This is a genomic window from Sporomusa sp. KB1, assembly GCF_007830295.1.
Lineage (GTDB): Bacteria > Bacillota > Negativicutes > Sporomusales > Sporomusaceae > Sporomusa.
Map to the genome: position 1 here is coordinate 4033538 of NZ_VLKC01000002.1, position 57671 is coordinate 4091208.

The 57671-nt window shown below is 43.3% G+C and carries 59 protein-coding genes and 1 pseudogene (2 of these 60 running past the window's edge); 57 read left to right on the top strand and 3 right to left on the bottom strand.

Annotated elements, in window-relative coordinates:
* The 31 genes from SALPA_RS22530 to SALPA_RS22670 all read left to right on the top strand — a co-directional run.
* On the top strand, nucleotides 1-771 hold the end of the coding sequence (locus tag SALPA_RS22530; RefSeq protein WP_145099263.1) for a hypothetical protein. It extends 804 nt beyond the left edge of the window; only the last 771 of its 1575 coding nucleotides appear in the window; its start codon lies beyond the left edge, outside the window; it ends in the stop codon at nucleotides 769-771.
* On the top strand, nucleotides 761-2359 hold the full coding sequence (locus SALPA_RS22535) for a hypothetical protein (RefSeq protein ID WP_145099266.1): 1599 nt from the start codon (nucleotides 761-763) through the stop codon (nucleotides 2357-2359). The genes SALPA_RS22530 and SALPA_RS22535 overlap by 11 nt, the downstream gene beginning before the upstream one ends.
* The gene (locus tag SALPA_RS22540; protein ID WP_145099269.1) at nucleotides 2349-2714 is read left to right on the top strand and encodes a hypothetical protein; all 366 of its coding nucleotides are present in this window, start codon (nucleotides 2349-2351) and stop codon (nucleotides 2712-2714) included. The genes SALPA_RS22535 and SALPA_RS22540 overlap by 11 nt, the downstream gene beginning before the upstream one ends.
* A gap of 116 nt (nucleotides 2715-2830) precedes the next feature.
* On the top strand, nucleotides 2831-3595 hold the full coding sequence (locus tag SALPA_RS22545) for a hypothetical protein (RefSeq protein WP_145099272.1): 765 nt from the start codon (nucleotides 2831-2833) through the stop codon (nucleotides 3593-3595).
* Between the two features lie 19 nt (nucleotides 3596-3614).
* A complete protein-coding gene (locus SALPA_RS22550; RefSeq protein WP_222428095.1) occupies nucleotides 3615-4013 on the top strand; it encodes a hypothetical protein in 399 nt (132 codons plus the stop codon).
* A 30-nt stretch (nucleotides 4014-4043) separates the two neighbouring features.
* Nucleotides 4044-5090: a major capsid protein gene (locus SALPA_RS22555; protein ID WP_145099278.1), complete on the top strand. Its 1047-nt coding sequence runs from the start codon at nucleotides 4044-4046 to the stop codon at nucleotides 5088-5090.
* Nucleotides 5091-5129: 39 nt separating this feature from the next.
* Nucleotides 5130-5615 carry a hypothetical protein gene (locus SALPA_RS22560; RefSeq protein WP_145099281.1) on the top strand — a complete coding sequence of 162 codons (486 nt, stop codon included), beginning with the start codon at nucleotides 5130-5132 and terminating at the stop codon, nucleotides 5613-5615.
* The gene (locus SALPA_RS22565) at nucleotides 5612-5986 is read left to right on the top strand and encodes a hypothetical protein (protein ID WP_145099284.1); all 375 of its coding nucleotides are present in this window, start codon (nucleotides 5612-5614) and stop codon (nucleotides 5984-5986) included. The genes SALPA_RS22560 and SALPA_RS22565 overlap by 4 nt, the downstream gene beginning before the upstream one ends.
* Nucleotides 5983-6417: a hypothetical protein gene (locus SALPA_RS22570; protein WP_145099287.1), complete on the top strand. Its 435-nt coding sequence runs from the start codon at nucleotides 5983-5985 to the stop codon at nucleotides 6415-6417. The genes SALPA_RS22565 and SALPA_RS22570 overlap by 4 nt, the downstream gene beginning before the upstream one ends.
* 4 nt (nucleotides 6418-6421) lie before the next feature.
* Nucleotides 6422-7507 carry a hypothetical protein gene (locus tag SALPA_RS22575; protein ID WP_145099290.1) on the top strand — a complete coding sequence of 362 codons (1086 nt, stop codon included), beginning with the start codon at nucleotides 6422-6424 and terminating at the stop codon, nucleotides 7505-7507.
* A gap of 51 nt (nucleotides 7508-7558) precedes the next feature.
* A complete protein-coding gene (locus tag SALPA_RS22580) occupies nucleotides 7559-8023 on the top strand; it encodes a hypothetical protein (RefSeq protein ID WP_145099293.1) in 465 nt (154 codons plus the stop codon).
* Between the two features lie 38 nt (nucleotides 8024-8061).
* A complete protein-coding gene (locus tag SALPA_RS29255; RefSeq protein WP_186451194.1) occupies nucleotides 8062-8205 on the top strand; it encodes a hypothetical protein in 144 nt (47 codons plus the stop codon).
* A 2-nt stretch (nucleotides 8206-8207) separates the two neighbouring features.
* Nucleotides 8208-11780 carry a hypothetical protein gene (locus tag SALPA_RS22585; RefSeq protein ID WP_145099296.1) on the top strand — a complete coding sequence of 1191 codons (3573 nt, stop codon included), beginning with the start codon at nucleotides 8208-8210 and terminating at the stop codon, nucleotides 11778-11780.
* 51 nt (nucleotides 11781-11831) lie between these two features.
* Nucleotides 11832-12323 carry a hypothetical protein gene (locus SALPA_RS22590; protein WP_145099298.1) on the top strand — a complete coding sequence of 164 codons (492 nt, stop codon included), beginning with the start codon at nucleotides 11832-11834 and terminating at the stop codon, nucleotides 12321-12323.
* A 406-nt stretch (nucleotides 12324-12729) separates the two neighbouring features.
* The gene (locus SALPA_RS22595) at nucleotides 12730-13713 is read left to right on the top strand and encodes a hypothetical protein (RefSeq protein WP_145099301.1); all 984 of its coding nucleotides are present in this window, start codon (nucleotides 12730-12732) and stop codon (nucleotides 13711-13713) included.
* Nucleotides 13714-13727: 14 nt separating this feature from the next.
* Nucleotides 13728-15206: a hypothetical protein gene (locus SALPA_RS22600; RefSeq protein ID WP_145099304.1), complete on the top strand. Its 1479-nt coding sequence runs from the start codon at nucleotides 13728-13730 to the stop codon at nucleotides 15204-15206.
* 3 nt (nucleotides 15207-15209) lie between these two features.
* Nucleotides 15210-16316 (top strand): hypothetical protein, encoded by a 1107-nt coding sequence (locus SALPA_RS22605; RefSeq protein WP_145099307.1) that lies wholly within the window; start codon nucleotides 15210-15212, stop codon nucleotides 16314-16316.
* A 15-nt stretch (nucleotides 16317-16331) separates the two neighbouring features.
* Nucleotides 16332-17249, top strand: a complete 918-nt coding sequence (locus tag SALPA_RS22610; RefSeq protein WP_145099310.1) for a hypothetical protein — start codon at nucleotides 16332-16334, stop codon at nucleotides 17247-17249.
* Between the two features lie 3 nt (nucleotides 17250-17252).
* Nucleotides 17253-18464: a hypothetical protein gene (locus tag SALPA_RS22615; protein WP_145099314.1), complete on the top strand. Its 1212-nt coding sequence runs from the start codon at nucleotides 17253-17255 to the stop codon at nucleotides 18462-18464.
* On the top strand, nucleotides 18464-19357 hold the full coding sequence (locus tag SALPA_RS22620; RefSeq protein WP_145099317.1) for a phage BR0599 family protein: 894 nt from the start codon (nucleotides 18464-18466) through the stop codon (nucleotides 19355-19357). Before SALPA_RS22615 ends, SALPA_RS22620 begins: the two co-directional genes overlap by 1 nt.
* Before the next feature lie 9 nt (nucleotides 19358-19366).
* Complete coding sequence (locus tag SALPA_RS22625) at nucleotides 19367-22468, top strand: phage tail protein (RefSeq protein ID WP_145099320.1); 3102 nt, start codon at nucleotides 19367-19369, stop codon at nucleotides 22466-22468.
* A gap of 11 nt (nucleotides 22469-22479) precedes the next feature.
* Nucleotides 22480-23412: a hypothetical protein gene (locus tag SALPA_RS22630; RefSeq protein ID WP_145099323.1), complete on the top strand. Its 933-nt coding sequence runs from the start codon at nucleotides 22480-22482 to the stop codon at nucleotides 23410-23412.
* A 12-nt stretch (nucleotides 23413-23424) separates the two neighbouring features.
* On the top strand, nucleotides 23425-24291 hold the full coding sequence (locus tag SALPA_RS22635) for a hypothetical protein (RefSeq protein WP_145099326.1): 867 nt from the start codon (nucleotides 23425-23427) through the stop codon (nucleotides 24289-24291).
* Between the two features lie 37 nt (nucleotides 24292-24328).
* Complete coding sequence (locus SALPA_RS22640) at nucleotides 24329-26710, top strand: hypothetical protein (RefSeq protein WP_145099329.1); 2382 nt, start codon at nucleotides 24329-24331, stop codon at nucleotides 26708-26710.
* Between the two features lie 87 nt (nucleotides 26711-26797).
* On the top strand, nucleotides 26798-27382 hold the full coding sequence (locus SALPA_RS22645) for a hypothetical protein (RefSeq protein WP_222428096.1): 585 nt from the start codon (nucleotides 26798-26800) through the stop codon (nucleotides 27380-27382).
* On the top strand, nucleotides 27379-27945 hold the full coding sequence (locus SALPA_RS22650) for a GH25 family lysozyme (protein ID WP_145099334.1): 567 nt from the start codon (nucleotides 27379-27381) through the stop codon (nucleotides 27943-27945). Before SALPA_RS22645 ends, SALPA_RS22650 begins: the two co-directional genes overlap by 4 nt.
* Before the next feature lie 14 nt (nucleotides 27946-27959).
* Nucleotides 27960-28100: a hypothetical protein gene (locus SALPA_RS29260; protein WP_186451195.1), complete on the top strand. Its 141-nt coding sequence runs from the start codon at nucleotides 27960-27962 to the stop codon at nucleotides 28098-28100.
* Nucleotides 28101-28148: 48 nt separating this feature from the next.
* Nucleotides 28149-28766 (top strand): hypothetical protein, encoded by a 618-nt coding sequence (locus tag SALPA_RS22655; RefSeq protein WP_145099337.1) that lies wholly within the window; start codon nucleotides 28149-28151, stop codon nucleotides 28764-28766.
* A 399-nt stretch (nucleotides 28767-29165) separates the two neighbouring features.
* Nucleotides 29166-29681 carry a hypothetical protein gene (locus SALPA_RS22660; protein ID WP_145099340.1) on the top strand — a complete coding sequence of 172 codons (516 nt, stop codon included), beginning with the start codon at nucleotides 29166-29168 and terminating at the stop codon, nucleotides 29679-29681.
* A gap of 657 nt (nucleotides 29682-30338) precedes the next feature.
* A complete protein-coding gene (locus SALPA_RS30575; RefSeq protein WP_222428097.1) occupies nucleotides 30339-30551 on the top strand; it encodes a hypothetical protein in 213 nt (70 codons plus the stop codon).
* A gap of 430 nt (nucleotides 30552-30981) precedes the next feature.
* A complete protein-coding gene (locus SALPA_RS22670) occupies nucleotides 30982-32313 on the top strand; it encodes an S-layer homology domain-containing protein (RefSeq protein ID WP_145099343.1) in 1332 nt (443 codons plus the stop codon).
* A 75-nt stretch (nucleotides 32314-32388) separates the two neighbouring features.
* Here the strand turns inward: SALPA_RS22670 and SALPA_RS22675 are convergent, their stop codons facing one another.
* Together SALPA_RS22675 and SALPA_RS22680 are read right to left on the bottom strand one after the other, a co-directional pair.
* The gene (locus SALPA_RS22675; RefSeq protein WP_186451196.1) at nucleotides 32389-33123 is read right to left on the bottom strand and encodes a PDZ domain-containing protein; all 735 of its coding nucleotides are present in this window, start codon (nucleotides 33121-33123) and stop codon (nucleotides 32389-32391) included.
* A gap of 193 nt (nucleotides 33124-33316) precedes the next feature.
* Entirely contained in the window at nucleotides 33317-33757 is a 441-nt protein-coding gene (locus tag SALPA_RS22680; RefSeq protein WP_255451307.1) for a helix-turn-helix transcriptional regulator, read from the bottom strand.
* 50 nt (nucleotides 33758-33807) lie between these two features.
* Here SALPA_RS22680 and SALPA_RS31675 point away from each other — a divergent pair.
* From SALPA_RS31675 to SALPA_RS22695, 4 genes and pseudogenes are all read left to right on the top strand, one after another.
* A pseudogene (locus SALPA_RS31675) lies at nucleotides 33808-33936 on the top strand (ATP-binding protein); the annotation flags it as partial.
* The gene (locus SALPA_RS22685; RefSeq protein WP_255451444.1) at nucleotides 33925-34287 is read left to right on the top strand and encodes a hypothetical protein; all 363 of its coding nucleotides are present in this window, start codon (nucleotides 33925-33927) and stop codon (nucleotides 34285-34287) included. The pseudogene SALPA_RS31675 and the gene SALPA_RS22685, both read left to right, overlap by 12 nt.
* A gap of 75 nt (nucleotides 34288-34362) precedes the next feature.
* The gene (locus SALPA_RS22690) at nucleotides 34363-34917 is read left to right on the top strand and encodes a LemA family protein (protein WP_145099355.1); all 555 of its coding nucleotides are present in this window, start codon (nucleotides 34363-34365) and stop codon (nucleotides 34915-34917) included.
* A 23-nt stretch (nucleotides 34918-34940) separates the two neighbouring features.
* Nucleotides 34941-35702 carry a YgcG family protein gene (locus SALPA_RS22695; protein WP_145099358.1) on the top strand — a complete coding sequence of 254 codons (762 nt, stop codon included), beginning with the start codon at nucleotides 34941-34943 and terminating at the stop codon, nucleotides 35700-35702.
* Nucleotides 35703-35775: 73 nt separating this feature from the next.
* Here the strand turns inward: SALPA_RS22695 and SALPA_RS22700 are convergent, their stop codons facing one another.
* Nucleotides 35776-36828 carry a nicotinate phosphoribosyltransferase gene (locus tag SALPA_RS22700; protein WP_145099361.1) on the bottom strand — a complete coding sequence of 351 codons (1053 nt, stop codon included), beginning with the start codon at nucleotides 36826-36828 and terminating at the stop codon, nucleotides 35776-35778.
* A gap of 122 nt (nucleotides 36829-36950) precedes the next feature.
* On the opposite strand from SALPA_RS22700, the gene folP reads away from it, so the two are divergent.
* From folP to SALPA_RS22810, 22 genes are all read left to right on the top strand, one after another.
* On the top strand, nucleotides 36951-38153 hold the full coding sequence (folP, locus tag SALPA_RS22705) for a dihydropteroate synthase (RefSeq protein ID WP_145099365.1): 1203 nt from the start codon (nucleotides 36951-36953) through the stop codon (nucleotides 38151-38153).
* An 11-nt stretch (nucleotides 38154-38164) separates the two neighbouring features.
* On the top strand, nucleotides 38165-38533 hold the full coding sequence (folB, locus tag SALPA_RS22710; RefSeq protein WP_145099368.1) for a dihydroneopterin aldolase: 369 nt from the start codon (nucleotides 38165-38167) through the stop codon (nucleotides 38531-38533).
* A complete protein-coding gene (gene folK / locus SALPA_RS22715) occupies nucleotides 38530-39054 on the top strand; it encodes a 2-amino-4-hydroxy-6-hydroxymethyldihydropteridine diphosphokinase (RefSeq protein ID WP_145099371.1) in 525 nt (174 codons plus the stop codon). Before folB ends, folK begins: the two co-directional genes overlap by 4 nt.
* Nucleotides 39047-40213, top strand: a complete 1167-nt coding sequence (locus SALPA_RS22720) for a glycosyltransferase (protein ID WP_255451308.1) — start codon at nucleotides 39047-39049, stop codon at nucleotides 40211-40213. The genes folK and SALPA_RS22720 overlap by 8 nt, the downstream gene beginning before the upstream one ends.
* Before the next feature lie 105 nt (nucleotides 40214-40318).
* Nucleotides 40319-41404, top strand: coding sequence for a DNA-processing protein DprA (dprA, locus tag SALPA_RS22725; protein WP_145099374.1), 1086 nt, complete (start codon nucleotides 40319-40321; stop codon nucleotides 41402-41404).
* Nucleotides 41401-43599 (top strand): type I DNA topoisomerase, encoded by a 2199-nt coding sequence (topA, locus tag SALPA_RS22730; protein WP_145099377.1) that lies wholly within the window; start codon nucleotides 41401-41403, stop codon nucleotides 43597-43599. The genes dprA and topA overlap by 4 nt, the downstream gene beginning before the upstream one ends.
* On the top strand, nucleotides 43592-44887 hold the full coding sequence (gene trmFO / locus SALPA_RS22735; RefSeq protein ID WP_145099379.1) for a methylenetetrahydrofolate--tRNA-(uracil(54)-C(5))-methyltransferase (FADH(2)-oxidizing) TrmFO: 1296 nt from the start codon (nucleotides 43592-43594) through the stop codon (nucleotides 44885-44887). Before topA ends, trmFO begins: the two co-directional genes overlap by 8 nt.
* Before the next feature lie 95 nt (nucleotides 44888-44982).
* Nucleotides 44983-45942: a site-specific tyrosine recombinase/integron integrase gene (gene xerA, locus SALPA_RS22740; RefSeq protein WP_255451309.1), complete on the top strand. Its 960-nt coding sequence runs from the start codon at nucleotides 44983-44985 to the stop codon at nucleotides 45940-45942.
* 20 nt (nucleotides 45943-45962) lie between these two features.
* A complete protein-coding gene (hslV, locus tag SALPA_RS22745; RefSeq protein ID WP_145099386.1) occupies nucleotides 45963-46493 on the top strand; it encodes an ATP-dependent protease subunit HslV in 531 nt (176 codons plus the stop codon).
* Between the two features lie 20 nt (nucleotides 46494-46513).
* Nucleotides 46514-47911: an ATP-dependent protease ATPase subunit HslU gene (gene hslU, locus SALPA_RS22750; RefSeq protein WP_145099389.1), complete on the top strand. Its 1398-nt coding sequence runs from the start codon at nucleotides 46514-46516 to the stop codon at nucleotides 47909-47911.
* Between the two features lie 36 nt (nucleotides 47912-47947).
* The gene (gene codY, locus SALPA_RS22755) at nucleotides 47948-48721 is read left to right on the top strand and encodes a GTP-sensing pleiotropic transcriptional regulator CodY (protein ID WP_145099392.1); all 774 of its coding nucleotides are present in this window, start codon (nucleotides 47948-47950) and stop codon (nucleotides 48719-48721) included.
* A gap of 427 nt (nucleotides 48722-49148) precedes the next feature.
* Entirely contained in the window at nucleotides 49149-49532 is a 384-nt protein-coding gene (flgB, locus tag SALPA_RS22760) for a flagellar basal body rod protein FlgB (protein WP_370516718.1), read from the top strand.
* 5 nt (nucleotides 49533-49537) lie between these two features.
* Nucleotides 49538-49972, top strand: a complete 435-nt coding sequence (gene flgC / locus SALPA_RS22765) for a flagellar basal body rod protein FlgC (protein WP_145099397.1) — start codon at nucleotides 49538-49540, stop codon at nucleotides 49970-49972.
* Nucleotides 49973-49981: 9 nt separating this feature from the next.
* Nucleotides 49982-50278, top strand: coding sequence for a flagellar hook-basal body complex protein FliE (gene fliE / locus SALPA_RS22770; protein WP_145099400.1), 297 nt, complete (start codon nucleotides 49982-49984; stop codon nucleotides 50276-50278).
* 89 nt (nucleotides 50279-50367) lie between these two features.
* Nucleotides 50368-51936, top strand: a complete 1569-nt coding sequence (gene fliF / locus SALPA_RS22775) for a flagellar basal-body MS-ring/collar protein FliF (RefSeq protein ID WP_145099403.1) — start codon at nucleotides 50368-50370, stop codon at nucleotides 51934-51936.
* Between the two features lie 13 nt (nucleotides 51937-51949).
* Nucleotides 51950-52960 carry a flagellar motor switch protein FliG gene (gene fliG, locus SALPA_RS22780; RefSeq protein WP_145099406.1) on the top strand — a complete coding sequence of 337 codons (1011 nt, stop codon included), beginning with the start codon at nucleotides 51950-51952 and terminating at the stop codon, nucleotides 52958-52960.
* Entirely contained in the window at nucleotides 52953-53738 is a 786-nt protein-coding gene (locus SALPA_RS22785) for a FliH/SctL family protein (RefSeq protein ID WP_145099409.1), read from the top strand. The genes fliG and SALPA_RS22785 overlap by 8 nt, the downstream gene beginning before the upstream one ends.
* Entirely contained in the window at nucleotides 53735-55048 is a 1314-nt protein-coding gene (gene fliI / locus SALPA_RS22790) for a flagellar protein export ATPase FliI (protein WP_145099412.1), read from the top strand. Before SALPA_RS22785 ends, fliI begins: the two co-directional genes overlap by 4 nt.
* A gap of 22 nt (nucleotides 55049-55070) precedes the next feature.
* The gene (gene fliJ, locus SALPA_RS22795) at nucleotides 55071-55523 is read left to right on the top strand and encodes a flagellar export protein FliJ (RefSeq protein WP_145099415.1); all 453 of its coding nucleotides are present in this window, start codon (nucleotides 55071-55073) and stop codon (nucleotides 55521-55523) included.
* A gap of 5 nt (nucleotides 55524-55528) precedes the next feature.
* A complete protein-coding gene (locus tag SALPA_RS22800) occupies nucleotides 55529-56071 on the top strand; it encodes a lytic transglycosylase domain-containing protein (RefSeq protein ID WP_145102197.1) in 543 nt (180 codons plus the stop codon).
* 18 nt (nucleotides 56072-56089) lie between these two features.
* Entirely contained in the window at nucleotides 56090-56749 is a 660-nt protein-coding gene (locus SALPA_RS22805) for a MotE family protein (protein ID WP_145099418.1), read from the top strand.
* 41 nt (nucleotides 56750-56790) lie between these two features.
* Nucleotides 56791-57671: the beginning of a flagellar hook-length control protein FliK gene (locus SALPA_RS22810; protein ID WP_145099421.1), read on the top strand. 1090 nt of this gene lie beyond the right edge of the window; only the first 881 of its 1971 coding nucleotides appear in the window; the start codon lies at nucleotides 56791-56793; its stop codon lies off the right edge, out of view.

The window sequence follows — 57671 nt, forward strand, 5'->3', positions numbered from 1 at the left end:
TACCCCATGGGCGAAGAACAGGAACAGGAAGATGTCAAAGAAATTGTTACTGGTACTGAGAATGTAATGGGGTATGATGGGACGCTAGCCAACAAGCCGGACTATGCGACACCGGATTCTTCCCCGCTGGAACAACTCCGGGAAGAGCGGAAGGATCTAATCGCCGAAATATACCGAATGGCTGAATTAAGCCATGTCACGGGCGTTCAAGAGAAAACTTCAGGTGTAGCCAAAGCCTGGGATTTCGAAACAACAAACCGGACACTGGCCGACTTCGCCAACAACTGTGAGCAGGCTGAGAGAGAGATCGCAGTTCTATTCGAATTATGGACAAACTCAAAGGTCAATTATGATGTCAAATACAGTGATGATTTTGGCATTGTAGACGTGGCAGCAGAACTTGATAAAGTTGGTAAAGCACTGGATCTTAATATCGGTGGTGCCTTTAACAAAGCGGTTAAAAAGAAAGCGGTCGATGCTTACCTTAATGACCTGCCGGAAGATGAGTTTGATAACGTAATTGAAGATATTGAAGCCCGCGCCCAGGATGAAACCTATAACTTCAATGGTGCTCAAGTTTCATCCGCGGTGGATGTGTTGGTTGATGTTGCAGAAGGAAGAATAGCTCCTGCCGCGGCAATAGTTATGCTGCAAGCATTCTTTGGTCTGGATGAAAACCGGGCGCAAGAAATAGTGGCTGCACAGACCGCTGTTATTCAAAAAACGCCGAGTAATGGTGATTTAAATAGGGTAACCGGCGATGCCGCGTAATGATGATCTTCATATATTACTGGCTGAATACCAGCGTAAGTACGGGGAACTGTCAGATGAAGTAATCGAATTGATTAAGAAATATATTAGCGAAGGAAAAACGGCTAAAGCTGCTGTTTCCCAGGCATTGAAAGAGACGGGATTCTTTATCCGACATGAGTCTGAATTAATCGCGATTATTACCAATGCTGCCATTAAGGGGTTTGGCCAGCCAGGAACTGATAATGCGGAATTGAGAAAAGTTCTTTTGCATGAAGCCTGGGCACCAGATAAAATGAATTTGTCTAAACGGCTTCATGGTGCGCGTCCTGAGATAAGGCAAATCATAACCGATTCATTGGCTACCTCCATGCGTCTTGGTAAAGCCTGGATACAAACGGCAAGGGATTTATATGATGGCTATGGATATGGTCATAAAACTGTACAGGCTGATTTACCGGAGTATCTGAAAAGGTTAGTTGCTCAATCACGAAAGGTACTTGCCGGTGATAAAACGGCTATGGAGAAGTACCTGGCTGCCATTAAGCAAGCTGAGTCGCAAATCAAAAAGCTAGCCGTTCAGGGTGCTCCAACAAAGGCTTTGAAAGCGGCCTATGGTGATCTGCTTGATGCAACCAAAAGGATGAACCAGGAAGCGATGGAACGGGCCATAAAAGTCGCTGTCGAGGAAAAATCCAGGTATATAGCTGACCGTATAGCACGAACAGAGATATCTGCAGCTTGGGGCGAGGCATTCTTTGCTAAACATCTTTATGATCCTGATGTTATAGCCTTCCGGTGGGTACTTAACAGCCGTCATCCGCGGTATGACATATGTGATATATACGCTACTGTCGATATGTTTGGTCTTGGGCCAGGTGTATACCCAAAAGGGAAGTACCCGCGGCGGCCGGCACATCCTCACTGTATGTGTCCGATAGAGCCTATCTATGTCGGCGAATTTGACATTGACCCCAATAAAGAGAGCCAAATAATCAAGAATGCTAAGTTTAATCCGAGCGCCTTGGATAAATTTTTAGAGTCATTGCCGCGTGAAAAACAATTGCAACTACTAGGTGTTTCAGGATTGAAAGCCTGGCAAATGGGTGATGCTTGGCAAAATCATCTAAGACTTTGGGCGGGAATGGAGACGCCAAAGTCACGGTTTAGTTCAAATGATTTTAACGAGCAGTTGTCTAGAAATATGAATAATGCTAAAATAGAATCAGATATGCTAAATAAAGCTAAGAGACTTAGAAAACAAATAATAAGTAATGGACCAGAGTGGAAGCCTGGTAAGTTAGATAAACACGTGGATAAACGCAAACGTTACGGACATATTCCATCAGATTGGACATCTGAAGATTATAATAACCAGATATTGCATATACTGAGTAATGAAACTACTGAAGTATATTGGTATCACAAGACTGGTTTTTTGCAAAACTATTTTGTGTATGGCTTGCCGGATTGGGTTGTTATAGTTGGGGAAGATGGCGTAATGGAGTCAGCGTTTATCATTGATCAGAAGAATTATTATGATTACCTTACTGAAGAAGAAGGATTTAAAAAGTTAGGAACCGTAGGGAGGTTAGAACATGCTGACTAATTTGCAGTTAATTAAAAATTATGGTATGGATATTGAGGAATGCGGCGAAGGAAGTCCGTTTGAACTAATCAATACCCTTGCGATTCGTGATACTTTGGAAGAACAATATAATTTACTATCGGTTGAAGAACAAAGTCTTCTATACGAGTACGATAGGAGACTAGTGGAAAGAGCTCACGAATTCTACAATGAGTTAAGCAAAGTATATAGCTTTCAAAATCAAAAACCAATTACTCACTGGTGGGCACACCTTGATAAAGTAGTAAATGGAGATTTGGTTATTGATTTAATTAACCGCAAAACTCATTTAAGAACAAACACAAATGAAGACCATGCAGCAACATTAACCGCCTAACTAAGGCGGTTTTTCTATTGCCTTTTAGGGGGTGGATCGGATGCGTAAATCTCTATAATACATTGTGGCGCCGCAAGGCGCTTTTTCTATGCGTAAAAATAAGGAGGATGAACACTTTGACACTGGAAGAATTGCTGGCTGCATTGGCCAAACTCCCGGAGGGATCCAAATTTGCTGAAGCATTAAAAGCTATTATTGCCGCCAAAGAAGCGGAGTTAAACCAAAAAGGGAACCAATATAAAACCCTGACAAAGACTCTCCAGGGAACTGAGGAAAAATTCAAAAAGGCTACGGAGCGCCTGGAAAAATTCCATGATCATACTGGTGTCGCCGATGACGTGGAAGATCTGGAAGCGGCACTGGCTGATCTGAAAGCAAAACAGGAAGAGGCTTTGAAAAATGGCGGTAAAGGCGCGCCGGAGATTGCGCAGTTGCAAGGTGAAATAGCTAAGTTACGGCGCGATTTAAAAAAGGCAACTGATGCCCAGTTAACCTTCGAAAAGACGGCCACAGAAGAAAGAGCGAAGCGGCATAATAGCGAACGCAACAGGGAGTTGCTTGCCGCCTTGACAGAACACAAGGCTATAAAACCTGACCAGTTACTCAAGATCCTGTCTGACAAAGTCAAAATCACCGATGATGATTCCGTTGTTTTTGTAAAGGACGATGGAGATGAGATTAAGGTTTCTGATGGTGTAAAGGCCTGGCTGGATACTAACCCGGAATTTTTAGCTAACAACCAGAATCCCGGAGCAGGGTCTGGCGGTGGCGGTGGAAATGGAGGTAAACCCAGTTTTGCTGAATCTCTGTTAAAATCCAATCAGCCGACAGAGCGGTTGCAACAGGCAGAGAACCATTATTTTGGTGGATCTAATAAATAAGTAAAAGGATGGTGCAATCATGAAATTTATACAAACTGATTATTTTAGCAAAAAGAATGTTTTGAAGTTTCCTGATCATGTTGTGGCCATTGCAGTAACTGTTGATGATACTGGTATTACTGCAAATGCCGATGGCAAAAAAATTGTTCCGGCTGGAACGAATGTCGGTGGTGTATCCGCTTCTGTGCTTGCGGATGAGACGCAATTGGTTTGCGAAAAGAACTCCGACGGTGCAGCTGGTGAAGCAGGGGCGGCGGTTGATGCGGAAGGCGTTCTGCTCAATGATGTTGATGTTACATATGGTCCGGCATCGGGGGCGATGATAATTCACGGCTTTATTGATTTAGGTAAATTGCCGGAGATGCCCCATGCTAATGCTGCGAAGGTTATGGCTGGCCGTGTCGTGTTCTTAGCCTAATGCAATAAAAATAGGGAGAGTGACTTATTCATGGATATTTTTGATTTGGTTAATCCAAGGGAAATTGCAATCTATTGGCAGGGCGTGGCGTCTAATACAATTCCTTATCTCGGAGAAGTGTTGTTTCCGTCACAGAAGAAAGTTGGTTTGACTCTAAGCTGGATTAAAGGAAGTCAGGGCTTACCGGTCGCATTGATGCCGGCTGAATTTGATACCGAAGCACCAATTCGGGAACGTATTGGTGTGTCCCGTATTGAAACGGAAATGGCCTTCTTCCGTGAACGTATGGTCATAAAAGAAAAAGAGCGTCAAGAACTGCTAAATGCATTGGCAGCTCAAAATGCTACGCAACTGCAGGCTATCGTGAAACCAATCTATGACGATGCTACCAATCTAGTCAAAGGTGTTGACGTTGATGCTGAACGGATGAGAATGCAACTGCTTTCTACCGGTAAAATCGGCATTGAAGCCAATCGTATTAAATATAACTACAATTATAATTTCAAAGGGTCCCATAAAATTACTTTAAGTGGAACAGCAAAATGGAGCGATACTGTCAACTCAAATCCGGTACAAGATATTATGGATTGGCAGCAACTTGCGGAAGATGACACCGGAAATAAGCCAACCCGAGCGATCTGCACCCGGAAAACATGGGGATATTTGCTGCAAAACGAAAAGATTAAGAAGGATTTGAATGTGGAAAAAGGACAGAACATCATTATGACCGATAATATGCTGCAGCAGTATTTCATTAACAAACTGGGTCTTACCATTACTGTTTACACTAAAAAATATGCTTTGACTGTAGCCGGCGCCAGTCAACAGTTTTTCCCTGACAATGTGTTTACCCTATTACCGGATGGAAAACTTGGCGAAACCTATTATGGTACCACTCCGGAAGAAGCTGACCTGATGACGGGTGCTAGTCAAGCGCAAGTTCAGATTGTTAATACCGGTGTTGCCGTTACCTCATACAAAAAGGTGCACCCGGTAAATGTGGAAACGATTGTATCTGCAATTTGTCTGCCGAGTTTTGAAATGGCGGATTCAGTAATTATCGCAAATGTAGCATAAACGAGGCCTATATGGCCTCTTTTATTGTGGGGGTCTGCTATGGATATCAAATACTCATTTAGAAATGAAGAGGCGGTTCAGGCACTTAAACAGCGGTTTCCAGATACTTTTCAGCACAACATGATGCTTGCGGCTAAAGTATCAACTCGTGACGTACAGAAAACCGCCAGGGTAAAACATAGGTTTCGAAGCCGAAGTGGGAACCTGGAATTAGCGATTGATACCGATGTGCAAATAACACCTGGCCATGAAGTTATTGGCATTGTCCAGATCGATCCTAATAGTCCGGCCGGAACCTATGGTCCATATGTACATGATGGAACGCCGCCTCATATTATTCGACCACGGACTAAGAAATGGCTTAGATGGTCTAATGGATCAGGATTCCGATTTGCCAAAATGGTTAAGCACCCCGGGACTAAACGTGATCAATTCATTTACGAAGCCGGCGAAACTAACCAGCAGCATATTAATGATGTTTTTAACCGTTATGCCGACAGGGCAATTAAGGAGGCGGGCCTATGATCTATTGCTTTATTGATGATATTCGAGACGAACTTCTAAAAAAACTGGTTACAGAAGATGACTTACAGGAAGCCGGTAATGAAATTGATGATTTGGCCCGGTCTCTGAATGTGAATCCGGCAAAGATTCCTAATCCGGCCCCCAACACTGTAAAAAAACTGGCCGCAGCTTTAACCTTGACGATCACTGCCCGGAATAGTTCTTTAATGAATGCTAGCGGCGATGGTGAAGACGCATATGAGAAGAAACGCCAAGTCTGGGCCAAAGAAGTGGATCGTTTGTCGCGGATGATTACACCGGAATTACTTCTTGGTGGCAATCCCCCCGAAAAACGCCGTTTCCCGATGACAGTGGAGATGAAACGTGCATGAGTGACGCGAAACAATACCTTATTTGGTGGCTGCTGATTAAGCATTTCAGGGATTACTCCCGAGTGCAGCCGGAACTCGACGGTGTTGATGTTCGCGCCGGTGCCAAGAAGCCAAAAGATCCCTATCCTTGCATGGAGATTATCTGGGATTCTGAAGATGGCCTCTCTTTGTATAAGACTGATAAAGGGGAACTTAATCTATGGATTGATCTATGGATTCGTAATGATGATAGAGATCCATCAGCAGCTTATGCGGTAATGGCTGATCTTATGGAACGGGTATGTACTGTGCTGGTGCGATGGTCAGACGCATTACTTGAAGAACTGGAGATAAGCACAAATATTGATGTAAAGGATGCAATTTCCGATGCGGAGTCAAATCGGCCGCTGATGGGGATACGAATGATAGTAAAAATTGAATGGAGGCGATAAACCTATGTCAACACCAAGTGCAAAAAACCTATATATAGGCTCTGGCCAAGTATTTTTTGACCGGTTTGATGACGATGACAATCGTACCGGTCTTAGACATTTGGGCAATGTGCCGAAATTTAACTTAAAAACCGATGTGACTAAAGTCGAAAAAAAGTCTTCAATGAACGCGGCCAAGTCTACTTATGATGAAGCTGTAACAGATAAAAAAGCCTCTGCTGATCTTACCATTGAAGAATTTGACCCGGCCAATCTTGCGTTAGCTTTATATGGTACTGAGGGGATTATCAATCAGGCGGCTAAAATTGTTGTTAACGAGAAACAAAAAGCACAAATAGGGCGCTATATTCAACTTAATACCTATAACATATCCAATATAAAAGTGAAACGCCAAACCGGTTTGCCGGCTTCTATTGATGAAGCTGTTCCTTTTGGGACGTTAATAGGAGATGGGATGGTTACTTCGGGTGGTTTGTATACCGGGACGGCAATCGAAGATTATTATGTGACAGTAAGTGTAGCACCTACAGCTCTGGGAGCTGTGACCGGATGCAAAATTCAATGGAAAAAAGGCTTATCCGGAGTTTTTGGTACCGAGACACCGGTCACTGCGTCAGCAATTACTTTGGAATTAGGAATTCAAGTTACTTTCCATTTGGATGCCGGACAAACTTTTGCTGTTGGCGATACTTGGAAAATACATGTAACTCCAACGCAAATGGAGTATGTGGCCGGTAAAGATTTTAAGACAGATGAGGTGCTTTCGCGCGGGGGATTAATTCAAATTCCGGAGACTTCAACGATACCGGATGGAACAAATGTCTATCTTGACTATAATATACCTGAAGGTAAGTTTCCTAAAATAGCTGCTAATACAGCCAAAAGCATTAGGGGGTACATGCTATTCTTGGGAGACCCCTCAAAGGGTGCTGCCTACAATGGCGAGTTCTGGAAAGTAACTATTACGCCAAACGGGGAAATCCCCATGATCGGCACAGATTATGCAGGGTTTGATATCACGGTGACCTGCCTGGATGACAGTGAGAACCACCCGGATGAGCCATTGCACCGATTAGTAAAATTAAAATAACAATAGGCGCGGAGTAGTTCCGCGCCTATTGCTTTGAAGGGATGAATATTTATGGATAAAGAGTTAGAGACTCTAATACCTGATTGTGATATTACTCTGGCCAGTGGTGAAACCATTGTTATCAAGCCGTTTTCTTTTGCTAAGCTGCCTAAGGTGGTTTCATTGATTAATTCAATCGGTGTGGGTGTTTTTGTTCTGTTGGAAGCCAGGAATGGAATGCAGGTAGCTGCGGGAGAGCAGGCAGACGGAACGTCTACTTTAGAAATTGACGACTTAGTCGTGAACAAGGTAAATGAGTTTGTTGAATCCCATTTCGATGAGGTTGTGGAAGTCATGGCTATTTATTGCCGCCAGCCGAAAGAATTCTTCTTGGACGAAAAACGGGGGCCGAACATTGAGGAAGCCTGCCAAATTATCCTGACGATTGTGGAGCGACACCTCGGTTTTTTTATGAAAACCCTGCGCCCGATTCCGGCGCGGATCAGAGCCAAAGCGCAACCTGGGGCGACATTGTAAAGACTCTCAAACGAGAAGGGCATCTGTTCAGCGAGATCATGGAATATACGCTGGACCAGATGCTCTTTTTCTATGCTGATGCCGTTATGGCCAGGATTGACTATATGTATGATGTACGCGCGGCTGTTTGGGCTGATGGTAAGGATCTGGATAAATACATTACCAAGATTGTGGAGGGGTAGGCATGGCAAGAATACAAATCACCATATCGACTGAGAATGCACAGACCATAGCCGCCTTGAAGCAAGTGGCCGGGGTGGCAACTCAAACTGGTGATAGTGTCAAGAAAGCCGGGTCGGGCGCAGGGTTTGATAGTGCCACCAAATCAGCAGGCGGTTTATTGGATAAGCTTAGTAAGATAACCATTGTTGGAGCTGGGATTGTAGGCATTTTACGGGAGATTAAAGACACTGCAGCGGCTGTATTGGGACCGGGGTTTAAATTTTCAATGGATACTGAAACTACACGCCTTGGTATGGCAGGTATTCTTCAGTCTATGACATTGATTGACGGAAAAGCAGTATCGTTCAATGAAGCTATACAAATCAGTAGCGATACTATGAAAAAGCTCCAACAGGACGCGTTACGCACAGCGGCTAATGTCGATGAGCTTCGAGATGCCTTCTTGGCTGCGCTAGCCCCCGGTGTACAGGCTGGGATGACTATTGAACAAATTCGCCAGCTAACCACTGTCAGTGTGAACGCGCTAAAATCATTAAAAGTACCGGCACAGCAAACTGTTCAGGAAATTAGGGACTTAATTCAAGGTGGTATTACGGCATCAGGTTCTACGCTGGCAACGGCGTTAGGTCTTACTGATGCTGATATTGAAAAAGCAAAGAATTCTTCTGAAGGACTCTTTAAATTTTTGATGGACCGCATGAAAGGATTTGAGGAGACATCTAAGCGTTTTCCTGATACTATGCGGGGCCGTATGGACCAGCTTGAAGAAGTGTTTACGCAAGGTGGTGCAGCGTTTGCATCGAAGTTCGAGGAGCCAATAAAAGAAGGTCTATCGGCCATATCAGATGCAATCGGTGAAGTGGATGACAAGACTGGAGAAATTCATCTAAACCCTGCATTCGCTTCCTCGGCGGAAGAGGTAAACGGCATTCTTTCTGAAATGAAGTCACTGGCTAAGGACCTGGCACCGTCTTTTTCCTGGATTGGGGAAGATGTAGTTCCGGCCTGCAAGGATTTATGGGGGTCATTGAAGGATATTGGCTCCATGGTGGGCGACAGTCTCAGAATCATATTGAAAGAAACCAGACCTGTTATTGATTTCTTTGCCCAAGGTTTTCGGGATTTGGCGCATGATATCAAAGAGGCTACAGGATGGTTAGCAAATTGGTTTGATGTATCAGCGAGAAAAACGGGGGTAAAGACTCCTGTCAATTCTTCCAGCGACGATAATACACGGGGTGATAGAGACTATGTTCCGCCTGGCCTGCCACCTGCGGACCCTGGAAACATTACCGCCAAATATCCAGACAACAAAAAGGCTGTCGAAAACTCACAATCCGCGTTGAAAATGGCTCTTGCCTCAATCGAAGCTGATGCCAAAAAAGCGATTGCAGAGATCAAGCGAGAACAAGAGAGTATTGAAGTACTTTTTAAGCAGTCCATGATTTCCGCTGAAGAATATGCCCGGCGTAAAACTGAACTTGAAATTAAAATTCAGCAAGTAACTGTTGACGAGGCTCAAAGAAAATTTGAAGCTATTCAAGGTGCTCAGTATGATAAAGACAGCGAAAAAAATGTTGCTGTTTCTAAGGCCAATGAAGAGCTTAACATTGAAATCGAAAAACTTAGAACCTTTGGCACGAACCTTGATGATGTTAATAAGGCCATAGGTGCCATGACCGGTGCCAGCGATGCATGGCGTAAAGAGGTTGAGAATGTCAATATTGATGGACTGCAGGATAATGCCAAGGCGGCCATTAATTCCTTAGCAGCCTATTTTTATCAGCAGACAGGTCGGCAAATGGTTGTTTCTTCGGGGTTGCGTGACTGGGGCGGTCACGTTGGTGGCACCAAGTTTGATGTGGTTGATGATGCCACATCAGAACTGCTTGAAAAGAATGTAAATGGTATCCGTGATAAGGTGATCGCTTATGCAGAATCTATTGGTTTAAAGGTACTTGATGAGTACGCAAATCCATCAGAAAAGGCTACTGCCGGACATCTTGATTTTAATGCTAAAGATTTTACCGCGTCCTTTGCTGCGCAGGCAAAGATACGCATTGGACAGGTCTTAACCAAAAGTGGATTAGAATACTTAAATTCAATTCTTGAACTCATGGATCAAGCTGATGAGATTGTTAAATCACTAGCTGAAGCTAAGGGCGATGTGTCCAGCCAGCAGAAAGCGGAACTTGTTGCTAAATACGCAGATTTAAAGAAAAAATTCAACAATAGCTTACTTCCTGAAAATCGTAAGAAAGAAATTCTGGATGATATTGATAGGCTGCAAAAATCCGAGTTTTCCAAGCTCGACTTCTCCCAGATCCAGAAAAACTTCGAACTTGCCAACGGTCAACTGGTAACCACCCAGGAATCCCTTATGAATGAACTGGCTGCCGGCACTAAAACTGCCACGCAGGTTACGGATGAGTATTCCGCGCAGTATAAGGCCAAGACCGACAAAATGATTGCAGAATTACAGCGGATTATCACGGATGCGGACGCTCGGGGCGATGTTAGCCTGTCTAATTCGGCACGGGCTTTGTTACGGCAGATTGTGAAGTCGGTGAATGATTTTGCAGATGCCGTTATTGCCCGGATTGACGCCGAACTGCAAAACGAAATTTCCATGATCAATATTGATCGGAATTTGACCAGCCGACAAAAGCAGGATAAGATTGATGAGGTGACAAGGCAGGCTGCTGCTAAACGGGCGACTGAACAAGAAAGAGAAGCACAAAACCTTCGAGAAATTGATAGATTTGAAGGTGAAAATAGAAATGCGGCTACGATTGCTGATCTTGAGCAATCTGCGAGACTTAACAGGGAGTTAGCTAAAACTCCAGCTCTCATTGAAAAAATCGAACAAGCTGGAAAACAAGGGCTAGAAGATGGCCTGTTAGATTTTCTCGAACGTGGTGTAATTGAGTGTAAGAATCTTGGTGAGGCATTCCGTAACCTTGCAATCACTGTTTTACAGTCAATCCAAAAGATATATGCTCAAGAAATGACGAAGCGGCTTATGTCGGCATTTGGTTTAGGCAGTTATGGCAATTCTGCAAGTGGAAACTCTAGTTCGACTTTTAAATTCCCTACAAGCATTGATATAACAAAGCCTTTTAGTTTTGCCGAAGGCGGTAGTATGGATAGCGGAAAAGTATCCGGGCCTGGTACCGAAACATCTGACAGTATTTTAGCCTGGGTAGGCAATCTACGCAAATTCATCCGCATTGCTAACGGGGAATTCGTTATGCGCGGGGCCGCTGTGAAAAAGTATGGTGCCGCATTTCTTGAACGATTGAACAGTGGTCAGGTGCCAGTAGGAATGTTGCAAAAATATGCTGTAGGAGGTTCTCTGACCAATAGGAGCATTGCGGATATCCCTGGACCACAAGAACTTTCTGCATCGCTTGTTAGTAACAATAGCACTACTATTCCGTTTAATATTATGAATATCATTGATCCAAATTTAATGGGCAAATTTGTGCAGACTCGTGAGGGGAAAAGGGCTTTACTAAACTACATCAAAGACGATGCCGGAACGATAAAGAGAATTTTGAATATCCCCGGATAATTGACAAAAAACGGTAGAAAATGATATATTGAGGCCAAAAGAGGTGATGATTTGAAAAAGATAATACTTATTTTGGTCTCAATAATGTTGCTAGGTATAGGCCAGGCTAGCGCTGAGATAACGAGAGGGGAAGATACTTTTACTGGTGGTGCAACTATTAATAGTGTAATCAGCACTCCTAACCCAGCAGATTTAGATGGTTTGGTTTTTCGCAAGTTTGCTAACACTGATCCTAAAGAGTACGAACTTTGGGCGAATCGAATAACTTCTAAGAGCTTTTTATTCTCAAATACGGCTATCGAGATCAAAATTGATTCTTACCCAACTGAGGAAATTGCTATAAAAAAGAATGGTCTTATTACATTAGCAGATGGGAGACAATATTCTCATATTACAGCACCGTTAACTTCTGGAGATATAGAAAAAATAAAAATGGCAAAACGAATTGCTCTAAAATTCCCAACTGCTGTTGGTTCTTACGTTTATATCCTCCCCGACGCCGTTCTGGCCGAGTGGAAAGAAGTAATAGCCGCCGAGAAGTGAGAAGTACTTGCTAACCAAGACTTAACAAGCAAGTTAGCAACAAATCCTTTTAAAAATGGAATAAATGGGCTATAATAGACATAGGTTAACAACAGCAAAACGCCCCTGCTGGTAACAGGAGCGTTTTGCATTGGGAATACCGGAGGTTACTTGGTGGCTTCATGGATGATTTGATAGATCACCCATAAAGCACCGCTTGAAACGGTTAGCGTGAACCATTTCGTTTTCAAGTGCATGGCACTCACCTCCTGTATTCAGTTTAGGACGGGCTGCAATCCCGTCCTTTTCCTATTATAGCAAGGAAACACTGGAAAAGTCATCCTGTAGCAGTTTTCTAAATTACTTTAAACAAAGCAAAACCCTCGGAATAGTCCGGGGGTTTTCTTATACTGAAAGGAGGTATCTCATGGCCGTCTTAGAATCCACAGCTAACAACACATTAGAATTGGTCAAAAAAATAGTTGCTTTTTTGACTGATCCAAACAATTTTGGCTACGGCAATCAGTGGCAGCTTCTGCGACCGGCGACCGGCATTGCCGCGGACATTGTCGATGAAGTAATTTTAAAAGGCGTCGGCGATGGACAAGATGAAATATATGTAGGTATGAAGGTAAAACCCAACGCAAAGTCTGAAGGGCAAATCGATATTGTGTTGAACGGCTTTGCCGGATTTGATCCCTATCTTGCGTGGTATGAGCAGCCCGGTGCCATCCCTCATCCGAAGCTACCCACGATTCCTCTCGTTGGCGATGTCCGGACAACCTTCTGGCTATCGGCCAACACATCCCGTTTTATCCTGGTTGTACAAATGTCAACACAGTATGAAAGTGCCTATGTAGGTTTTTTAAAGCCGGTGGCAGTAGAACGGCAATATCCGTATCCTCTTGCAATCGGTGGCAGCTACATTGAAGACGGAAAATGGGATAATACCGGACCCGGCCACAGTTGCTTTTTAAACCCGGGTTCCGGCGTATATGGGGGACTTGGTGGGTTTGGTGCCGTCTATACCGATGATGCCAACGAGAATACAACCTCTTTACGTTTACGGCGCCCGGATGGAGTTTGGTGTTCCGCACTAAATAAAACCCTTAGCGACAAAGCGGCCATGTTTGAAAAATTGTGTGTGTGGCCACAAAACACAGAACCAACCAATGTTCTGACAGTCCTGGATAACAGTCTGACCGTCGAGAACGTAATCATGTTTCCCTGCTTGCTTTATGAAACCTTTCCACCGGGCATCGTCGGTCAATTCGACGGTGTCTATTTTATTGGTAACCGAGAGGATTTAGCGGTAAAAGATGTTATCATTCACAACGGTCAACCGTACAAAGTGTTTAATAATGTCTTTCGCCGAGATAACGACGAATATTTCGTCGTTCAATGGTTTTAGGTGGTGATGATGACATGCCTTATCTAAAGGGAACGGCTACGGACCATGATGATTTACTGCGACAAATCATTGATTGGACTACCGACGAAACCATACATGGCACTGATGCCTGGGAGTTAATGCGCAACGAGCCTTGGCCGCGTGGAACTATTTTAAAGGCACATGGCTGGCGGGAAGGCGAACATCAGTACATAGGCTTCCTGCACACGCCGCTTGTAAAAGGAAAAACCTATAAAGAATGGTTTTTAACAGAAAAGATTCTGAGTTCTGAATTTCTCTGGGGGCAGCAGGGCATAAACAGTAAACCAGGCATTAACTATTATCAGCAAGTAAAAGATGGTGCAATTATAATTCACGCTGCTAGAGAGATCGTAATAACTAACGGTATGGTTACCATTTACACCAAAAATAATGTGGGGACATATGTTGATGCCATTTCTTACTCTTTTTTTCCCGCACCTGAACTATTTGAAACCTCCTCCCATCCTATGTTCTTAGGGGTATTTAAGCAGTATTCACAAGCTCTGGATTGGCATCAACAAGCAGGTGGCGAAAGAAGGACGATACATCCTAAACCATTAAAATACTACATCTCAGGATCCTCACACCCCTTTGAGTTTAATCCTCCGCTATACCCTGGCGTGGGATATCCGGCAATTAGTTGCGCTTTGGAAGGGTTTGAAAACGGGTATGCCGATTTCTGGTTAATCAAAGATCGATCTCGCATGATTTTAGTAGTTAACAATGGCGGCTGTTGGGAAGTTGGCTATCTGGGATTTATAGAGCCTTACCACAAGCCGGAGGAATATATTTTCCCGGCTTGTACTATTGGTGGCACATCGGGTGTAATTCCGGTTGGTGAAACCGTTCCCGTTAACACGCCGGAAATCGGATATAGATTTGATTATACGCCTCAAAACTGGAGTCTTTCTCATGGAAACCCGACCTATGCGGCTACCCCATGGACTGGGAACAATAATTGGCTTGATGAGGATGCTATTTCACAAGTTCAGATCATGTTGCCGGATGGCCAATGGCAATCTTTTGCCAACTGGGCCATAAAAACAGAGATCATTGTAATAATTGGCCCCGCCTACTTTTATCCCCATAAAGAACCGGATCAGCCGCAAGGCTTACGGCATTACATCAGGCCTACCTACTCCAATATTGGACTTACTACGCATGTATACGACAACAGCAAAACCACATATCAGTTGGAACCAATTGAATTTGTGCAAAGTAGATCAAATCAAGCCAATATACTGGGGAAGCTATGGCGAATTTTTTGGCCTAGTTATCCCATCTATAAATTCGGCGAACAGGTCATTGAGGGAAAGCGGCACCTAATCATTCCTAACAGTTGGGATTGGAGAAGGTTTCATATTCCACACGGCAGGACGTATATCGTCGATCCCTTGCCGCAATTAGCTCAAGATCAGAGAATGCAAGTATTATCAAATGCTATGAATATAGTGGTCAGATTGGAGGATTGAGGAATGACTTACCAAAAATATGAGAACTTAGGTGGTCCAAACGATGTATTAAGTAAAATGCGTGAATTTGCTCTTGCTAATGGCTGGAGCATATTGGAGAACCTGACTCCGGATCTTGCTATTGATGAAACAGGGGTAGTGGATGGTCTCCGGCTATCCATTCAAAAGGGTAATATATATGCTCATTTTCGAACGGCAAACGGCGAGGCCATATTCCAGACACAAAATAACGCCGCTAAGGCTACTAAGGCTAAGTGCGCCTACGGGATTGGCCTGGTTTGTTCAACCGGCTACAGCTCTACACCGCCAAGTGGATACTGGTTTGACCAACCGAACGCCACAAAACACAAAGCAACACAGCAGGTAATTGGCGCTGGCATATCGGTTAAAAAAGATGCGAATTTACGATTGCACTGCAATGCGATCACTGAACCGGAAATCATGATTATGTTTAGTCTGGAACTCGAAGAAGGATTGTTTCAGCACCTGGCTGTAGCCAACGTGCAAAAAGTAGGGGCCTGGGCCGGAGGAACTATTTACTCTGGCAGCAAAAACAGTGTTACAATGTTTCCGGTTGATTGGTCCCCGACAACTATTGAGAATTTGAGCAATCACCTGTTTGGCATGTCGGCACAGGCCAGCACCTTTTTGCGCTGCGATATTGACGCGGCACCTTTGCGCAATCCACCTGTCCTGTGGGCCAGCGCCGGTCCGGACGGCAGTGATATTAGCCAATGTTTTACCGGCAAGATATTGGGGTTACCGGTAACCAACCTGAACGTGCTTGGTGAAGCCTGGTTCCCTAAAATTCCACATTATGCCTATTTGCAAAGCCAAAGTGCAACTGATGTTGGCCGCAATGTTAATACTTTGAACTGCATCAGTGTCAATATTCCACTGGCGCTCTACGTACAGCGTGACCCGGATTCCCTGCGGAATTATAGCCAGGTTGGTTATGTACCCGGCATGAATTGTATATCCATGCGCAATGTGGCACCGGGGCAGACCTATGAAATCAGCTATCCGCAAAGTGGCAATCTGTATCAGGTATTTCCCCATGTGCGGCGGGGCGGTGCGTTTGGGTATGACGGCATCTCAGTAAAACAATAAAGGCGGTAGCTGCAGATGGCAGATCGAGGGGGAATACCTCAGTTTGAATGGGGAGCAATCGGCAGAATATCTCCCAGCCTAACTGGTGAGCCAAGACCGTTTTTTTCCGTCCGCTTGAAGCATCTTGGTCATTTAGCGCTGAAGGTTCCGTCGACGTATTACGGCGATGCCTTAACGTGGGACCAGTTAGCCAGTTTAGGCATGCCCTGGGGGGACAATACAACACTGCTGTATGAGGCGCCGCTGCCGGGGTGGAGCTACCGTTTTGATATCGGCTTAAAGCGGTTTACGGTAACCGACACCGAAGGGCAGGCCACAGTATATAACAACATAAAGACTATTAGTGATCTAGGAATATCGTGGGATATCATAAGCAGTCACCAGTTTGTGCTGTTTTTTGACGCTCACTTTGAAAACGATGCTTTTTTAATTGGCTGGTATTTAAAGAAAGGGTATCCCATACCACCGGAGTGGGATATCATTCCTGAGATTTTGTGCGATATATATGGTTATTGTTGGTCCGATGTCGAGGACTATTTGCAACCAGGTGATTATGCCGTGCATTTTGGCAGGTTATTGGAGAGGCAACAGGAAACCGTTGACATTGAAGTTCCGACATCGCTGTCTGAGTGTGAGCGTAGAAACTTACTTGTTAATACTACTGTCGACTTGTCCCGGGCTACTGGTGGATTCCAGCCGAATTTGAAATTAAGTCCTGAAGAAAAACACATGGCTAAAAAATCTAAAGATCGCGCCGCAGAACTTATTCCAGTGGGTATATTGCTCATGATCGCTTTGTTTGCTTCCATCAGCAACGCTTCGAAACCCGCGTTTGAACCCTGGATGCTGTGGGAGCTTTGGCGCTGGCTGGGGTGTGGCACCGTCGTCGTTCCCCGTGATAGGACCTTTGATTTATCGCCATGGTGGGGGTAATATATGGCTGACAAAATATCTGAAACCATTGAATTTCTAACGCAAATACACAAGGCCTGGGATGGCACGGAGCAGCGGGCGGCACTTAGGGCCAGACCGCGCCGCTCCGTTTCCTATGACTATATATCCATGCAGCCCTGGCAAAGCCAGTACCTGCGGGCACTGACCTACAGTCAGCAGACCCAGCTGTTTCAAATCCCGCTTTGGCATGCTGCCGACAAGATCAATGAGCAAATCTACGAAGCCCAGGCGGTCATCCCGATATCGACCGATTGCATCTGGCAATACCGGGGCTGCAGCCATGCCATGGTCTGGCTGGACGATTCCTATGGCGGCACCTTATATACGCTGGAGCAGCTCGGCAGCGCCGGTGTCCTGGGTCTAAATAAGCAATTTGACCGGGAATGGGAGCGCGGCGTGCTAACCGTGGCGCCGGTGGCCTGGGGCGTACTGTCCCAGGCAGATAAATACCTCAATTACACCAGTGCTCTTTCCTCCATGACTCTTACCGTAGAGATCCTGCACGAGGCTCAGGCACCGGCTTTTCCTGGACAATACGATGAATTCCATGATGAAGAAGTCAAACTAATCTGGGGAAGAGGGCTGCCGGTAATCTATAACGGCGCCGAATTATTTCTGGTGCCGCCAACATGGTCAGACGATATAAACGCAAGTTTTTCCCGTTTGGCTAACCGACTTGATAACAGCACCGGTGCTTTTCTGTACGATTTACGGAGCCCTGACCCAACGGAAACCAGGGAAATACAATATATCCTCAAAGGCCGCCGCGAGATTAACAACTTGCAGCGGTTTTTCTATCGGTGTAAAGGGCGGCTGCACTCCTTTTATGCCCCGACGTGGCTCATGGATGTTGAACTGGCGGTAGATGCGCCTGCCGGACAGAATTACTTACTCAGCAAATGGCCAGGGTATTGGAAGTACTTTGGCGGCGGGCAACGCCGTAAAACCTTACTTGTTTTCCATAAAGACCTATCGGCCAGCATCTTAAACGTGGCCGGCTATACCACCAACGAAACCGGTGAGCTCGGCAAGATTTACCTGGATGCGCCGCTGAAACAGGCACTTCGGAAAAGTGATATCCTTATGATCAGTTATCTTTGCCGGTACCGGCTGGATAACGATTTAATGACGACCGATTATGAAACGGTGGGCATAGCCAAATCATCTTTAACACTCGCAGAGGTGACAGAATAATGGCAGGAACCAACATTGGAACCTATGAGTATTCCCAGCAGGACGGCCAGCCGATTGAATGCTACAAATTTACCATTGGCATTACCAGGTATCAGTATACGTCCAGCGTGGATAATATTGACCTGAAGTTTGTTGAGAACGGAATGACGCGGACAGAGACCTACCTTGCTGATTATATTAAGCGTCAAAATGTCAAACCAACGTGCAAGGGAGATTCTTCGGCACTGATTGTAATAGTAACGAAGGACAATCCGGTTGCTAAGATGTATCAGGGACCACCGCCGGAGATTCCGGTATTGCTTAAAATATATCGTTTGCATGAGCAGGATTATAATCAACGGGATATTGTGTTTACAGGCCGCGTAAGCCAGGCATCTTTTAACGGATCTGACTGTGAATTGACGGTGAAAGTGGAGAACTGGGCAGCGCGTGAAATCCCTAACGGAAAACGGCAGTATACCTGCAACAAAGTTGTTTACAGTAAGCGTTGCCGCCTGAAAGAGGAAGAATGGCAAATCCCGGTGTTTATCGATCGAGTGGTAGGGCTAAATATTTTTTCCACGACGTTCGCGCTGTATCCGGACGGACACTTCGCAGGTGGGATATTTCGGTTTGAGGGAAACGTGCGGCTGATTGCGGAGCATGTGGGTGATCGTGTCCGGCTAAAATATCCTTTTATCCGTACGCCGCGCAATGAAGTAATTGTCGCCCCAGGCTGCGACCACCTTTTCAGTACTTGTGCGAAACGGTTTAACAATGCGCTGAATTTTGACGGTTGTCCCTGGGTGCCGCCAACCGATCCAAGCAAAAAAGAGGTTGGAAAAGGCGTGTATTGGGTTGACAGTCAGGTTATAAAGCGGGATACGGACGGCTATGTTGGCGTTATCGATTAGGAGGTAAATATGGCTTTAAACTATTTTACAGGCTATACGCTATCGACTCTGGCGCTATATTTTCTTAATCGCGGTAAAACCGGCAACAGTGAACAATATGATTCTAAGCCGGAAGAACTTAGCGTTGCAGAGACTCAAACAGGGACGCCGCTGCCGGTAGTACTGGGCCGAACCTTATTAAAGAAGCCGCTGACGATTTACTACGGAGATTTTAAAGCAGTGCCTTACACCGAGACGTATGCGGCCCATGCTCAATTTTCGGCATGGCCATTGGTGCTATCATTAATTGCCGCATATATATCGGCTCCCGTAACTGGGCACCAAGCTACTCCGGCAACAGTAACAACCAGCGTACACGTAACAGTACATACCTCTGGAGGAGCTGGTACTGGGAGTGGAACTGGCACTGGTCAAGCTTCTGGAGCAATGGTAAAAGATGATATGACAGGCCCGCTGTTAAATTCATTATTCAGTTGGTTGTTGATGTGGCTGATTAACGGACGGAACTTGAAAACAACCGTCCAAAAAGGATTTAAGTATTATCTCGGCTATCAGCAGCTTGTTTGCTGGTCAAACCAAGGCATGCGCCTTCGTGCTGTATATCTTGGCCAGAACAAGGTATGGGAGGGAGATGAATCCAGGGAGAATCATTTATCCGGCCCATTGGTCATCCCTATCCATGATGAGAATCTGTTCGGCGGTCCGGATGAAGGCGGCGGATTTGTTGGTGAGTTGCATGTCTACCTGGGCGGTGAGAACCAGATGCCGGACCCCTGGATGCAGCAGCAAATGCAGGCTGAAAGCGTCCAGGAAGAACTGCGCGGACTGACGCCGGCCTACCGGGAATTTGTGTCTGTGGTGGTACCTACAGCTTACGTAGGAAAAAACGCAACCATACCTGAGCTGTGGTTGGAAATGGAGTGTATCCCTAACCGCCTGGGATTGGGAGCAATCGGCGAGGATGCCAATCCCGCTGAGGTGCAATATGAAATTCACGTTAATGAAGATTGGGGACTCGGTGAAAGCGCGGATACTGTAGATGTGGACAGTCTGCTGGCTATGGGGCAACAGCTAAAAACAGAAGGATTAGGTATTACAGTTTCCATCTCCCAAATTGTAGCGGCTAGGCAAACTATTGATGCCATCTGCAATCATATTGATGCTGTCCGGTACCAGGACCCGCAAACCGGGAAACTAACCTACAAATTAATCCGTGATGACTATGCTACAGAACAGGTGCCCTTGCTGAATGAAAAAAACTGTTCCCATGTTATGATAAACCGCTTGGATTGGCAGGAGACCATCGGCCAGATATCGGTAACCTATACGGATCGTAAGGCTCAATATGAACAGTCTTCAGTCGACGACAACGATCCGGCTGTTATCGAAATCAATCAAGGTTCAAAGGCGCCAAAGTCTTATGATTACCCTTATTTTACATCAGCCGAAAATGCACTGTGGGCAGCAAAGCGAGAGGCGGCTCAGCAGGGATACCCTTTGGCTACCGGCACGATAGAAGGAAACCGTACTCTTTATGCCATTCGTACCGGTCATGTAGTCCGTCTCGACTGGCCGGCGTATGGCTACAGTAACCTGATGCTTCGCGTGACCGACGTAGACTTGGGTGATTTTATTGACGGAACAATCAAACTGGAAGTCATAGAAGATGTATTTGGACTTGGGAAAACCGAGTATGGTTTCTCTGGTTCAACGAATTGGCAGGACCCTAAGAAGTTTCCTACCGGTGTGCAGGAGTATCGGTTTATGGAATTGCCTTATGAACTGATGCCGGACAAGGATAGTTATATCTATGGTATGGCCGCTAAGCCGGATGCCGACACACAGCGGTGGACTATCTGGCGTCAGACAGCCACTATGCCGATGAACAGCACCAACAGTACAACGCAGTGGACCCCGGTTGGAAAGATAATTTATGACTATCCCGAATTTGGAGATGCCATTGATATGAATGGATTTGAAATCATAGACATCTCCGGACTGGACAGGCTGGTTTCCGCAACGTTCCCCAACGGCTCGCCCAACATTGAAATAGCCCGCAAAGGCGGCAAAGTCCTGCTTTTGGGCAATGAGCTCATGGCCTGGAGCAGTATTACAAAGCTGCCCAGCGGCAACTGGCGCATTAATGGGATTATTCGGGGCATTTTTGACACGGTGCCTGTCGCTCATGGTAGTGGTGAAAAACTATTTTTCCTTGACCCTGGCACCTATGCCAATGTTACGACTGGCGGCCCGGTGTGTTTGGCCGGCAATGCAGTAACAGAAACCTATAACATTACCACGGCCACTGCATACTCTACGGAGGAATTAAATCCGCAAAAGGCAGTTAGTGTTACGACTGTGCACCGATCGGAGCGCCCGAGCCCTCCCGGATGTATCCGGATGTCGTCCTTTGGGGTCAGTGAGTCAACCAAGATCGACAATCCTATCGGGGATATTTCGTTTTCATGGTCTCACAGGAACAAAGTTCTGCAATCCTACGGGGCTATATCGCAAGACGATACAACACATTATTTCACTGGGCAGCTATTTGAATTGCCGGAGGGGGCCTTATACCGCATACAGATTTTTGTAGGCGGTATTTTTGTTGCCGAATGTACAACCATAGAAACTGTCTGGCTATACACCTGGGCGCAGCGATGCAGAGATAGTAATAACCTTGACGGTGAAACACGCATTGAAATTTGCACTGTACAGAACGGTTTGGTATCCTACCAGCTACAAAAGCGAACCGTACAATGGAAAACACCGACCATGATTGATGCAGTCATCGACGAATCCGAAGTGCTTAGTCGCCTGGCCCTGTGGGGAGAACCCTTGCAGCTTACCGTCCCGGCCAGCGAGTATTCGGATTTATTTCAGGTTGCCTATTCAGATATGGCTTTATTTGTGTTAGGAACAACCGCAGGCACACTGACTGATAAAGCTATTCTGGCGCGTGATGGCCGGTATATTGTGCCGGACGGCAGAATCGCAGTAGTGAAAGACAAAAGCAGTTATGAAATTATGACTATGGATGAGTATTACACGTTTCGTTCGCATTATGTGGAACAGCAATCTGGTGGGGATGTGTTGTACATTTATCGACTATAGGGGGTTGAGTTATGGCAGTTACATCGAACTTAGGCATACCATTACTGGAAGGCAGTACCCTTATATCCAAGGATGCCATCAATACTGCCTTTAAAAAAGTTGATCAGGCGGCTCTGGCAAAATCCCATGCAGACAGTGGCGGGCATTGGGCAACCTGGCAAGCCGAGCATGACTATGTTCTTAGGGATATTATCCGTACTGACGATTGCTATTCCTGGGGATATCTAGAGTGTATTACGGCGGGGACATCCGGAACTACTGCACCCGATTGCCCTTATGGTGCCGGGGATACCGTTATTGACGGGACCGTGGTCTGGACACTGCGGCAGATCGGCAGTGGAGGCGGGGGCGTAATCAATCACAAGGACCTTGCAGGCAAATCGTTGCCGGATCAGCACCCGATTGGTGCAATTACCGGTCTACAAGAAGAGCTTGATGGCAAAGCCAGTAAAGTAGAGGGCAAAGGACTTTCCACCAATGACTATGATGATGAGTCCAAGGCCAAGGTCGATAAAATCATTGATGAAAATGGCCGGTTCACGTATGATGGCGAGGATTTCTACACTAAATCGGAATCCGATACTACTTTCGTTGCTATTGCTGATTATCAGGACCAGCGCTCTTTGACCTTCGTCGGCAGCAACCGGACGCAGCAGTATCCCTGGTCCGGTCAGGTGCAGCTCATTCAGGTGAATTATACCGAGGAACGTACTTCGGATATTAACTTCTGGGTGGAAAAACAGTACAAATCAGACTTTGAGGCTAAACTCGACGCTTGGCAAAAGATAGGGGGACAGATTTTGAACTTACCCCTGGATAAGATCTATATGGAGTATGCGGTCACCGGTGCGATTGCGGCTGGGGATATGATTCGTCTGACCATGCCGGATGATGACCCGAATATTACGGTCCAGGTTAGTATTTTTAACGACAATAATTTTTAGGAGGTTGTTACTATGCCAGTACCGACAGATTATATTTTTACGCCAGGGAGCTGCAAAAAGAGTGAAATTTTTGACTTGATTGTAAACAAATTAAAAGCGGAAGGATGGACAAATGTGTCCTCTCATCCGTCTACTGATTTTGTAGTGCTGACTTCGACAGGCAATACAGAGAATAAGAACCTGGTTTTACAGCTGAGAAAGGGAAACGCGGCGGCAACGGCTGGCAGGGATGTCGATACCACGGCTTACTGCCAGATGTCCTATCGTCTGCAAGACACATACACGCCAGGAACTGCAGGTGCTGCCGGTGTATTCGGCAGACCTTCCTTAGCATGGACAGATTTATATATTACTCCGGTTGCGGCAAACGGCACGCTGGCAACTGATACTATCGTGAATTACAAAATGTATGCCGATGCCAGCAAGATTATACTTGCCATTGAATACCCATCTGCCACGGGGTACAATCCTGTGCTTATTTACATGGGGGCACCAGATACGTCCTTTATGCCTCAATCAGCTAACTCTAGTACAATTCTAGCTACGTCAAATACTACTGCTACAGCAGCTAGCGTTATGGTAACTAACTCTCCGGATGGAATAGGTAACGTGGCAGCGCCATATGCATTAGCTACTAGTTCCCTGTTGCCAACTAAGAGTCCAAATAATGGCGGAAAGTATATCGTATCTGACATATATTATGGTAGCGCAACAGAAGGTATGCGTGGTAAACTTGACGGTATACTGTGCGCGCTAAACACTAATCTTTTGACTGGTGACAACATTACAATAGGTACGCAAACGTATTACGTATTATGCTGTGCAACGCAGGGAAGTACCTCGTTCCCTAGTCAGGCTATATTAGTAAGAATTAGCTAAGAGGTGTAGCTACAGCACATAAACGAGGTGATATAGCGTGCCTTACATAATTCTCGATATAGCGGGAAAGTGGTTTAGTACAACTGAACACGCCACTAGTACTTATGTATCAGTTAATGAAGTAACTGTAGGACCTACGATAGTATCAGGCAACTACGATTATTCTACGTTTACCCTAGAAGCTCCTTTAGCAACAGATATAGGTGGCAATGTATCGGTAGGTGATTATTGGGATTTATCGAGTTACGGTAGATTAAATCTTACAGATGGTAGTATAGACTATGCATCTTCCATACATTTTACAATATTTCTATCATCTAATGATAATTTGGATACGAGTTACTTTAATAGAACGGCACTTGAAATACCGCGTAACCCAGGTACAGTTAATGTTTGGGTTGGTAACGTGTCGTTTAGATTACCTAGACAGATAACTGCTTATTACTGTGACTCATTCACAGTAGAGGATAACTTAACGGCGCGTAGTAATACGGGTCTTACCTTGATAGGTACTGTAGACATACCATCAACAACTACAGCTAGTACCATGTTTACTATGGGAACACTACAAACAGCTACCATGGAAGGGACATTATCTACCGGAGTACAAATTGGCACTAGAAGCAAGGTAGTAAGTGGTTTATTACTACCTAGTCCTAGCACCGGATTACGCAGCGTAGCTAAGCAAGGATTGTATTTACCTGCACCTATCATGGGAGTACGTAGTGTAACTAAGCAAGGTGCATACATTAATGCTCTTACCCCAGACTCAAACGCTATAGACCATGTAAAACTAATTGTTACGCCAACCAATACATATTTTGGTTCCGGAATTACAGTTGATGCAAAAAACAACCTGTACGGCATTGGGAAGTACCGGCTGTATATGAACAAAGCTATTGCGATTCCCTTTCTGAGCGATTTTGGCCCGATAGATCAAATCTCATTTCCGCTGGACATATCCCTGCTTCCGGTGGGGTCTACACCCTGCCGGATCGAGTATCTTTTCCCAGATGGAAATAAAGAGTATATCGACTTTGCTGTAACAAAAGAGGCAAATAACAGACAAGCCGCAGTAACCACTCTATATTGGTATTCGGGTGGATTTGATATTACCGGGGATACTCAGTATATAACCAGTGATGGTTTCAACTCAGGAGTATTGGCAACGGCAGGAATAGGAAAAAAGGCTACGATTAAGACATCTTCTGTTACTTCGATTGATTTATCCCATGCACATGAAATATATGGGGTTAACCTGGAATGCGATGAACTTGGATGTTTCTTCTTAGTTAGTTTTGATAATCAAGTCACATGGCATTCGTTTATCAATGGAGTTTGGGAAGAATGTACTCAAGAAGGAATAGCCACTAAGGGAATGACTAAATCAGTTATTACAAGTATTACAAAGGAACAATGGGACACGATATTTCAAAAAACAGAATTTAATGTTATGGTTTATATGGACAATAACAGTGCTGTTACACCGATACCTATGCTAGCCGATGAACAAGTATGGTCTGTAATTTTAAATAAATCTGGGACTAAAAATGTCACTTACGAAGTTCCGGAAGGTCTATTTATTACCCGAGTCGCTTTATATGGAAGTAGCGATGGTTTTTACAAATACGCAACTATTAATTACACTGATGGAAGTATCTATTCTTTCCAAGTAGCATATAGTTTATCTATTTATACAATACCACTAGATAAAGAAGTTTCTTCAATATATATAAGAACTGAGAGCAGTGTATCTAGCAGTGTTATTTTGTATGCGGTAAACAAATATGCTTGGTTGAAAAGCTTATCCGTCCTGTTTCTGCCCAACTACCCGCCAGCGGTCACCGATATTGACTTATTGCCACCAGAAACGCATACGGACTCTGTCTTGTCCGCTCATATAAAGGATGCTGAAGGAGATTCAGCTTACTACAGGGTCTCTGTCAACGGGGAACCAATGACAGAGAATTTTATAACCGAGGGCACTGAGTACGATATCGAGATAACAATACCCAGCAGCATGACTGCAGTCGGTACCAACGCTATAACCATTCAAACCTTCGACGGCCTGACCTATAGTGATGCTTATACCACATATCTGACCAAAGTGGATGCCAAGCCGGTTGTTTCGGGAATCCTGGACAAGCTTCAACTTATTGCGTTGGTAACGGATGACGACGCAGAAGACACAATCAGCTATAGAATCAGTTTAAACGGGGTGGTAAAGGTTGATTGGAGTAATTTTGTGCAGCCGCCAATAAACGTGAGATACAACATAAGAAATGCGGATGTCAATATTGGGGTGCAAAACACGCTTACGTTGGAAGTACAGGATAGTCTGGGCGAGATTACGTCCGTTGACTTTGATTTTGTTGGACAGCTTTACAATATGAAAAGTAGATATTCTTATATTTTGTAGAGCCGAGGGGCTCTATTTTTGTGGGTGATGATATGCATATGCCACGCGAACCATGCCGAGCGGTTATTTTTTATGCATAAAATGGGGGTGCGAAAATTGATAAACTATGTTAATGACTTAATACAACGCGCTTGGAAAATGTTCTCTGATATCCAGTTCTTGGCTTTGATTGTCGCTATTGGAGCGATAGGAACGAACATCTGCGGCAATAGGTTCTGGGCAGTTCTTTTCTTGTCTTACGCTGCAGTATTTGCTGACACTTTAACTAAGTGGATTGCGGTGACAAAAGCGTATTACCACGATCATGAATTAAAATTAACTACTTGGTTGCTGATTGTTAATATAGTATTTCATGGTCCGGCATGGTCAACGGGGTACTTGGAAAGCAGAAAACTGGGGCGCATCTTAGAAAAACTACTGACATATACTGTAGTAATTACTCTCTGTCATGCAGCGGGTAAATGGCTGCCTGTTCTTGATTTGTTCGGTTTGGTGTTTAATCCGGCAACTGTATTTCCAGCATCGGCCAGCGCCGGTGTTTTTTTAATTGAGTTTAAATCAATTAACGAAAACCTTAAGGAGATGGGGCAGGCTGGGTTGTCTGAAATACTAAGCAATTTGGTTAGCGCAGTGTCAAATAAAATATTTCCGAATCAAGGGGGATTGAAATGATTAAAGGTATTGATGTAAGTTACCACAATGGTGAAGTAGATTGGCAGGCCGTAGCTGATGCCGGAATTGAATTCGTCATGATCCGCTGCTCGTATGGACTACAATCGAAGGATATAATGTTTGTCCAGAACGTTGCTGGAGCCAAGGCTGTCGGACTTTCAGTCGGAGCGTATCATTACAGCTATGCATTAAGCGTAGAAGATGCAATTCAAGAAGCTGCGAATTGCCGGGAAGCTATCGAAAGCACTGGGCAATTATTAGAGCTACCGGTATTTTTCGATATGGAGGATGCGGATGGTTACAAGGTGCGAAAGAGTTTTGTTTTTGACCCAACAGAAGTAACAGCAATTTGCAAAGCCTTTATCGACAATGTTGGCCTTGATTGCGGCGTTTATGCAAGTTATTCATGGCTTACAGATGTAATTGATTGGCGCTCACTTGGCTGTGCCGTTTGGAATGCTCAGTGGAGTGCCAACGACGATATTAAGGGGTATATGTGGCAGTACACTGACAAATTGGAGATTGGCGGTCAGTACTTTGATGGCAATATCAAATATGAATAAATAGGGGTGCTTCTATGTTAAAAACCACTGGATTGCGGATGTTTTGCTTTTTCTTTACAGGCGACATAGCCGAAGGTCAAATTGGAATTAATTTAACTAACCTCAGTATAGCGGCAGCGTTCTTCGCTGCCGGTTTTATTGTAGGCAAAATATAAATAAAAATAGCGCCACATAACGCGGCGCAAAAAAGGGGAGAGGAATCCATGTTTAGTTTAACCAAGCGCCAGGCGGCTATACTGCTTGGCGTTGTTTTGTTATGCGTGGGTGGATGGATGCTCTACCAGCACTACAACCAACCGGAGCCGGTGACGGCCGAGAGCCAGCAGCAAGCCGAAACGCCAGCAGGTGTAGAACTAGCAGCCCAAAACGCTCACATAACCATGCTGCAGTCGCAATTACAGGAAGCGGCCAATCAGATAGCCGAGCTGAAAAATAAGCCACCGGACACGATCGTTAAAACTGTGCCGGTGGAAATTGAAAAAGTGGTCATAAAAGAAGTTGAAAAACGTGGCGCCAACTTTGCTATCGTCACCGATCCGGCGCAGCCGGACAAGCAAGTTAACCTGCAGGAAGTCACAAGCTTACCAGCAGAAACACCAATTACCCTGAATCAGTACAATGTGTTCGCCTATAAAAAAGTAATTCGTGGCGTTAATGTGTACCCGGATTGGAGCAAGGCAGTCCAGGGTAAATTTAAACTTGATGAGGTTACTGCCGATGTTAGCCGCAGGATTACGAAGGATGGAAAGTATTTAGGTGTTGTTGCCGGTTATGATTTTAGACATGACTATGGAAAAGCTGGGTTGAGATATTCGTTTTAACATAACGTTTACCAATCTATAACACAATAGTCGATATTGTAGTGTAACATTAAATCACCCTTAGGTTAACCTTCCTTATTGCCGCCTGCCGGGTTCGCCTGGTAGGCGGCTTTTTTTATTTCTTAGAGCTGAGCGATGACCCGTTAAAAAAATAGCTAATTTGAATGTATATAAGTCAGAGCAGATTTACAGGAAAATACATCATAAATAAGAGTTCCTTATTATGCGTGATTTTAAATAGTATTTGTAGGAGTGCAAAACGGTAACAGTAGGAGAACAATTAACAGTAGTGGAACCGGAGTGGTTTTTGTAAAATCTTATTTTGCAATCTATTATCATAAAATGGAGGAATTACCCATTAATTAGCGAAGATATTGGACAAATGGGGGAGATTAATATATGAATGAAACAATTATTAACATAGACTGGAACGGACCGTATACATTGAACGATTTATCAGATATCCAGGACGATAATGTCGATTACGGTGTATACCAAATATATGGGGCGCACCCCATATATGGTGCAGAAAAATTGCTATATATCGGGAAAGCGGACAAGCAAACATTTGGAACAAGAATATCTCAAGAGGGCTGGGATTCCAATAGTGATGCTAATGGCTTAAAGATTTATGTTGGCTGGCTGACCGGTAAAATTCCTACAGAGGAGCAGTGGTCTAAAGAAATATCCCTTGCAGAAAAATTGTTGATTTACTCTCATAAACCGGCATATAACTCGCAAAGTATAAAGCAAGTTAATGACAAGGATCTTCTTTCAATACATGTATTAAATTGGGGTAAATATAGAGATTTGATGCCAGAAGTATCAGGTATGCGTTGGACTAGTAAGTTTGAACTGCCGCGATATCAACTGGATAAGGTTTTAGATCTATATAATACAACCGATAATTCGTAAAAAATTTTTTTAGTAAGTTTCACCTCTTTATATCACCAAACAAATATTCAAAAATAAAACCATGAAAACCTACGTAGAAATCCCAGCCCAACACGACAAATCAGGCGATTCCACCCATTAATATATACTGGCCAGACGGCCGCAAATTCGAAGTGGATAAAGTACTGGACGTTCACATGGCACCGTCACTATCGGCGGCGGTCTCGGATGAGGTATGTTTGCCGGATCAGTAATAAGCAGGTCAATCTGTTTCATGATGATTTGGATGGGAAATGGTTTATTGAGAAATAGTTTTAGCCCCTGGACATCGACATCACACAGGCGTGCCGTCTACCTTCGGGGGGCGGTATTTTATTATCCAATCCCTTTCAACACAATCCTTAGAATAGGGATATATAATTTTTATTGTGAAATGCTTTCCGTAATAACTTCTCCAACCCAGCTACTTAGCTGGGCTATTTTTTGCCATTTAACTTCGGGAAGTTTTTATACAATGGGATCACAAAAGCGGGGCGATGAGGAGGTTATCATCGTCGTTAAAAAAAACATAGTAATTGTAATGTATTAAATTGGAGGTAAACAGGCTTCTACCCTTGGGTACTATAAGTTGCAAGAAGATTACAGTATACGGAACAAGATGAAAGCGAGGCGGTATTTTTGAGTTTAGATGATTGTACAAATGGTAAATGTGAGGCCGTTATAAAGCATGAAATTAGCATTAAAGACCTGATCAGGTGGCAGAAGTCGCAAAATGGTGCGATACATGATGCTAATAGCAAGATCGATAGATTAATATTGGGTATCATCGGTATTCTAGCTACTTCCATTCTATCGTTATTGGGAACGATTGTTTTATTGCTGAAAAAATAGACGGGAGTGATGTTTGTGTGGAACTATCTAATGCACGCGCCCCTTGTGCTGATAGTCTGTATATTCGCAGGCTATTTCTTGGATGGTAGCAAAATGTTGTACATGGTTATATTATGACTTGACTGCATGCGATTATAAATCGGTTATGAGTTTGATTAATAGCAAGCCGAAGCAGCTCAAGTTTGCGGTAAGCAATTAGAAGGTGGTAAAGTCATTGATATAAAGCCGGTATAATAATTAAGCCCTTGGCGTGTGCCGGAGAGTTGCACTCCAACTACTTCAACCAATCTTTAACCAATCTTTAATTTACCTCCAGGCCCCTATGTTATAATAATTACCAAAGAGCAATTACGGAGAGAGGGTAAGGAAACATGGACACTTACAAACATCTATCTGTAGAAACGCACTTTAAATTCTGGAGGGAACATACATGAAAAGACAAACCGCTATGGCTCTTGCAGCGGTATTTGCAATGAGCGTAGCAGGCACAGCACTGGCTGCTCCTGCTAATCCTTTCGTCGACGTACCGGCAAAACACTGGGCTTATGATTCCATTAACAAACTTGCTCAAGCAGGCGTAATCTCCGGCTCCGGCGACGGCACCTACCAAGGTGACAAAACTCTTACCCGTTATGAAGTTGCTACTATCGTAGCCAAAGCTATGGCTAACAGCGACAAAGCTGACGCTGCATCCCAAAAAGAGATTGAAGCTCTGAAAGCAGAATTCGGCGCAGAACTCAATACCCTCGGCGTTCGCGTTGACAACCTCGAGAAAAATACTTCCAAAGTAAAGTTTACTGGTGAGATTCGCGAACGGTATGATTATCAAGATAATATTAAATTCTTTTCTTGGAGCAAAGATCAATCCGAGAATACCAGCAAAACTCGTCTGCGTTTGAACATGGAATCTCAGATTGCTGATGACATAGCCTTCCATGGCCGCTATGAAGCTGAAGGTGAATGGGGAACTTCGGCAACTTCAAAACTTACACAAGCCTATATTACCGGCAAAGCCATAGGTTTAGATTATAGCTTTGGTCGTCAGCCTGTCTGGCTGGGTCAAGGCCTGATTGCAGACATCGAAGGTAATTGTGATGGCTTGCTAGTAAGTGGTGGTAAAGATGTGAAAGTTACCGTAGGTGCTTTCAAGACTACGCAAGCGCTTTACATGATTCCCGCAGATTGGTATAAACAAAGTGGAAATTTTTATGCCGCCAATGTTGATGCAAAAGTAATGGATAACCTGCATGTTTCCTTGTCTTACCTCAAGATGCATGATGATACTTTATTTGGTTATTATGGTGGTGCTTACAAGACTACATCTGTTGGCTTAAACTATACGGGTATCAAAAACTTCACTATTAGTGGTGAATACGGCCAAAATGACTCTGATTTTGCCAAAATGTATGATGGCGATAAAGCCAAGGCTTGGATGGCCAAACTCCAATACGCAGGAGCCAAGAAAGACAAGGTAGGTTCTTTTGGTGCCTGGGTTGGCTATAGAAACGCTGATCAGGGTTTTGATGTTCTTGAACTCACTACGCTTGACAGTGCTCGTCAGACAAACATCGACTATGGTTCTGACATTACCTTTGGTAATTTAGATAATGTCAAAGGGGCTGAATTCGGCATTGAGTACACTGTATTCCGTAATGGTATCTTTACTTTCCAATATAACGATCTGGAGCTTAAAGATGATTTTTATGGATACTATAACAAGGATAAGAAAAACTTCTTTGCTCAATTAGAATATAGCTTCTAATTAGTAGCTAGGCTGATTTCCTGGTTACTCCAATATAAGCAGTAAAGCCCTCGGCGCTGGCCGGGGGCTTTGGCGTTATTGCGGTATTACTGTTTTTATAACTTCGATTACTCTTTCAGGATTATTATCAGTTTTAACATGGAATTTAAGTCGGCTTCCTTCAGGGCCAGAAAGCATAGCGGTAAAGGTGTCGACGTCTTTAACTGGCATATCATTTACTTTCGTAATTCTATCACCAAACCTAAGTCCAGCCTGGTAAGCGTTGCTTTTGGGATCTACGATGCTCACAAAAATAGAATTACCAATCAAACCATCTGCATAGCTAAAACCATAAGTAGGTTCAAACGCTTGTACTTGAAGCGCTAGTTTGTCTATTTTTTCTTTGGCAAGATAATTTAATGCCGATATCGTCGAGTCAGGATTCCAACCACCCATTATTCCTTTGCTTACTATAGTTTCTATTCCAGGATACTTTTCCTGTAATTCTTTTGACATTTGGCTAGGAACAACCATTGATAAATTATCAGCCTTTGCTTCCCATAAAGAATTGATATAATTATACATTGTGTTTAAATCATTCAATTCAGCCGTGAAACTATTGGGATTGGCCTCTTGAAATGACTTTAATTTGTCGTTAATTTTAGAATGCTCATTACGGAACTGATAATAAGTAATGTCGGAATAGAAACTAGCATTTAAGGTTTGGAAATCTGTAACGATTGGTTTAAGTTCTTTTACCCCCTGAGTATCTGCAAAACCCGAAGTGGTAAGTAACAATAAAAGTATCAGTAATAAAATAATCTTTTTCATAAAGCAGCACTCCTTCGATAAGCCTTGTAATAATAATACCACAGCATACATGAAAATCCTGCTATACGGATTGGCGTATTCCACGTAAAAAAAGAACGTAATTGTGGCTTTGTTTTGGATTAAGGGTCAAAACATGTTTCCTTCTATTATATATTGTGCGTATTTTCGGTAAATAGTAAATTGCTGGTTGCGATTATGTTAGCAGGAAACTTTGTGGATGCGTAGAATGTTCTATAATGGAAAAGTAAGGTTGTAATAGCCTTAACGACTCCACCGATGGATCAGATATTTGGTCTTCCCAAAGTCGCACAGTTTTTTCATTGATACCGAGTTTGACGGCAAATTGCCTCTTTGTAAATCCGTGATACAGCCGACACTTTCTGATACGCTGAGCTAGTGTTTCAGATGGCAAATTCTCGTAGCAACCCAACCACCAAATGGGTTGCTCTAATAAAATAGAAAGCTTTTTTATAGTATCAATTTCAATCGACTTGCCATTCTCTGCATGAGACACAGTTGCTTCATTTAATTCAGCTTTGTTGGCAACCTGTTTGATAGTCATATTCTTGCGATAACGTGCCCAACGGATTCGCTCCGCTGGGGTATTACCAGGAGGTGGGAGATTAGGCTGCAAGCTTGTACATTTAATTAGATCATAGGAGCCATTGTTCTCTACACGGGTGTCCGTGTGGTTTTAGTTCTGATCCGTCAAGGGAGTGCAGTTGCACGCATAGTGACATTCGCCGATATCAAAAGAAAATATCAGGCCCCTTATTGGACCGTTTAGATATAACAATTCACGTGCCGCGGCTTGAGTATAACGATTTGGTAAGAAATACAGAGCAAGAGCCATCGGTCATTATTCGGCAGCGTGTGGAGGCCGCAAGGCTGATTCAGCACAAACGGCTTCAAAGCTTTGGCTTGTATGCAAATGCTCAGATGGAACACAAGCATATAAAAAAACTATGCAAGCTGACGCCTGCTTCGATAGATATTCTCAAGCAAGCCTTTATTAAGATGAATCTCAGTGCGCGAGGCTATGACAGAATAATAAAAGTAGCTCAGACTATTGCAGATTTGAGTGGCATAGTGCAAATTGAAGCAACTCATATTGCGGAGGCCATTCAATTTCGCAATGACTTCCAAACAATTTCCAGGAAATAAATACCTTTGTCAATGATATATTTATCCACGTTAGATATAATAAAATAGGAAGTCTAAAAAAAAGGGGGGGTTTAAATGAATAAGACAGTGTGGGTTGTTATTGCTATAGTTGGGGTGTTGCTGGTAAGCGCTGTGTTTAGTTATAACACGCTGGTTAGCATGAATGAAAGTGTTAATGGTAAGTGGAGTCAGATTGAAAACCAACTGCAGCGTCGAGCCGATTTGATTCCTAATTTGGTTAATACTGTGAAAGGGTATGCTGCCCATGAACAACAGGCAATTCAGGCTGTAGCTGATGCACGTGCAAAGCTGACAGGAGCACAAGGCCCGGTTGGTAAGGCAGAGGCAAATGCTGAACTGAATTCAGCTCTCAGCAGACTATTGGTTGTCGTCGAGAATTATCCAAATCTTAAAGCTGACCAAAATTTCCGGGCACTTATGGACGAACTTAGTGGTACCGAAAACCGGATTGCCGTGGCCCGAAAAGATTATAATGATGCTGTGCAAGGCTATAATGTAAAAATACGTTCCCTGCCAACAAGTCTGTTTGCTGGCATGATGGGTTTTGGACCCAAAGAATATTTTAAAGCTGAAGAAGGTGCAAAACAAGTTCCACAGGTTAAATTCTAATTGGCCAAGCGAGGGGATAGCTTATGAATAAAAGGTTAGCTTGGCTAGTTCTGGTAGGGTATATATTACTAGCAGCAAGTGCTTGGGCTCAGCCTCAAATTCCTCCGGCACCGACGCAGAGTATATATGTTCAAGACCATGCTGGCGTACTGGATTCTGAAACCAAGAGCAAAATTAATAGCTTAGGCAGTAAGCTGGCGGCTAAAACCAAAGCACAAATTGTGGTATTGACAGTCAAGTCTCTTGAGGAAACCCCAGTGGAGACGTATGCCTTGGAGGTACTAAGACAGTGGGGTATTGGTGATAAACAGTTAAATAACGGTGTGCTACTGTTAGTTGCTGTAAATGACCGGCAATCCAGGATAGAAGTAGGTTATGGCTTGGAAGGTGCTCTTAATGATGCCAAAACAGGTGCCATTCAAGATACGTATATGATACCCTATTTTGCCGCCAATGATTATAATAAAGGTATTTGGAATGGCTATCAGGCGTTAGTTAATATAACAGCTAAAGAGTATAATCTGGATATAAGTACTGATGCCAAGCCAGCTAAGGCACAGTCTATTGCCAATCAATCTTGGCTAGATACTCTGCCATGGTGGGCACAGCTTGCACTAGTAGCAGGAGCATTGGCGTTATTTATCTGTGATTGGCTATTTCTAGGCGGAAGCGTTACCTATCTTATTCTTTCCTTACTGCGATTTCGTGGTGGCGGTGGTGGAGGTTCCGGTGGCGGCTATGGCGGTGGTTCCGGTGGTGGTGGCGGCTCGAGCCGAAAGTGGTAATTAATAATAGTGAACAAAAAAGACAAAAAAAGGTGAAGCAACCGATCTGGTTGCTTCACCTTTTTGTTCACTATTATTTTACCAAAGCAAGACGGGGATTTGGACGGTAACTTCGGCCAACTTTACCACAAGGTTGACCATCTACCATAACTACATCTGCCGTGAAGTTGATATTATCATTAAATAAACTACTGCCAACAGCATAAACGTCAACAGGCACATTAGCCGCCTCAAACTGCTTGATGCGCTCAGTGTTAAAACCGCCAGATACCATGATCCTTACATGAGTAAATCCCTCACGGTCAAGAGCCTGACGGACATTTAAAACCAGTTGTGCGCAGACACCAGTAGGTTTAAATGTACCCATATAAGGGAGTACCGAAGCATCAACAAGGGTATCAGCAGTATCAAGGCGAACCCCCCCTAAAGTATCACCCATTTCTCTGGCTACGGCCAAAGCTGTTGCAACGCAGTCATTGGAAAAATCGATAAGCGCTACTCGGCCTATTTTTCGATCTGTATGGGTATCAAAGGCTTTGGTGGCCCGTACAGTATCGCCGCCATAAGCAGAAATTAAAGCATGAGGAATGGTGCCAAGTGCATCAGCGCCCCAGAGTGAGCCATTAGCAGGCGTAGAAACACCAAATACACCGCCAATGTGAGCCGCATAACCGTCGGATTCCTGGACAGCATAATGATCAAACCGTGAAGGGAAAAATAAAACTGGTTTACCATTAGCCGCTTGTACTACCCGCTGCACATTAGTGGCAATTTTACTTTGGCGGGAGAGTGAACCCAGATAAACAGTTTCTAGATGCGAAAAATTTGCCAAATCGCCCTCAATAGTCATAACAGTTTCCCAGGGGGCAATCGGATCGCCGTCATACAAGGCATGAATAACTAAATTGTCAGGATCATGGGCGCATTTCTTAATAATGGCAATAGCCTCATCAATACCACATATAATGGCCTGTTGACGCTGAAACACTTGCATTACTACTCGGGGACGGTGGTTGTCTTTGATTAGAATTTCTTGGGTGCGTAAAAAATAACTGTCGCTGAAATAGCCACTTTTTATCTGTTCAACAGGGAGATTAAAATGATCAGGCGATAGGCGTTGTCTCATAATATGCCTCCTAGATATTGCAAATCTAATGATAATTCTCTAAAATTTGCATAATAATCTTTATTCTACATGATTTTATGATACAATAAAATCATATTTTTCCGCAATAGGGGAGGGTGCTAATGCAGTATAATATGCGAATAATTGAAATAAAAAACCGGGAGCAGGCTCAAAAAGAAGTGGCAAGGGTTAATTGTGATCCCGCTGGAGCAGCTATTATGTCAAATAAGGCTGTTTATAAGACTATAAAAGTTGAGAATGTAGTAAGCAAGGCTGCGCTTATTTTAAAGCAGACATTTCTTTCTAAAGGCGGTGAGGCCTCAGTCTCAAGAGGAGCAGCTGATTATAGCAGCCAATATACGGATGTACTGCTAAGCGGTAGCTTAAAACATTTCAAACAGTGTATTCCCCAACTGAAAGTTCAACCATGGGGACTGAAAAAATTAGCTGAGGAATTGGAAGCGATAATAGCGGTTGACGAAAAATTTCCCCAGCGTAATTATAAGCTAGGGGCGCATACGCTAGCAATTTCTCCGGAAAAAACCTTGATTATGGGTATTTTGAACTTTACACCAGATTCCTTTTCCGATGGCGGGAAGTTTAACAATATAGATGTTGCCTTAAAACATGTCGAACAAATGATTAAAGATGGTGCTGATATCATTGACATTGGTGCCGAATCGACCAGGCCATACGGTTCGCATAAAATTTCGGCTGAAGAAGAACTGGAAAGGCTAATGCCGATAGTAGAAAAAGTTCTGGAGACCTTTAGTATACCGGTTTCTATAGATACTTATAAAGCCAGTGTTGCCAGGGAAACGCTAAAAGCGGGTGCGCATATTATCAATGATATCTGGGGTCTGCAGTTTGACCCTGAAATGGCTAAAGTAGCAGCCGAGTATAATGTTCCTGTAGTTATTATGTATAATCAAGGCGAGGCTGAGTATCAAAGGGATATTATGTCTCATATGCTGGAATTTTTACGGCATAGTATGCAGATTGGTGAGACTGCTGGCATAGAGCCAGATAACTTTATTGTAGATCCAGGTATCGGTTTTGTCAAAAAGGCTTCAGACAATCTAGTTATCATGGCCCGCCTAGACGAACTTAAGTCGCTTGGTTGCCCGGTACTTTTAGGTACTTCGCGTAAACGCTTTATAGGCGATATATTAGATGCTCCAGCTAATGACAGAGTGGAAGGAACAGCTGCTACTGTAGCATTAGGAATTACTAAAGGTGCAAATATTGTTAGAGTACATGATGTAAAAGCCATCGCCCGCATTGCTCGTATGACCGATGCAATGCTCAATGCGAAATACAAGTAGGGGGAGTCAAAGTGAGTCATAGAGTATCTTTAAAAAACATGGTGTTTTACGGCTTTCACGGGGTATATGAATTTGAACGGGAGTTAGGACAGCGTTTTTATGTTGATCTTGACATGAAGGCTGATTTAAGCCAGGCTGGCAAAAGCGATAACCTGCAAGAGACGGTAGACTATGTATCTATCTATAACCAAACTAAAGAGATCGTAGAAAACAATCGTTTTCAGCTTTTAGAAGCATTAACCTACCATATTGGCGGAGAGGTTTTGCGGCTGCACCCCCTTGTGGAAGAAGTGATCGTACGGGTGCGCAAACCCTCGGTGCCAATTGCGGCAGCACTTGATTATGTGGAAGTTGAGTCTGTGCGGAGACGTGAACAATGATCGTTTTGGGACTGGGTTCTAATATCAGCAATACTATGCATACCAGGGAAGAAAATATTGCTACTGCAATCAGACTGTTAGGTAATCATCCCAGAATTTCGATTGAAAAACTATCTTTATTATATGAGACGGAACCGGTGGGTTTAAAAGAGCAGCCTAGTTTTCTCAATGCAGTGATTGCTATTAATACTGATTTGCAGCCGCTAGAACTGCTTTCCATTTGCCTGGAAACGGAACGACAAATGGGAAGGGTTCGAGAAGTTCGCTGGGGTCCGCGTAACATTGACATTGATCTTTTGGTATATCATGACGTAGAGATGACTACTACTGTGCTTGAACTCCCGCATCCGCGCATGCCTGAGAGAAAATTCGTCTTAATTCCGTTAGCGGAGATTGCAGGCCATATAGCAGTATACAAAGGAAAGACTGCACAAGACCTGCTGATGTCCACAATTGATGACAGCCAAGTCAATGTATATGGTGCAATATATCCTTCTGAGCAGGCGGCTACGCTTGAGTAAGCGAATTTTATTTATCAGCGCCCCGATAGGCGCAGGTCATATCAGGGCAGCGCAGGCAGTCAGTCAGATTCTTACGATGAAGCATGGATGTGAAACTGAGTTATGCAATGTATTTGATTTCTTTCCCTCCGCTATTGGTCAGGCAATACTTACAATATACTTAAAAATACTTACTGCTTTTCCTGTGCTCTATGGAGCTGCCTATGGCTGGGGGAACCAAAGCCGTATGGCGCTGTTTGGACGAGAGTTAATTAGTCGATTTCTTGCTAAACGCATGCTAAATTATATTAATGAGTTTCAGCCGGCAGTTATTGTATGTACTCATGCAACTCCGGCAGGACTAGTGGCATGGCTAAAGAAAAAGGGGCTGGTTACTGTTCCAACAGTAGCTATCGTTACCGATTTTGTTGTTCACCGTCTATGGGTATACCCTGAAATAGATTACTATTTTGTAGCTCACCTTGCTCTGGCTGATTATTTACGTCAGTATGGCATTGCTGCTGACTCCATTGCCGTTACAGGAATACCTGTTAGCAATAAGTTTAGTCAAACAAATAGTACAGAGGAGCTAATGGCTAAGCTTAAACTTTCTCCAGGCCGCAAGAATATTATGATTATGGGCGGCGGTGCAGGCGTTTTACCAATAGATGAAATACTAAATTTATGTAATCAAATTGACAGACCATTACAGCTTATTGCTATAGCGGGAAAAAACCAGTCGCTTTACAGGGAACTTGTTCAAATTGCAGCAGCTGCCAAGCATCCAGTCAAGGTTCTGGGTTATATCGATAATGTACACGAGTATATGAGTGTTGCCGATTTATTAATATCCAAACCTGGTGGGATGAGCTCAGCAGAAGCTCTGACCAAGGCGGTGCCACTTGTTATTTTCCGTCCTATACCGGGACAGGAAGAAGCAAACACACAGTTTTTATTAGCAAGCCATGTTGCTCTCAGGGCAGATTCTCTACCAGAATTGCAAGCCATTTTAACCCGGTTACTATTTGAGGATAATGATGATTTATCCGCGTTACGTCAGCAGGCCGGGTTACTTGGTCGACCTAATGCAGCTGCAGATATTGCTAAATTATTATTAAATTATTGTAAAAAAAGCAGAATTATTATAAAAAATCTTAAAAATAGGTCCTTAGGCCCTTGACCTTTAGATTTTATTCCAGGTATAATTGCTATTACCTACAATTTTCCAAGTATTTACTATGTGCTATTGGCGTTTCAATGTTAGCTAAATGTGGAGGAACTGGATATGGAACAATTTTACTTGGCTGCGTTGCAGATGGTACCAGGTATTGGCAGTTCACGCATTAAGGCCTTGGTTGATTATTTTGGTAGCGCCCGGCAGGCTTGGTTGGCTGACCAGGGCGATTTATTTTTATCCAAGTGTCTTGATAACACAGTCTATAATAATTTACTTGGTCAGCGGGATAAGATAGATATATATAAACTAGCTGAATCATTAACAAAAAAACAAATTGGTCTCTGCTGTTTGTTGGATAAAAACTATCCCATCCTGCTTCGTAACACCTTTAATCCGCCATATGTTCTATATTACCGCGGTACGTTACCGGTAAATGATAAGCTAGTAGCTATTGTAGGCTCGCGTAAAGCCACAACTTATGGGAAAAATGTTGCAGGTATGCTGGCAGCAGCATTAGCAACTGCCCAAGTAGGTATTGTTAGCGGGGCTGCCAGAGGGATTGATACAGCCGCTCATCTAGGTGTGTTGGAACAAGGCTATACAGTTGCCGTGCTTGGCTCAGGCGTGGATATTGCGTATCCGCCAGAGAACGCCAAACTGTTAGCCAGTATTGCTGAAAGAGGAGTAATACTCTCGGAATATGCACCTGGTGTTATTGCTCACCCAGGGCATTTTCCAGCCCGCAACCGTATTATTAATGGTCTTGCGCGTGGTGTTATTGTCGTAGAAGCTGCAGAAAAAAGTGGAGCGCTGATAACAGCTGATTTCGCGCTAGAAGAAGGCAGAGATGTTTTTGCTGTGCCTGGCGGAATTTTTGCAGATAATAGTAAAGGAACAAACCGTCTTATAAAACAGGGAGCTAAGCTAGTAGATAGTGCAATGGACATCTTAGAAGAGTATGGTTGGGAGAAAGTTAAGGGTAAGCAAGCTGAGCCTGAACTTTCTCCGGAAGAACAGCAAGTGTATAGTTTACTAAATTATGAAGAGCCTATAGGAATTGAAGAAATTGTAATGAAATTGAATGTATTGCCGGCAACGGCTGCATATATAGTATTGCAACTATCATTAAGGGGTTTGACGGTCGAACATAGCGGTCAGCGCTATACCTGTACCGCCAGGGAGGGAAATAAGTGAGCAAAGCTCTAGTTGTAGTAGAATCCCCGGCTAAAGCCAAGACAATAGAAAAGTTTCTTGGGAAAAATTATACAGTCAAAGCCTCTATGGGACATTTACGTGATTTGCCTAAAAGTCAATTTGGTGTTAATCTTGAAAATGGCTTTGAACCAAAGTATATTAATATCCGAGGTAAAGGCGATCTTATAAAAAGCCTAAAAGGAGCAGCCAAAAATGCCGATATTGTTTATCTGGCGACAGACCCGGATCGCGAAGGGGAAGCTATTGCATGGCATTTGGCGCACATCCTCAATATTCCAGAGCAAACTACCTGCCGGATTGAATTTAACGAGATTACAAAAACGGCTATTCAGCAAGCTGTCAAAAACCCACGCCCCATTAATTTGCCGCGGGTTTATGCCCAACAAGCCAGGCGAATTCTAGACCGGATAGTGGGCTATAAGCTGAGTCCACTTTTGTGGCGGAAAGTGCGTAAGGGATTAAGTGCTGGCCGGGTACAGTCAGTTGCTGTCAGGCTAATTTGTGATAGAGAAAAAGAGATACAGGCATTTACTCCGGAAGAATATTGGACGATAATAGCTAAACTTAAAGAAAAGACGAATTCAAAAGCGTTTGATGCTGAATTAGTAGCTATTGATGGTCAAAAAAGTGCTATTAATAGCGAGCTGCAAGCCCAAAGCATTGTCAGCGAGTTGATTCAAGCAGAATACATAGTGAGTGATGTTAAAAAACGGGAAAGAAAGCGTAATCCTCAACCGCCCTTTACTACCAGTAGTTTGCAGCAAGAGGCTGCCCGTAAATTGGGATTTACTTCCCGTAAAACCATGATAATTGCGCAACAATTGTATGAAGGGCTTACCATTGGTCGTATGGGGCAAGTTGGTCTTATTACCTATATGCGTACCGATTCTACCCGCGTGGCTGAGATTGCTCAACAGGAAGCTAGAAATTATGTTGAGAAGAAATTTGGGTTAAATTATTTGCCGGCGAAGGCACCAACCTACGCTAATAAAAAATCTCAGGATGCCCATGAGGCTGTCAGGCCAACCACCCTGGAACTAACTCCAGATGCCGTTGGCACTAGCTTGAACAAAGATCAATTAAAGCTCTATACACTTGTCTGGGAAAGATTCATAGCTAGTCAGATGACACCTGCGATTTATGATACACTTACTATCGAGATTACTGCTGGAAGATATAAACTCAGATCTACTGGATCACAAATAAAATTCCCGGGATTTTTAGCCGCTTTTAGTGGTGCAATTGGTAAGAGTAAAGAGGTAGAACAAACTGCTGATAGTGATTTAGATAAAGAAACCACTTTACCTGCATTACTAGCAGGACAAGTGTTGAAACTTAACAAACTAGACCCTAAACAACATTTTACCGAACCACCGCCCCGCTACACAGAGGCATCCTTAGTCAAAGTCTTAGAGGAAAAAGGAATTGGACGTCCCAGCACCTATGCACCAACAATTGAGACAATTGTTGACCGGGGTTATGTCGAGAGAATTGAGAAAAAATTTCATCCTACCGAACTGGGATTTCTGGTACTTGACCTTCTAAAGCAATACTTTAATAAAATTCTAGATGTTGAATTTACTGCTGGAATGGAAGATAAGTTAGACGATATTGCCGAAGGTGATGTCTCTTGGTTAACTGTATTAGAAGAATTTTATGCCCCTTTTGCGCAGGATCTAAGTTTGGCAGAAGAAGCGATTGGCCATGTCGAATTACCTGTCGAAGTATCTGATGTTCCCTGTGAAAATTGTGGTCAGATGATGGTCGTTAAACAAGGACGATATGGTAATTTCTTAGCATGCCCCGGTTTCCCGGCTTGCCGCAATACTAAGCCAATTTTAAAAGATACTGGTGTTAAGTGTCCAAAATGCGGCGGTTCTATTGTTGAACGTCATACTAAACGCCGGCGAGTCTTTTACGGCTGTGAGAAATATCCGGAATGTGATTTTAATACCTGGGATATGCCATTAAAAGAGAATTGCCAAGTATGTGGGGCATATATGATCAGACATAAATTTAAAAATGGTGGTTTTTCTAGCATTTGCAGTAATGAGAACTGTTCGTCCCGTCAAGCCGCTGATAGCGCTGAAACCGCTGCGAACGTAGAAGAAAAAGAAGTACAGGCAAAGGCGAAAAAGAAACCTGCAGCTAACCGGAGGAAAAATAATGGATAAAGTCACTATACTAGGAGCTGGCTTGGCTGGCAGTGAGGCTGCTTGGCAACTGGCCGAAGCCGGAATTGATGTGGACTTATATGAAATGCGTCCTAAGGTGATGACCCCGGCTCATCATACCGCTTTATTTGCTGAACTAGTTTGCAGCAACTCGCTTAGAGGGGCCGCAATAGAAAATGCGGTAGGTCTTTTAAAAGAGGAAATGAGAATACTAAATTCATTAATTATGAAAGCGGCTGATGCTCACTGTGTACCCGCAGGCGGGGCGTTGGCAGTCGATCGCAATGATTTTAGTGAGATGATTACCAATACACTCAGCAGCCATCCACGGATAGCGGTTAAACATACTGAGGTGCTGGAAATACCTGCTGATCGTCCCTTAATTATTGCGACTGGGCCACTTACTTCTCCAGGCTTATCCACTGCCATTGCGGGTCTCACTGGCAATGAATATCTCTATTTTTATGACGCGGCGGCGCCTATCGTTACCGCTGATTCACTTAATATGGATATAATTTACCGGGCTTCTCGCTATGGCAAAGGGGACGACGACTATCTAAATTGCCCCATGACCAAAGAACAATATGAACTGTTTTGGCAGGAAATTACCTGTGCTCAGGCCGCACCAGTCAAAGACTTCGAAAAGATAGTAGTTTTCGAAGGGTGTATGCCGATAGAGACCATGGCTACCCGCGGGATTGATACCATGCGCTTTGGCCCAATGAAGCCTGTTGGCTTGCGGCATCCAGAGACCGGCGAAATGCCATATGCTGTAGTCCAACTAAGGCAAGACAACCGTTCGGCAACACTTTATAATATGGTTGGTTTTCAAACCCACCTACAATGGCCTGAACAGCAGCGTGTCTTCAGACTTATTCCTGGTTTGGAGAATGCGGATTTTGTCCGCTATGGGGTAATGCATCGGAATACTTTTATTAACTCACCGCAGATTTTGTTGCCTACCTTGCAAATGAAAGCGCAGCCGCAGGTATTCTTCGCCGGTCAAATTACTGGTGTTGAAGGCTATGTTGAATCAGCAGCAAGCGGTCTAGTAGCTGGAATTAATGCCAGTAGGCTATTGCAAGGCCTTGAACTGCAGGTGTTTCCCAAACAAACTGCCCATGGCGCTTTGTGTCATTACATTACACAAGCTGATCCGACACATTTTCAACCGATGAATATAAATTTTGGTCTGCTTCCGCCACTAGTGCATAAGATTAAAGATAAGAAGGTCAAGAATCAAACCATTGCCAACAGAGCATTGGCGGCATTACGAGAATTTATTTGAATAATATGACAATAATATTGCGGAATTGTATCAAGTGTGTTAGTATAATAGTAATTTCCGCCAGAATAGCATAAGAGTAAATATTGTCGGAAAGAATGATAAAAAAAATGTTTTCAAAAGGCGAAGCATTTGATGGAGTTGCCCAATTAGTAGAAAGGTTTGTCTTGTACCTAAAACTTGAAAAAAATGCTTCTCAACATACTATTCACAACTATCAACGTGATATTTGGCAGTTTGTGGGATTTGTTGATAACCAGGATAGTGGTGTGGCGCTGTTTATTGATATCAATCCGCTTATAATCCGCAGTTATCTGGCGTTCTTAAAATCAAAGCAGTATGCCAAAGCGACCATTATGCGACGGATTGCGGCGCTTAGGTCGTTTTTCAGATTTTTATGCCGGGAAAATGTTTTAAAGGAAAATCCCTGTAAAGCGGTTAGAACACCAAAATTGGACAAAAAATTGCCTGTTTTTCTTGACATTAACGAAATTCGTGAATTAATCACTTTGCCAGACAACAATTTGCTAGGCATTCGTGATAAAGCTGTCTTGGAAATGCTATATGCAACAGGGATACAGGTCAGTGAACTTACTGGAATTACTCTGCCAGATATTGATCTCTCTGGACGGGCAATTATTGTATCTGGTAAAGGTGCTAAACAGCGAATTGTCTTGATGGGTCGGACGGCGGTTGAAGTTTTGGAACTTTATTTGTCCAGTGCACGCCCTAGGTTATGTGCGAATCCAGGAGAATATGGTCATCAAATAGATAAGGTTCATAACTATGTATTTGTAAATAACCGGGGAGGGCCACTCACTGACAGGAGCGTTCGAAGAATTGTTGATAAGTATGTTGAGGTAATGGCAATTAAAAAAAACGTCAGTCCCCATACCCTTCGTCACACTTTTGCGACCCATCTATTAGACAATGGTGCTGACCTAGGGACTGTGCAGGAACTTTTAGGTCATGTTACTTTGTCTACTACCCAGCTTTATATTAATGTAACTACCGAAAGACTTAAAGAAAATTACAGGAAGTTTCATCCGCGTGCTTGATTTTCCTGGGAGGTGATATCATGTTTCATGCCACAACAATTGTTGCTGTTCGTCATCAGGGGAAGACGGCTATTGCCGGTGACGGACAAGTTACCTTTGGTCAAAATACAATAATGAAGCACAATGCAAAAAAGGTCCGCCGTTTATATCACGGTAAAGTATTAGCTGGATTTGCCGGCTCAGTGGCTGATGCGTTTACGCTATTTGAGAAGTTTGAAGGAAAACTGGAAGAGTTCAATGGCAATATGATGAGAGCAGCTGTCGAACTTGCGAAAGAGTGGCGCCAGGACAGAGTGCTGAGACGACTGGAAGCGCTGCTTATTGTAATTGATGATAACCATCTGCTTATTATATCTGGCAATGGTGAAGTAATTGAACCAGATGACGGTGTTACTGCGATTGGTTCTGGCGGACCTTATGCACTTGCTGCTGCCAGAGCTTTAGTACAGCATTCTCCATTAAGTGCCGCCGATATTGTGCGCACGGCGCTCGAAATTGCTTCCAACATTTGTGTGTATACGAATGACCATATTACGGTCGAAGAGTTATAAGAAAAAAAGGGGGGATGATTTTGCTGGAACTTACGCCAAAAGAAATAGTCAAGGAATTGAATAAATATATAATTGGTCAGCAGCAAGCAAAAAAATCAGTAGCTGTGGCACTCAGAAATCGCTGGCGTAGTAAGAAACTGCCTGCAGAACTTAAAGAAGAAATTATCCCTAAAAATATTTTGATGATTGGTCCTACAGGAGTTGGCAAAACTGAAATTGCCCGCCGCTTAGCCAAACTTGTCAACGCGCCTTTTGTAAAAGTTGAAGCAACTAAGTTTACAGAAATAGGCTATGTTGGTCGTGATGTCGAATCCATGGTGCGTGATTTAGTTGAAACATCCATTCGCATGGTTAAGCACCAAAAGATGCTGGAAGTTAATGACAAGGCCAAGGAATTGGCAGAGGAGCGCATTCTTGATCAGTTTGTTCCGCCAGCAAAAAAAGAATCGTCCCGAAATCCATTTGAAATGCTGTTCTCCGGGGGGATCGGAACAAGTCAAGATAAACCACCAGAAGTAGAAGCGGAGCCGCAAGTAGTAAACACAGGCCGTGAATGGTGGCGTAAACGCCTGCTTAACGGTGAACTTGAAGAAGAATTGCTTGAAATAACAGTAGAAGATGGCGCTCAACCAGTGATGGGAATGTTTGCTGGGACTGGAATTGAAGAAATGGGCATGAATATACAAGATATGCTTGGTAATTTACTACCAAAGAAACAGAAGAAACGTAAAGTAACAGTAGCCAATGCCCGAAAAATTTTTACGCAAGAAGAAGCGCAAAAGTTGATTGATATGGATGAAGTGATTACTTGCGCTATTGATGTAGCCGAAAACTATGGGATTATCTTTTTGGATGAAATTGATAAGATTTCTGGCAGAGGTCAAAGTTCAGGACCTGATGTTTCACGCGAGGGTGTTCAACGTGACATCTTGCCGATTGTTGAGGGCTCCACAATTGTTACTAAATATGGTCCTGTAAAAACTGATCATGTTTTGTTTATTGCTGCAGGTGCGTTCCATGTTTCGAAGCCTTCTGACTTGATACCAGAGCTGCAGGGGCGTTTTCCCATTAGGGTTGAACTAACTAATTTATCCAAAGAGGACTTTCGGCAAATACTGACTGAACCGGCTAATGCACTTATCAAACAATATATTAGCCTGTTGGAAACGGAAGAGGTTAAAGTTGAGTTTACCGAGGACGCTATTGATGAATTGGCTGATATCGCTTGTAGAGTGAATAGCCAAACTGAAAACATTGGTGCCCGGCGATTACACACTATTCTAGAAAAACTTTTGGAAGATCTAGCCTTTGATGCGCCTGATGTTGCTGAAAAGCAGGTCATTATTAATCGTGAATATGTTAAATCCAAATTAGATCATATAGTTATCAATCAAGATCTAAGTCATTACATTTTATAGCTTTTTGTTTCACATTATGGAAGGTGGGAATAGTAAATGTCATTATTAGAACGTACACGTACTATTAATAAGTTGCTTCAGAAATCAGAAAAAGTTGAATATAGTGAAGTTGCGACAGTGCTTAGCACCGTTATGGCGGCTAACGTCTATATTGTTAACAAAGATGGTAGTATTTTGGGCTATGCATTACTTGATGATTTTGAGTGTGATCTCATGCGGGATAAAGTGCTTCAAACAGGACAGTTTCCTGAACGGTATGTAGCATGGTTGCGCAAGATTGAGCAGACATCACCTAACCTTCGTTTGGAAGGCGGATTATGTAGTTTTAGCGCAGAAACCAATTGCTTATTTAACGATAAATTTACTACCATTGTTCCTATCCATGGCGTAGGGGAACGTATAGGAACATTAATTGTAGCTAAATTTAGTGTTGAATTTGTTGATGATGATTTAATATTGGCTGAATACGGTGGAACGGTTGTTGGCATGGAAATGCTCAGAGACCGCAGTGAAAAAATTGAAGAAGAAGCTAGAAAAAAGGCTACTGTGCAAGTAGCACTGGGAACATTATCTTATTCGGAATTAGAAGCAGTTATGCATATATTAAACGAACTTGAAGGCAATGAAGGCTTGTTGGTTGCCAGTAAAATTGCCGACCGTGTTGGTATTACCCGCTCCGTAATCGTCAATGCGTTACGTAAGTTTGAAAGTGCAGGTGTGATTGAATCCAAGTCGCTCGGAATGAAAGGAACATATATAAAAGTTCTTAACGAACGATTATTAGAAGAATTGCAAAAACTAAAAAAATAATTCATAAAAAATCCAGTTATTGAGAGTAATATATACCCTATGGTAAGGATAGTAAAAAAGACTATGTAGCTTAAAAAAGATGATTCCTGTAATGAACAGGAGTCATCTTTTTTTAAGTTACATTGATTATATTAGAGTAAAACGAAAAAGTAATCGAAAATTTTTTGAGCGATACAACAATTTACAACATTAATTGGCAATTGAAAAGCTTGGGCCTGGTATTATGTAGACGTGATAGGGCAAAGGTCCTAAGTTTAAGCCGGACAAACATTTTTCATAAAAAAGTTAGAGGATTTTCACATATTTTGTAGAAATAATAATATGTCAATTTGTAGAAATAATTTTCGATTATACAGACAAAATCCTAAAGTATTAAGGTAAAGGAGGGCTGGCAAAAATGCTTAATTCACTCTTACAGTCATCGCAGGTGTCTGTATTAGAAAAAGCGTTAAGCGCCGCTTCATTGCGGCATAAAGTTATTAGCAATAATATAGCGAATGTAAACACTCCTAAGTTTAAGAAGAGTGAAGTGAGTTTTGAAAATCAGCTGGAGTTAGCTATGAGTTCTGAAAAGGCTCCAATTGCCAGAACTCACGAACGACATTTGCCAGTAAAATCAACCGGAATAAATGATGTAGAACCAACGATAAACACGATTACTACTACTTCTTTTCGCAATGACGACAATAATGTGGATATTGATAGCGAAATGGCAGGCTTGGCAAAAAACTCGATTTATTATAATGCAGTTGCTGATAGGATTAATAAATATTTTTCTAATCTCAAATCTGTAATTAACGGAGGGAAATGAGTATTATGGGATTATTTCAGGCCATTGACGCTTCCGCTTCTGGTATGACTGCTGAACGCCTAAGGATGGATGTTATTTCTAATAATATAGCTAATGCCAACACTACCCGTACTGCTGAAGGTGGCCCTTATCGCCGGCAAATGGTGGTATTTGAACCACGTTCTGAACAAGCTTCTTTTGGACAGATACTGTCCCAGCAAATGGATACAGGCGATGGTGTTCGGGTAACCGGAATTACAAAAGATACGACACCCTTTAAGCTTATGTATGATCCTAACCACCCTGATGCTAATCAGGAAGGATATGTCGAGATGCCTAACATTAGTATCGTTAGTGAAATGGTGGATATGATTACTGCTTCTAGAGCTTATGAGGCTAATGTTACTGCTGCGAATGCAGCCAAGAGTATGGCCATGAAAGCCTTAGATATTGGGAAATAGGAGGTATAAATGCAAATTGAAGCTTTAAAATTAGCGCCTATTACTGGCAAGATAATTGAGACCTCTGAAAGCGCTAAACAGCCTGAAAAAACCTTTGGCGAATTTTTAGATGAAGCATTAAACAATGTTAATCAGCTGCAAAATGAAGCAAGTCAAGCGTCAATAAATTTAGCTACAGGCAAAATTCAGGATATAGCTGAAGTTACAATAGCTGCCGAAAAAGCGACTGTGGCCTTACAACTGACGATGCAAGTTCGCAATAAAGTTGTCGATGCTTATCAGGAAATTATGAGAATGCAAGTGTAATGCTTGATTGAAAATGATTCAGCATAAGCAAATAGACAACTATAATGTATGTAATTACGAGTATTTTCCGTAACTGAAAGGGTGGAGACATGACTGACTTGAAAGAACAGTCTCTGCGTCTTTGGCAAAAATTAGATAAAAAACATAAGTACATTATTCTTGGTACAGTGGCATTTGTATTTGTTTCTATTCTAGCATGGAGTTACTGGTGGGGAAGTCGCCCCGACAATGTACCATTGTTTACTACGCTTGAAGCCGAAGACGCAGCTAAAGTTACTGCAAAACTGAAAGAAATGAAGGTTGGTTATGAAGTTCAAACTGGCAGTAACGGTACTGTCATTTTAGTTCCGGCCCAAGATGTACATAAGCTAAGGTTGGAATTAGCAGGTCAGGGTCTGCCACGAGGAAATAAAGGATTTGAAATTTTTGAGCAAAATAAGTTTGGCGCAACGGAATTTCAGAATAAAGTGCAGCTTTTGCAAGCCGTTCAGGGAGAGTTGACACGAACAATTGAACAAATGGGAGAAGTAGAAAAAGCCAGAGTTCATATTGTAATGGCAGAAGATAGTCTCTATAAAAAAACAGAAAAACCAGCGACGGCTTCCATTATGCTTAAACTTAAACCAGATGCAAAACTGAGCCAGCAACAAGTAAAAGGCATCGTTAATTTGGTCGCCCATAGTGTTCAGGGATTAAAACCGGAGAATATTACTGTTGTCGATAGTTTGGCACGGGTTTTAAATGACCAATCAGATTCAGAAACGCCACCTCTGGCCGGCACTGCGGCGATTACTCAGTTTGAAATGACCAAAAAAGTACAGGAAGACCTGCAAAAGAACGTACAATCATTACTTGATCAGACTCTGGGTATTGGTAAGGCTGCGGCGAGGGTTAATGTTGAACTCAACTTTGACCAACGAACTATGGATCGCCAAGTTTTTGAGCCTGTTGTCGATGATAAAGGTATTATCCGAAGTTCACAGGAGACTAACGAGAGTTATCAAGGGAACTCTGCTGCAGCTCCTGGGGGTGTTCCCGGAACGACAACCAATATTCCCGGCTATGTCGCTAATAATAATAATAATTCGCAATCCAATTATGAAAAGCGGGAAGCAACCCGTAATTACGAGATTAATGAAACAAAGGAAAAAGTAGTAAGTACTCCTGGTGCTATCAGGCGGCTAACTGTAGCAGTACTTGTAGATGCAGCGATGCCCAGAGCGCAGCAGGAAAGCTTAAATAAAACTGTCGCATCGGCCATTGGGCTTAATCCTACCCGGGGAGATACAATTGCTGTTGAACCAATACAGTTCAATACAGAATTGGCCGACAAACAACGCAAAGAAGACGAAGAATATGCTAACAAACAGCAACAGGCATTTTTGCTGAAAGTTGGACTTGCAGCTCTTATTATTAGTGCTATTCTATACTATTTATACAGACGGTATGCTCGCCGTCGTGCGCAAGAAGAAGAAGAATTGCTGGAAGCTATTTCACTTGAAGCGCAACCTATAGTGGATGAAACAGAGGCTGCTCAAGAAGAAATGAATGTCCAGGAAAAAGAACGGGCTGAACAAAGAAGTACGGTTGAGAAATTTGCCAAATCGCGCCCTGAAGATGTGGCTCAGATTCTGAAGGTTTGGTTAGCAGAAGAATGACGGGAGGCCCGCTATGTATCAGTCAAATGAAGTGACAGGCAAGCAAAAAGCAGCAATCTTATTAATTGCTTTAGGGCCTGACATTTCCGCCCAGGTATTAAAGCATATGAAGGAAGATGAAATTGAGAAGCTGACGCTGGAAATTGCTAATCAACGTAAATTATCACAAGAACAAAAAGATAAAGTGTTAAATGAGTTTCACCAAATGTGTTTAGCCAAAGAATATATTTCCAGCGGCGGTTTAGATTATGCGCGTGAGGTTTTGGAAAAAGCGCTAGGGGCTGATAAAGCAGTATCGATAATCAACCGTCTCACCACTAGCCTGCAAATTCGTCCGTTTGACTTTGCACGAAAAACTGATCCAAGCCAATTGCTTAACTTTATCCAAAATGAACATCCCCAAACAATTGCGTTGATCATGGCTTATCTCCAACCAGAACAATCTGCTGCTATTGTTTCCGCATTGCCGCCGGAGCGACAGGTAGATGTTGCACGGCGGATTGCTACCATGGATCGAACATCGCCTGATGTTATTCGGGATGTGGAAAGAATACTTGAACGCAAATTATCATCATTAGTAACGCAAGACTTTACAGCAGCTGGTGGCGTTGACTCCATTGTTGAAATACTTAATCGTGTTGACAGGACTACAGAGAGAACCATTATTGAAAATATGGAAGTACAAAACCCTGAATTAGCAGAAGAAATCAAAAAACGTATGTTTGTCTTCGAGGATATTGTATTGTTGGACGACAGATCACTCCAGCTTGTGCTTAGAGAAATTGATAATAAAGACTTGGCATTGGCCCTAAAAGCAACAGCCAGTGAAGTGGCTAATAAGGTTTATAAGAATATTTCCAAACGGGCTGCTGAAATGCTTAAGGAAGAAATCGAATATATGGGTCCTGTACGCATAAGAGATGTGGAAGAATCTCAACAGAAAATTGTAAATAATATCCGTCGTCTCGAAGAATCAGGCGAAATCGTTGTTTCGCGTGGTAAAGGAGACGAAATAATTGTCTAAAATTATAAAAAGTGTGCTTTGTCAAAGAAAGTCGCCGGTTATCATCAAGCATAGGCCATTATCTGTTCCTGAGCCAGTGATAGTGCAAGAGAAACAGCCACTGCCTGCTCCACCACCGGAAATTGATTTGGCAGCAATTCGTATTGAAGCCGAAGCTATCATGGCTAAGGCTCAGACAACCGCTGCACAGTGTTTGAATGAGGCCGAAAGCAAGGCAAAACAGACAGCTCAGCAAGCGCAGCAGGCTTACAACGAAGCTCAAACCCAAGGCCATCAGGAAGGCCGTGAACAAGGCTATCAAGAAGGATATAATCAAGGTAATCAAACAGCACTTGCTGATATGCAACAAACGATGCAGTCATCTCTTGAAAAAGCCCAACACCTTATTCAAACAGCTGAACAAGAAGCTGCCAGAATGTTTCTTGATGCCGAACGGCAAATCGTTGAAATTGCACTTGCTGTAGCCAGTAAAATATTAGCGAAAGAGATTGCCGATAATCCGACAACAATTTTGCCAATACTTAAGGAAGCCTTAGACAAGGTTAGCGATCAGGATCAGATAACAATCAGAGTTAATCCTGAAGATTATGAAATGGTGCTAATGGCCAAACGTGATTTGCAGTTAATGCTCAAGCGGGATAATACCATTACGATAACCGCTGATCATACTGTAGCCTTAGGTGGATGTATTATTGAAACAGCGTTAGGTACTGTTGATGCAAGATTAGATACTAAGCTGGAACTAGTTCACAAGGCCCTTGAGGAAGTATTACCATGAGTAAAACATTTGATTCCTCTCGCTATTTGTCTGCAATAGCTAATGCGGATAACATGAAACTAAACGGTAAGATTACGCAAATAATTGGCTTAGTGATGGAATCACAAGGACCTAGTGTGAATTTGGGAGAGTTATGCTATGTTTATCCTCGCAAAGGAGAACCAATTCCTGCTGAGGTTGTGGGATTTAGAGAGAACCGCATTTTACTGATGCCTGTTGGTGATCTGCAAGGTATTGGACCAGGCTGCGAAGTGGTATCAGCTCATAGAATGCTCAGGGTAAGTGTAGGACGTCAATTATTAGGACGCATTTTAGACGGGCTTGGTAATCCGATAGATGATAAAGGTCCGATACTTAGCAGTACCGACTATCCGCTTAGTACTATGCCGCCACCGCCTTTAACCCGCCGTCGCATTGAAGAAAAGCTTGGAGTAGGTGTACGTGCTATCGATAGTTTGTTAACACTCGGACGGGGTCAGCGGGTAGGAATTATGGCTGGAAGTGGCGTTGGTAAAAGTACGCTATTAGGCATGATTGCGCGCAATACAGAGGCTGATATTAGTGTAATTGCCCTTATTGGTGAACGTGGCCGGGAAGTGAGAGAATTTATCGAACGCGATTTAGGTGAAGAAGGCCTTAAACGCTCTGTAGTTGTTGTGGCAACGTCTGATCAACCGGCCCTTGTTAGAATTAAGGGAGCAATGACAGCTACTGCCATTGCTGAGTATTTTCGTGATCAGGGCATGGATGTCATGCTGATGATGGATTCAGTAACACGTTTTGCCATGGCTCAGCGTGAAGTGGGGCTGACAGTCGGTGAGCCACCTGCTACCCGGGGGTATACCCCTTCCGTATTTTCCATGCTGCCAAAACTATTAGAACGTTCAGGTACTGGTGATCAAGGTTCAATTACTGGCATTTACACCGTATTAGTTGACGGGGATGATATGAATGAACCGATTGCTGATGCTGTGCGCAGTATTTTGGATGGACATATTGTGTTGTCTCGAGGTTTGGCGGCACTAAATCATTATCCCGCCATTGATATATTAAATAGTGTTAGCCGGGTAATGACGGAAATTGTTGACAAAGAACATATACAGTGTGCTCAAAGACTACGGGCTTTACTTGCTACCTATCGCGAAGCCGAAGATTTAATTAATATTGGTGCCTATGCCCAAGGCAGTAATCCTAACATTGATCATGCTATTGCGGTCATTGACCAAATTAAAGCTTTTCTGCAACAGGATGTAGATGAGAATATGCCTATGTCCGAGACTATTAAACGATTAAAAATGATTGTTGCCTAATAGTTACTGAGGATGGTAGGCTATGAAGAAATTCCGGTTTCGCCTGGAGACGCTACTTAAATTTCGAAAAATGGAGGAAGAACAGGCTCAGCTCAAGATGACTGAGGCCAGTATCCGCTTATACAAAGAACAAGAATTACTGAATCAATTGCAAAATAATTTAGTAGTCAGTCTTGATTTACTCAGCCAAGAACAGTCTGGTTCTCCAACCATTGAAACTCTTAAGACTTTCGGCTATTATATCGATAAAATTAAGAGAGAAATTATTCATCAGCAAGAACAAGTTGCTAAGGCAGAAACTTACCGTCAAGAGTGCCTTGCTGGCCTGGAAGTTGCCATGAAACAAAGAAAACTTGTTGATAACTTACGGGAAAAACGTTTAGAACAGTATCATACCGAACTACTGCAAGAAGAACAAAAAGTTCTTGATGAGCTTGGAACGCAGGCTTTTATGCGTAACAAGGAGAGTGAATAACCATGATGTCAAGTGTCAACCAAGTAACTCAGCGGATTGCCGCCATAGAACGGCGCTTTACCCCAGCAGTTCCAGCAACTCAATCGGGCAGTGATTTTGCTACAACACTTTCAGTTGCTAATGCCCAGCTATCAACAAATAGTCCAAACCCCACAGCCGGCAGCAGCACTCAAGGCGGCGACATTGCCAAGATGATACAGGTAGCTGCTGCGAAATATGGTGTTGATCCGAAACTGGCAATGGCTGTTGCCGAAGCTGAATCAGGACTATCTCAAGAGGCTGTTTCTCCTGTTGGCGCAGTCGGTGTAATGCAGCTTATGCCCGAAACCGCCAGCTCACTCGGAGTGCGTAATATTAATGATCCGCGTGAGAATATTGATGGTGGTGTTCAATATCTGAAGCAGATGCTGAATACTTTTGATGGCGATGTTACTAAAGCGGTAGCTGCCTATAATGCCGGACCACAAGCAGTAAAAAATTACAATGGTGTTCCGCCGTACAGTGAAACCCGTAACTATGTAGCCAAAGTTCTATCACTGGCTAAGTAGAGGAGTCTATAATTAATTATGGCTGAAAAACCTAAAACTCCTGCCACCAAGACTAAACAAGTACCAATAGTGGCTCCTAAGATAGCTCCGGAGGCCGAGGCTTCCAAACCAAAATCTAGTGGTATTTTTAAAGTGTTGTCCATCCTTATCGTACTGTGTATTTTGGTAGCCATAGGTTTTGCTGCCGGAATATATTTAAAAGTGATTGATCTAGAGAAACTTACCCGAGATGCGAATTTATCGCAATACCCGGTAGTTGCTCAGTTTTTTCCCAAAACGAACTTTGAGCCGGTAGAGCTGGAAGAAGATGTGGCTACCAATCAACCAATAGTACCGGGTGATCCCAAACAGGCTCAGCTGCCAGCAACTTCGCTGTTACCGACGCCTCAACTTCCAGGATCTACTATCATTACCAAAGAAGAGTTAGAAAAGCAGGATAAAATTAAGCGTCAAGAAGAAGCTAAGCGCACCTCAAAGTTAGCCCGACTCTATGGAGGAATGAAACCAGAGGCAGCGGTAGCTATTATGAAAGAACTAGATGATCCAACTGTTATCTCTATTTTGGGAAAAATGGAAGAAGAGCAAGTTTCCAAAATTTTAGCCTTATTTGACTCCACGCGTGCTGCTCGCATAACCCAGGATATGCTTAGAGGTCAGCCTCAAGTACCTAGGTTATAGCGTGATAGTGCAAAGCAAACCAGTGAAGGGAGGTGAGAAAAATGAATCTAGCGCTTAATTTGTTCCTAACCAAGGCTGGTTTATTCCAAACGGCGACTAATACTAGCTCAAGCAGCAATTCTAAAAGCGAATCCAAGACTAGCTTTAGCAATGTGCTTAGCAATGCTGTTTCCCAGACGAATGAAATAACTGTCAAAGTGGAGGAACAGGTTACTGCTGGCAATCTTATGAATGCTGTGCTAAACAATGCGTTTAAGGAAAAGGATACTGTTGCCGATGATCAAATGGCAGTTGATTCTAACGAGAATTCTGAGGATGAAACAAACCAGTCTGAAGAAAACGCACTGTTTGCTGAAGACGCATCAATGAACCTGATTAATCCTGTTTTAACCACACAGATATTGTTTGCTATGGCAGAGGCAAATCCACCAGTTGTGAATACCCAGTCTTTGGTGTCTTTAGAACAAGTGCCTACCGCAATAGCGGCACAAGGCATACAAACCCCAGTGTTGCAGCTAGAAACAACGCCAACTGTAAATAGCACAGCCTTAGTACAAGCGGCAACGGGCCTACCAGCCCAGGCGTTGCAGCTAGAAACGACGCCAACTGTAAATAGCACAGCCGTAGCGCAAGCGGCAACAGGCCTGCCAGCTCAGGCGTTGCAGCTAGAAACAACGCTAACTGTAAATAGCACAGCCGTAGCGCAAACGGTAGCAGACCTACCAACCCAGGCGTTGCAGTTAGAAACAACGCCAACTGTAAATGGCACAGCCGTAGCACAAGCGGCAACAGGCCTGCCAACTCAGGCGTTGCAGCTAGAAACAACGCCAATTGTAAATGGCACAGCCGTAGCACAAGCGGCAACAGGCCTATCAACTCAGGCGTTGCAGCTAGAAACAACGCCAACTGTAAATAGCACAGT

What these genes read in the sequence shown, in the direction of transcription:
- SALPA_RS22695 (WP_145099358.1), top strand. Translation starts at nt 34,941, where the DNA reads ATGAATAAAAGGTTAGCTTGGCTAGTTCTGGTAGGGTATATATTACTA.
- folK (WP_145099371.1), top strand. Translation starts at nt 38,530, where the DNA reads ATGATCGTTTTGGGACTGGGTTCTAATATCAGCAATACTATGCATACC.
- fliF (WP_145099403.1), top strand. Translation starts at nt 50,368, where the DNA reads ATGACTGACTTGAAAGAACAGTCTCTGCGTCTTTGGCAAAAATTAGAT.
- SALPA_RS22575 (WP_145099290.1), top strand. Translation starts at nt 6,422, where the DNA reads ATGTCAACACCAAGTGCAAAAAACCTATATATAGGCTCTGGCCAAGTA.
- SALPA_RS29260 (WP_186451195.1), top strand. Translation starts at nt 27,960, where the DNA reads ATGTTAAAAACCACTGGATTGCGGATGTTTTGCTTTTTCTTTACAGGC.
- hslV (WP_145099386.1), top strand. Translation starts at nt 45,963, where the DNA reads ATGTTTCATGCCACAACAATTGTTGCTGTTCGTCATCAGGGGAAGACG.
- SALPA_RS22605 (WP_145099307.1), top strand. Translation starts at nt 15,210, where the DNA reads ATGACTTACCAAAAATATGAGAACTTAGGTGGTCCAAACGATGTATTA.
- fliG (WP_145099406.1), top strand. Translation starts at nt 51,950, where the DNA reads ATGTATCAGTCAAATGAAGTGACAGGCAAGCAAAAAGCAGCAATCTTA.
- SALPA_RS22585 (WP_145099296.1), top strand. Translation starts at nt 8,208, where the DNA reads ATGGCAAGAATACAAATCACCATATCGACTGAGAATGCACAGACCATA.
- xerA (WP_255451309.1), top strand. Translation starts at nt 44,983, where the DNA reads ATGATAAAAAAAATGTTTTCAAAAGGCGAAGCATTTGATGGAGTTGCC.
- fliJ (WP_145099415.1), top strand. Translation starts at nt 55,071, where the DNA reads ATGAAGAAATTCCGGTTTCGCCTGGAGACGCTACTTAAATTTCGAAAA.
- SALPA_RS22560 (WP_145099281.1), top strand. Translation starts at nt 5,130, where the DNA reads ATGGATATCAAATACTCATTTAGAAATGAAGAGGCGGTTCAGGCACTT.
- SALPA_RS22675 (WP_186451196.1), bottom strand. Translation starts at nt 33,123, where the DNA reads ATGAAAAAGATTATTTTATTACTGATACTTTTATTGTTACTTACCACT.
- dprA (WP_145099374.1), top strand. Translation starts at nt 40,319, where the DNA reads ATGGAACAATTTTACTTGGCTGCGTTGCAGATGGTACCAGGTATTGGC.
- SALPA_RS22615 (WP_145099314.1), top strand. Translation starts at nt 17,253, where the DNA reads ATGGCTGACAAAATATCTGAAACCATTGAATTTCTAACGCAAATACAC.
- SALPA_RS22580 (WP_145099293.1), top strand. Translation starts at nt 7,559, where the DNA reads ATGGATAAAGAGTTAGAGACTCTAATACCTGATTGTGATATTACTCTG.
- SALPA_RS22650 (WP_145099334.1), top strand. Translation starts at nt 27,379, where the DNA reads ATGATTAAAGGTATTGATGTAAGTTACCACAATGGTGAAGTAGATTGG.
- SALPA_RS22805 (WP_145099418.1), top strand. Translation starts at nt 56,090, where the DNA reads ATGGCTGAAAAACCTAAAACTCCTGCCACCAAGACTAAACAAGTACCA.
- SALPA_RS22535 (WP_145099266.1), top strand. Translation starts at nt 761, where the DNA reads ATGCCGCGTAATGATGATCTTCATATATTACTGGCTGAATACCAGCGT.
- SALPA_RS22700 (WP_145099361.1), bottom strand. Translation starts at nt 36,828, where the DNA reads ATGAGACAACGCCTATCGCCTGATCATTTTAATCTCCCTGTTGAACAG.
- SALPA_RS22660 (WP_145099340.1), top strand. Translation starts at nt 29,166, where the DNA reads ATGAATGAAACAATTATTAACATAGACTGGAACGGACCGTATACATTG.
- SALPA_RS22800 (WP_145102197.1), top strand. Translation starts at nt 55,529, where the DNA reads ATGTCAAGTGTCAACCAAGTAACTCAGCGGATTGCCGCCATAGAACGG.
- SALPA_RS22570 (WP_145099287.1), top strand. Translation starts at nt 5,983, where the DNA reads ATGAGTGACGCGAAACAATACCTTATTTGGTGGCTGCTGATTAAGCAT.
- SALPA_RS22555 (WP_145099278.1), top strand. Translation starts at nt 4,044, where the DNA reads ATGGATATTTTTGATTTGGTTAATCCAAGGGAAATTGCAATCTATTGG.
- SALPA_RS22550 (WP_222428095.1), top strand. Translation starts at nt 3,615, where the DNA reads ATGAAATTTATACAAACTGATTATTTTAGCAAAAAGAATGTTTTGAAG.
- SALPA_RS22595 (WP_145099301.1), top strand. Translation starts at nt 12,730, where the DNA reads ATGGCCGTCTTAGAATCCACAGCTAACAACACATTAGAATTGGTCAAA.
- SALPA_RS22540 (WP_145099269.1), top strand. Translation starts at nt 2,349, where the DNA reads ATGCTGACTAATTTGCAGTTAATTAAAAATTATGGTATGGATATTGAG.
- codY (WP_145099392.1), top strand. Translation starts at nt 47,948, where the DNA reads ATGTCATTATTAGAACGTACACGTACTATTAATAAGTTGCTTCAGAAA.
- SALPA_RS29255 (WP_186451194.1), top strand. Translation starts at nt 8,062, where the DNA reads ATGGAATATACGCTGGACCAGATGCTCTTTTTCTATGCTGATGCCGTT.
- SALPA_RS22670 (WP_145099343.1), top strand. Translation starts at nt 30,982, where the DNA reads ATGAAAAGACAAACCGCTATGGCTCTTGCAGCGGTATTTGCAATGAGC.
- SALPA_RS22625 (WP_145099320.1), top strand. Translation starts at nt 19,367, where the DNA reads ATGGCTTTAAACTATTTTACAGGCTATACGCTATCGACTCTGGCGCTA.
- SALPA_RS22610 (WP_145099310.1), top strand. Translation starts at nt 16,332, where the DNA reads ATGGCAGATCGAGGGGGAATACCTCAGTTTGAATGGGGAGCAATCGGC.
- folP (WP_145099365.1), top strand. Translation starts at nt 36,951, where the DNA reads ATGCAGTATAATATGCGAATAATTGAAATAAAAAACCGGGAGCAGGCT.
- SALPA_RS22690 (WP_145099355.1), top strand. Translation starts at nt 34,363, where the DNA reads ATGAATAAGACAGTGTGGGTTGTTATTGCTATAGTTGGGGTGTTGCTG.
- flgC (WP_145099397.1), top strand. Translation starts at nt 49,538, where the DNA reads ATGGGATTATTTCAGGCCATTGACGCTTCCGCTTCTGGTATGACTGCT.
- SALPA_RS22655 (WP_145099337.1), top strand. Translation starts at nt 28,149, where the DNA reads ATGTTTAGTTTAACCAAGCGCCAGGCGGCTATACTGCTTGGCGTTGTT.
- SALPA_RS22565 (WP_145099284.1), top strand. Translation starts at nt 5,612, where the DNA reads ATGATCTATTGCTTTATTGATGATATTCGAGACGAACTTCTAAAAAAA.
- fliI (WP_145099412.1), top strand. Translation starts at nt 53,735, where the DNA reads ATGAGTAAAACATTTGATTCCTCTCGCTATTTGTCTGCAATAGCTAAT.
- SALPA_RS22620 (WP_145099317.1), top strand. Translation starts at nt 18,464, where the DNA reads ATGGCAGGAACCAACATTGGAACCTATGAGTATTCCCAGCAGGACGGC.
- SALPA_RS22635 (WP_145099326.1), top strand. Translation starts at nt 23,425, where the DNA reads ATGCCAGTACCGACAGATTATATTTTTACGCCAGGGAGCTGCAAAAAG.
- trmFO (WP_145099379.1), top strand. Translation starts at nt 43,592, where the DNA reads ATGGATAAAGTCACTATACTAGGAGCTGGCTTGGCTGGCAGTGAGGCT.
- fliE (WP_145099400.1), top strand. Translation starts at nt 49,982, where the DNA reads ATGCAAATTGAAGCTTTAAAATTAGCGCCTATTACTGGCAAGATAATT.
- SALPA_RS22600 (WP_145099304.1), top strand. Translation starts at nt 13,728, where the DNA reads ATGCCTTATCTAAAGGGAACGGCTACGGACCATGATGATTTACTGCGA.
- SALPA_RS22630 (WP_145099323.1), top strand. Translation starts at nt 22,480, where the DNA reads ATGGCAGTTACATCGAACTTAGGCATACCATTACTGGAAGGCAGTACC.